Annotated in this window: 32 protein-coding genes and 4 pseudogenes (1 of these 36 cut by a window edge); 20 read left to right on the forward strand and 16 right to left on the reverse strand. The window is 65.1% G+C overall.

Annotated elements, in window-relative coordinates; translation table 11 throughout:
* On the reverse strand, positions 1-178 hold the beginning of the coding sequence (locus ABH926_RS35220) for a transposase family protein (protein WP_370370290.1). Its footprint begins 437 nt before the window's first position; the window shows 178 of its 615 coding nt (coding positions 1-178); it begins with the start codon at positions 176-178; its stop codon lies beyond the left edge, outside the window.
* 566 nt (positions 179-744) lie between these two features.
* Here ABH926_RS35220 and ABH926_RS35225 point away from each other — a divergent pair.
* From ABH926_RS35225 to ABH926_RS35235, 3 genes are all read left to right on the forward strand, one after another.
* Complete coding sequence (locus ABH926_RS35225; RefSeq protein ID WP_370370291.1) at positions 745-1,230, forward strand: DUF4365 domain-containing protein; 486 nt, start codon at positions 745-747, stop codon at positions 1,228-1,230.
* The gene (locus ABH926_RS35230) at positions 1,227-2,381 is read left to right on the forward strand and encodes a hypothetical protein (RefSeq protein ID WP_370370292.1); all 1,155 of its coding nucleotides are present in this window, start codon (positions 1,227-1,229) and stop codon (positions 2,379-2,381) included. The genes ABH926_RS35225 and ABH926_RS35230 overlap by 4 nt, the downstream gene beginning before the upstream one ends.
* A gap of 696 nt (positions 2,382-3,077) precedes the next feature.
* The gene (locus tag ABH926_RS35235; protein ID WP_370370293.1) at positions 3,078-3,494 is read left to right on the forward strand and encodes a hypothetical protein; all 417 of its coding nucleotides are present in this window, start codon (positions 3,078-3,080) and stop codon (positions 3,492-3,494) included.
* Between the two features lie 238 nt (positions 3,495-3,732).
* Here the strand turns inward: ABH926_RS35235 and ABH926_RS35240 are convergent, their stop codons facing one another.
* The 3 genes from ABH926_RS35240 to ABH926_RS35250 form a co-directional block, all read right to left on the reverse strand.
* Positions 3,733-4,242: a hypothetical protein gene (locus tag ABH926_RS35240; RefSeq protein ID WP_370370294.1), complete on the reverse strand. Its 510-nt coding sequence runs from the start codon at positions 4,240-4,242 to the stop codon at positions 3,733-3,735.
* Between the two features lie 273 nt (positions 4,243-4,515).
* Complete coding sequence (locus tag ABH926_RS35245; protein WP_370370295.1) at positions 4,516-6,258, reverse strand: S1 RNA-binding domain-containing protein; 1,743 nt, start codon at positions 6,256-6,258, stop codon at positions 4,516-4,518.
* The gene (locus tag ABH926_RS35250; protein WP_370370296.1) at positions 6,255-9,653 is read right to left on the reverse strand and encodes an AAA domain-containing protein; all 3,399 of its coding nucleotides are present in this window, start codon (positions 9,651-9,653) and stop codon (positions 6,255-6,257) included. The genes ABH926_RS35245 and ABH926_RS35250 overlap by 4 nt, the downstream gene beginning before the upstream one ends.
* Positions 9,654-10,547: 894 nt before the next feature.
* On the opposite strand from ABH926_RS35250, the gene ABH926_RS35255 reads away from it, so the two are divergent.
* The 4 genes and pseudogenes from ABH926_RS35255 to ABH926_RS35270 all read left to right on the forward strand — a co-directional run bounded on the left by ABH926_RS35255 (position 10,548) and on the right by ABH926_RS35270 (position 13,699).
* Positions 10,548-11,495 (forward strand): site-specific DNA-methyltransferase, encoded by a 948-nt coding sequence (locus ABH926_RS35255; protein WP_370370297.1) that lies wholly within the window; start codon positions 10,548-10,550, stop codon positions 11,493-11,495.
* Between the two features lie 34 nt (positions 11,496-11,529).
* Positions 11,530-12,690 (forward strand): hypothetical protein, encoded by a 1,161-nt coding sequence (locus ABH926_RS35260; protein ID WP_370370298.1) that lies wholly within the window; start codon positions 11,530-11,532, stop codon positions 12,688-12,690.
* A 261-nt stretch (positions 12,691-12,951) separates the two neighbouring features.
* Positions 12,952-13,317, forward strand: a pseudogene (locus ABH926_RS35265) (NAD-dependent epimerase/dehydratase family protein); the annotation flags it as partial.
* A 100-nt stretch (positions 13,318-13,417) separates the two neighbouring features.
* The gene (locus ABH926_RS35270) at positions 13,418-13,699 is read left to right on the forward strand and encodes a hypothetical protein (protein WP_370370328.1); all 282 of its coding nucleotides are present in this window, start codon (positions 13,418-13,420) and stop codon (positions 13,697-13,699) included.
* Between the two features lie 346 nt (positions 13,700-14,045).
* On the opposite strand, the pseudogene ABH926_RS35275 reads toward ABH926_RS35270, so the two are convergent.
* Both ABH926_RS35275 and ABH926_RS35280 read right to left on the reverse strand, forming a co-directional pair.
* Positions 14,046-15,282 (reverse strand): annotated as a pseudogene (locus tag ABH926_RS35275) (IS256 family transposase).
* Between the two features lie 259 nt (positions 15,283-15,541).
* Positions 15,542-16,855, reverse strand: coding sequence for a helix-turn-helix transcriptional regulator (locus ABH926_RS35280; RefSeq protein ID WP_370370299.1), 1,314 nt, complete (start codon positions 16,853-16,855; stop codon positions 15,542-15,544).
* 222 nt (positions 16,856-17,077) lie between these two features.
* Between ABH926_RS35280 and ABH926_RS35285 the strand changes: the two genes are divergently transcribed.
* Together ABH926_RS35285 and ABH926_RS35290 are read left to right on the forward strand one after the other, a co-directional pair.
* Positions 17,078-17,968 (forward strand): SDR family oxidoreductase, encoded by an 891-nt coding sequence (locus ABH926_RS35285; RefSeq protein ID WP_370370300.1) that lies wholly within the window; start codon positions 17,078-17,080, stop codon positions 17,966-17,968.
* A gap of 102 nt (positions 17,969-18,070) precedes the next feature.
* Complete coding sequence (locus ABH926_RS35290; RefSeq protein ID WP_370370301.1) at positions 18,071-18,505, forward strand: DUF6086 family protein; 435 nt, start codon at positions 18,071-18,073, stop codon at positions 18,503-18,505.
* Here the strand turns inward: ABH926_RS35290 and ABH926_RS35295 are convergent.
* Complete coding sequence (locus ABH926_RS35295; protein ID WP_370370302.1) at positions 18,492-18,848, reverse strand: transposase; 357 nt, start codon at positions 18,846-18,848, stop codon at positions 18,492-18,494. The two genes, ABH926_RS35290 and ABH926_RS35295, sit on opposite strands and share 14 nt — an antisense overlap.
* 13 nt (positions 18,849-18,861) lie before the next feature.
* A complete protein-coding gene (locus tag ABH926_RS35300) occupies positions 18,862-19,641 on the reverse strand; it encodes a group II intron reverse transcriptase/maturase (protein ID WP_370370303.1) in 780 nt (259 codons plus the stop codon).
* Positions 19,642-19,791: 150 nt separating this feature from the next.
* On the opposite strand from ABH926_RS35300, the gene istA reads away from it, so the two are divergent.
* The 3 genes from istA (at position 19,792) to ABH926_RS35315 (ending at position 24,809) form a co-directional block, all read left to right on the forward strand.
* Positions 19,792-21,360 carry an IS21 family transposase gene (gene istA / locus ABH926_RS35305; protein WP_370370304.1) on the forward strand — a complete coding sequence of 523 codons (1,569 nt, stop codon included), beginning with the start codon at positions 19,792-19,794 and terminating at the stop codon, positions 21,358-21,360.
* A 66-nt stretch (positions 21,361-21,426) separates the two neighbouring features.
* A complete protein-coding gene (locus tag ABH926_RS35310; protein WP_370370305.1) occupies positions 21,427-22,500 on the forward strand; it encodes a tyrosine-type recombinase/integrase in 1,074 nt (357 codons plus the stop codon).
* Positions 22,497-24,809, forward strand: a complete 2,313-nt coding sequence (locus ABH926_RS35315) for a tyrosine-type recombinase/integrase (RefSeq protein WP_370370306.1) — start codon at positions 22,497-22,499, stop codon at positions 24,807-24,809. Before ABH926_RS35310 ends, ABH926_RS35315 begins: the two co-directional genes overlap by 4 nt.
* A 50-nt stretch (positions 24,810-24,859) precedes the next feature.
* Here the strand turns inward: ABH926_RS35315 and ABH926_RS35320 are convergent, their stop codons facing one another.
* The gene (locus ABH926_RS35320; RefSeq protein WP_370370307.1) at positions 24,860-25,945 is read right to left on the reverse strand and encodes a hypothetical protein; all 1,086 of its coding nucleotides are present in this window, start codon (positions 25,943-25,945) and stop codon (positions 24,860-24,862) included.
* 99 nt (positions 25,946-26,044) lie between these two features.
* On the opposite strand from ABH926_RS35320, the pseudogene ABH926_RS35325 reads away from it, so the two are divergent.
* A pseudogene (locus ABH926_RS35325) lies at positions 26,045-26,812 on the forward strand (tyrosine-type recombinase/integrase); the annotation flags it as partial.
* Positions 26,809-29,091 carry a tyrosine-type recombinase/integrase gene (locus ABH926_RS35330; protein WP_370370308.1) on the forward strand — a complete coding sequence of 761 codons (2,283 nt, stop codon included), beginning with the start codon at positions 26,809-26,811 and terminating at the stop codon, positions 29,089-29,091. The pseudogene ABH926_RS35325 and the gene ABH926_RS35330, both read left to right, overlap by 4 nt.
* Before the next feature lie 145 nt (positions 29,092-29,236).
* Here the strand turns inward: ABH926_RS35330 and ABH926_RS35335 are convergent, their stop codons facing one another.
* Positions 29,237-29,806, reverse strand: a complete 570-nt coding sequence (locus ABH926_RS35335) for a suppressor of fused domain protein (protein WP_370370309.1) — start codon at positions 29,804-29,806, stop codon at positions 29,237-29,239.
* A 143-nt stretch (positions 29,807-29,949) separates the two neighbouring features.
* Between ABH926_RS35335 and ABH926_RS35340 the strand changes: the two genes are divergently transcribed.
* From ABH926_RS35340 to istB, 3 genes are all read left to right on the forward strand, one after another.
* Positions 29,950-30,387 (forward strand): hypothetical protein, encoded by a 438-nt coding sequence (locus ABH926_RS35340; protein ID WP_370370310.1) that lies wholly within the window; start codon positions 29,950-29,952, stop codon positions 30,385-30,387.
* Positions 30,384-30,641 (forward strand): hypothetical protein, encoded by a 258-nt coding sequence (locus tag ABH926_RS35345; RefSeq protein ID WP_370370311.1) that lies wholly within the window; start codon positions 30,384-30,386, stop codon positions 30,639-30,641. Before ABH926_RS35340 ends, ABH926_RS35345 begins: the two co-directional genes overlap by 4 nt.
* A gap of 62 nt (positions 30,642-30,703) precedes the next feature.
* Positions 30,704-31,426 (forward strand): IS21-like element helper ATPase IstB, encoded by a 723-nt coding sequence (gene istB / locus ABH926_RS35350; RefSeq protein WP_370370326.1) that lies wholly within the window; start codon positions 30,704-30,706, stop codon positions 31,424-31,426.
* Positions 31,427-31,527: 101 nt separating this feature from the next.
* Here the strand turns inward: istB and ABH926_RS35355 are convergent, their stop codons facing one another.
* The 5 genes from ABH926_RS35355 to ABH926_RS35375 all read right to left on the reverse strand — a co-directional run bounded on the left by ABH926_RS35355 (position 31,528) and on the right by ABH926_RS35375 (position 41,858).
* Positions 31,528-31,989: a hypothetical protein gene (locus tag ABH926_RS35355; protein ID WP_370370312.1), complete on the reverse strand. Its 462-nt coding sequence runs from the start codon at positions 31,987-31,989 to the stop codon at positions 31,528-31,530.
* Positions 31,990-32,217: 228 nt separating this feature from the next.
* Positions 32,218-38,766, reverse strand: a complete 6,549-nt coding sequence (locus ABH926_RS35360; protein ID WP_370370313.1) for a HEAT repeat domain-containing protein — start codon at positions 38,764-38,766, stop codon at positions 32,218-32,220.
* 30 nt (positions 38,767-38,796) lie between these two features.
* A complete protein-coding gene (locus ABH926_RS35365; protein WP_370370314.1) occupies positions 38,797-39,171 on the reverse strand; it encodes a hypothetical protein in 375 nt (124 codons plus the stop codon).
* Positions 39,172-39,466: 295 nt separating this feature from the next.
* The gene (locus ABH926_RS35370) at positions 39,467-40,150 is read right to left on the reverse strand and encodes a hypothetical protein (protein ID WP_370370315.1); all 684 of its coding nucleotides are present in this window, start codon (positions 40,148-40,150) and stop codon (positions 39,467-39,469) included.
* 130 nt (positions 40,151-40,280) lie between these two features.
* Positions 40,281-41,858, reverse strand: coding sequence for a hypothetical protein (locus ABH926_RS35375; protein ID WP_370370316.1), 1,578 nt, complete (start codon positions 41,856-41,858; stop codon positions 40,281-40,283).
* Between the two features lie 560 nt (positions 41,859-42,418).
* On the opposite strand from ABH926_RS35375, the gene ABH926_RS35380 reads away from it, so the two are divergent.
* The 3 genes from ABH926_RS35380 to ABH926_RS35390 all read left to right on the forward strand — a co-directional run bounded on the left by ABH926_RS35380 (position 42,419) and on the right by ABH926_RS35390 (position 44,552).
* Positions 42,419-42,976 carry a hypothetical protein gene (locus tag ABH926_RS35380; protein WP_370370317.1) on the forward strand — a complete coding sequence of 186 codons (558 nt, stop codon included), beginning with the start codon at positions 42,419-42,421 and terminating at the stop codon, positions 42,974-42,976.
* Entirely contained in the window at positions 42,970-43,839 is an 870-nt protein-coding gene (locus ABH926_RS35385) for a hypothetical protein (protein ID WP_370370318.1), read from the forward strand. The genes ABH926_RS35380 and ABH926_RS35385 overlap by 7 nt, the downstream gene beginning before the upstream one ends.
* A 275-nt stretch (positions 43,840-44,114) precedes the next feature.
* Positions 44,115-44,552 carry an SAF domain-containing protein gene (locus ABH926_RS35390; protein ID WP_370370327.1) on the forward strand — a complete coding sequence of 146 codons (438 nt, stop codon included), beginning with the start codon at positions 44,115-44,117 and terminating at the stop codon, positions 44,550-44,552.
* Here ABH926_RS35390 and ABH926_RS35395 read toward each other — a convergent pair.
* Positions 44,491-44,862 (reverse strand): annotated as a pseudogene (locus ABH926_RS35395) (transposase); the annotation flags it as partial. The gene ABH926_RS35390 and the pseudogene ABH926_RS35395 overlap by 62 nt on opposite strands.

Genomic DNA, 44,862 nt, shown 5'->3' on the forward strand with positions numbered 1-44,862 from the left:
CCTGCCCATCGCTGATCATGGTGGCCTTGGCGGTGTTCTGCTTCTTCTTCCCGGACACGAACGCCTTGCGGCCTGGCCGCCCCGCCTTCGGGCGGCGGACCTGCACCTCGGTGCCGTCGATCCGCAGCCTCACCCCTTCGGCCTCGGCATAGGGGAACACGTCAGCCAAAGTGCGCAACTGGATCCCGGGACGATCCGCACAGCGAACCCGCGGGCCGCCAGCAGCGGACGGGATCTCGGCCACCGCCCGGGCCCAACTTGACTTCACACTCAGATGATCCCGCGCGCTCTTCGCGTTCTCATACCGGGTCGCCGCCCTGACGACCCCGACCGGACCAGCACAAGCAGCGATCAAGAACTCGCCTCTACTGTGCGGCTACTCGCTACCTGCAAAGCCCTAATTATGTACTCATTGATCAATAGCCTGAGCTCGCGACGCGGCTGACCTGCTCGCTGTCGTCGTAATAGCCGTGAGTGTCCGCCAGTAGCCGTGAGATCAGCCCTGTACGGGCACGAGCGAAACCGTGCGGCGTGGAGCGCTCGAACAGATGGCATACTGTTAGGACTCGTAAGCAATCGGTACCGGAGTCGCAGAGCGCACAGACGCAAGGCGCAGCGGCACGCATAATAAGGACGCTGCGGTGAACCGCAGCGGGGGGATCGCATGTCGATGCCAGTGACTAAGGCGTGAGCGACGACGCGTCCTCGGGGCCTCCCCCGATGGGCGGGTTACCACTGAGCGAGATGAAGCAGCAGTTCAGCGTCGCTTACATCCACGCCCGCGCAGCGATGGCCGGCTGCTCGATCAAGCGCCACGATACAGACTATGATGGCGTGGATATTACTGTCTCGTCGTCCGCCGACTACGGTAAGATCATTGGCGCGGAAATCGAAATTCAACTTAAATGCACGTCGCGAAAAGACTTAGTCGCCGATGACCACGTCAAGTGGAAGCTTGAATGTGACCGTCTAGCTTTAATTGCCAACCCGCGCAGGTTTCAAACCGCCTACCTCGGAGTGCTTGTAGTCCCAGAGGATCCAACACTGTGGCTTGACTATGATGAGGACACCTTGATGGGGAGAAGCATCATGTATTGGGTCAAGGCCACAGATCTCGGCATGCCGAAGCCCGGGAAAAAAACCCAAGTGGTTCATGTTCCCAAGAGTGTCTTCACTCCCAGCGCATTGCTTCATGCCTTGCGAGAAGTAAGCGCAGGTGATTATCAGTGAGTCAATTGAGCCGCGATGATTTTCGCGAGATTGCATCGACAGTGACCCCTCGCAGGGTCTCTCATTATCTCGCAACGACGTGGGATCTTGAATCGCGCGTTGAGGGAATCAAGGAGATTTGGCAACTGCGCGATGAAGACGGCAAACTTCAAGGCCGCATTATGCTACCCCTGGCGACTGATTACGTTGACTTCTTCGATCGATTTACCGAAGCGCTCAACATGGTCGGAAACGTCAGTGGTATGGATGCTAGCCGACTCATGGAGCAGATCCAGGAAACGCGAACTGATCTTCTATTAATTAGACTGGATCAGGTTGCGTCTGAAACCATCTCGTTCCATCAGGCAAAAACGACCATCGATGCAATCTATGACATCGTTCGTGATGCTGCTTACTTCACGATCGATCCAGAGCGCTTCAGGGAGCATCGTCGAGGAGCTCCTCCTGCATCTGTAGCCGACTTCCTTCGAGAGGACATAAGGCTGGGGCATACGAAGCGAGGCAGCTTCATTTTCACCTTGGTCGCAAGGTTGGGGGAAACAAATACAGGCGACTCGCGCCTGGAAGCTGACATGCCACTCGCACGTGAAGTCCTAACAAGCCTCGCGCGCAATGTTGAGAGGATCAGCACAAGGGGCGATAATCCACAGCGGGACGTTGAGCTAAATGAGCTTGATCTTCGCACCCGCCTGGTTAAACCTCTTCGAAAGATCACCGATTCGGCCGGAGTTCGATCCGTCGACCTTTCTTTCGAGTGGGCGTCAGGGGAGTCGCGGCCGGACGTTGGCCTACGACCGATCGTGTTGACGCGAGACATACTGTCAGAAGGCCCGCGCAATCCTATGATGGCCATAGAGGAAAGTAGTGCAGTTAGAATTGGCGAGCACAGGGCGATTACCGGATACGTTCAGTCGCTACGGCATAACGGTACCGACGGCGACGGAGTAGCCGAAATCTCTGCCGAGGTGGACGGCTTGCCAACCACGGTTACAGCGTACCTCTCTGCGGAGGCACACGAGGTGGCGATCCGCGCCTACAGCAATAGGACACCCTTAACCGTTGAGGGAGATTTAGTTTATGAGCGCAAATCTTGGGTGTTTCATGCAGTCTCGCGGGTAACGGGTCAGGGCAGCACGCTCTGGTCCCAGTAGCCGTAATGTTCGCTTTCGCTGTTCGCCCTTCTTCGCCGACCTTCTTAGTTTCCAGCTTCGACTTCACTGCGAAGGGTACGGCGCTGATGCACGCTGCCCTGCGGACAGTGACCATACGCGGGCAAGGCATACGTGGCTCGCGCACGATCGCTCGTGGAACAGCAAGGTGAGCACAGGCTGAAGTAACCACGCTTCCCCGTCTGTACGGAGCGCAACGCGGTCGCACGAAAGGGTACGCCAACAGGTCCAGCGTCGAGCCGGCAGACCAAGAGCAACCAGAAGCGGCCTTCGTGCCGAGCCGCCCGCCGCGCCCGGGACCGGCCGCCAGGCCGCACGCCCGGGATGCGGCGGGCCGGCGGCGGCGCGGTAGCGCCGCCTTGATCTGATACAGCTCAATTCGGCAATGCGCCGCGGTATGTCTCGCCGTGCTCCAGATACAAAGTGGTGGCCTGCGATCGGGCTTCGATAGCTGCTTTGATGCGGCGTGCGAGACGCGGGATCAGCAGCGTGTCGACAAGCTCCGGATCGTGGTAGGTGCAGCCGGACCCGTAAGCGCAAGTGGTGGCTGGGGCCCGGCACGCCGCTACTAGACCACGGGTACCGACTGATCATGGCCTCTACCCAGGCAGTATTCAGGAACGTGAGCGGTTCCTGGAGGAGCGGCTGCAGCTGTGGTCAGACGCAGCGGAGTCGGAGTTGCTGTTCGACGCCCGGTTGGAGGCTCTGTTCAAGCAGGGATGTGATCTCGTCACAAGCTTCGGTTTGGAGATTCTGACGCCGGAGCGGGGACAGTTTCTCATCGGGGATGTGCCAGCGCTCACCGTCCGACACGACCAAGCCGCCGCCGGGGTCCGCAACGGGATCGCTCTGGGTGACGCTCACTCAGTCGTGCTTCCCCTAGGTCCGCGGCAGTTGGCCGCCTTCGGCCCGGTAAGCGGCTACAGCACGATCCCGGTCAAACTGAGAGATCGACTCAACGGCATCCAGGTACAGGAAGCTGATCGCTACGTCTATTTCCGCCCCGGTAGTGGACTGGAGGAGTTCGTGCGCTCTCAGCCTCGAGTCCAAGCTGTCATCCGTGGCGCCGCTCGCCCAGGCTCTACCGCGACCTGATCACAAACCTACGATGGCTGCCCACCCGGGTTATCGGGGTGGCTGAAAGCCGCTAAGGAGGTGCTCCCATTGGCAACCTTCACTCGAGAACGAGCACCTGGGTGCACCCGGCAACTGCGGAGCCGATGGCGGACCACAGAACACCTCTTCGTCAGGGTTCGCCAACAGCTGCCGCACGAGATCCCAAAGCAGGCCGGCGCGCCAGGCCGACTGCCTGGCGCGCCCGCGTCAACCCTGTTCAGGGTGTCTTTCTCTGTGCGGTCCACCGAGCAAACCAGGCATGGGCACGGATGATGGCCTGGTCAGCTGGGTCTTTCGCCAGCAGGTCTTCGTATGCGGCTTCTCCACGTACGTTCATGTGGCCGGAATCGGGCGGCGGTAGCTCATCAATGGGGCGCCATCGAAAGAACACACCTGGCGTTATCGGAGGACGGAAAGGTGGGGCCAAGCCCTTGCGCTCGGCAACAAGGGCGAGCTGGTGAGTACAGCGGTTGCGCGCGTATCTCAAAGCCACCAGGTATCTACCGTCCGCGTCTACATCGCGCACATCCGCATAGCGCTGTCCGTCGAGCTTCTTGAAGGTCTCGTCGACACTCGCCGCCCACAGCAGCGTCTCGGAAAGAGGAATGAAAACGGCGGTCACATCCTCCGAGTCGTCCGCTGCCGCTCGGTAACGATCGCCAGCGTGGCGGAAGCCTTCGAGAGCAAGAGCGAGCCTGTATTCGGGGTCGTTGAGAGCGACGGTCACGACGCCATAGTGGCACGAAGCGCTGACACCCATGGACAGTTCGAGATGCCCAGTCGAGGTGCTCCAAGGTCTTCTCGCCAGCACCTCCACGGCCGCAGGGGGCGACCCGTGATCGAACCACTCTCGGGGCGCGATCAGAGCACAACTATGCGCCGGCAAGAGCGGCGGGGCGCGATCATGTCCTTGTTCGACGAACCGGAAGTACGCTACGCCGTGGCACCCCAACGCCCCAATAGGTACCTCCACCCACCTGCCAACGCGAGGGCCAGCTTGTCAGGTGGAGAGCGCCTTTCGCGAGAGCGAAACCCGTCCTCGTTGGAAGTCGACCTCCATTACCATCACAGTCACCGTCTCGCCGACTTTGACAACCTCCGAGGGATGCCCGACACGTCGACTGGCGAGTTGCGAGATATGGATCAACCCATCAACTTCACCCAGGCCGACGAATGCTCCGTAGTTGGTCAGGCGCTTTACCGGACCTGAGACTATCTGCCCTATCACCAGGTTCCTGAGTGCCGCTTGGCGCTTAGTTTCGCGTGTGATTACCTCGGGCTGTTCGACATCACGCCGCGCCGGAGCGGGCTGATCGGGAATCGCGGCGGATCGTGTCACCCCAAGGGTAGGTAGGGCGCGGTATTCTCTTGGCAGGTTCCCGACTACCTCGATAGCGAAGCTACAGTTCTCTGTCATGTATTTCTCGTACGCTCGATCCGCGAGCACCTGGTCCTGGACCAGGTCGCCCTCCTCTTGGCGGTACTTGCGCGTCGGCTCGCCACGGAACGAGAGCCAATTGAAGCTGGTCTTGATGTAGTAACTGTCGCTGACCAGGAGTTTCGCATGGGTGTCGTCGACCTGAACTATCGCCAGTCGACCCGAGCGACGTGCCGCTGTGTGAAGGTCTTGCAGGGCCTCTCGGTCGGTCCCGGCGTTGTCGCCAAGGCCCCAGAAGATTGTGACGTCCACTGTCTGCGCAAGTTTCTCGACCCGCCTGACCCACTGCTCGGTCACGACCGTCCGTCGGATCCACGGGCTATTGATCAGCAGCCGACGTCGTGAATTCGTTAGAGCGTCCTCAAGCCACTGCGGATGCTCGTAGACCCCGAGCCACCGGATCGCTGCACGGTCCAGAGCACCGTTACCGGCGTCACCACTGTCGTCCGCGTCATCTGCTGCGAGTTGCAGAGCGATGACCTCGTCCTTGCCGAGCCGCTCACCGGATTCTGATACTGGCTCATGGGGCGTCTCGACCGGAGCCGTGGACAGACGGAGCCGCTCTACTGCCCCCATCTGCTCCAGTGCGGCAGCGTGCTGTTCGCTCCATACGCCGTCCACTTCGACTCCGAGACGGAGGGCATCGGAGTCTTCATCCTTGAATACCAGGAGAATCGCGTCGCGGAAGTAGTTCGAGTTCTCGGTGACGCCGCTGACTCCCAGGATCCGGAATGTCTCACGTGCTCGTGCGTCGAGCGCGGAAGTGATGCCGGCGATCGTCAAGTCGGTCGTCTGCACCGGCATGCTGCTGGCTGGCGGAAGCAGGATCCTGCCCGGATCGGCTTTCGCCCTGCTCGAACGGAGCAGCGAGTTCTTCCGCCAATCAGTGACCGATGCTGCCAGGCGATCGTATACAACGGGGAGGGTCGCTGCTTTTGGATGACGGAGCTGGGCGTCTCGCGCCGCCTCCTGCCCGGCCGGCAGCAACGTCAGTCTGCGTGCTTCGCCGAGCGCCGGCGGCTGATAGGCCACGTACTCAGCCACGAGCAATCCCGCGACAGCCCGCCCGGTGTCCCCGTCGCTGAGTCCGAGGAACAACTGCAGGTCCTCGACGCTGTCGATACCGTTGAGCATCGCGCGCAGCGTGTACTTCTGCGAGGCTTCCAAGTCTTCGGACTGCTCGGCCAGGACGTCGACGGTGAGAACCGACGCCGGGATGGCACACGGTTCAGCCGCCAGCAAGATGTGCCCTGGACGTGCATGTGCGTGGCGGCGCGCCGCGTCGGCGAGGACATCACGGCTCACTGGTACTGCACCCTTCCCGAGGCACTTGTTGTGATGTGGGCCAGCACTCGCTTCAGTGGCCCTTCCGAACTGGCGATGAAGTCCGAGTCTCCGACGATCCACAGGATTTCGCGGGCTCGTGACAGGGCCACGTTCACTCGCCCAGTGAAGCGGTCGGACAGGAATCCGAGTTCGCCTATGAGGTTGCTCCGGGTCACCGAGAAGATCACTATGTCGGCTTCACGGCCTTGTACGGCGTCTACTGTCTTGACCTGCACGGTGAGGTTCGTCAGTTCCAGGCGACGAAGGGCGCGTTCGATCTCGGTGCATTGGCTCCGGTACCCGCTGAGAACCAGTACCTCGGGCTTGGCCCCGTCCAGGCGGGCATAGCCGCCGAGCTGCGCCTGGTCGTCGATGCGCTTCACGAGTTCGGCCACCTGCTCGACCTCGAGCTTGTTCGACGAGCTTGAACTTCCGGGGTACCTGGCCTCCTCGTGACGGTTGCTTCGCCGACTGGTCGAGAACCAGACGAGTCGGTCGCCGTCGCCGATGGTGGCGGGGTCGATGCTGGGAACCGGGTCGTGTTTGAGCGTCCCGGCGTAGAAAGTGTGCGATATGAGCTCTCCGATGGGCACCGCCATCCGGTGCTGCGTCACCAAGGTGGATCTGCACGGTTCTGGTGCCTCCGCGAGGAGGATGTCGAACAGGGAAGAAGACAGGAGCACCCTGTCCAGATCGAATCCCTCGACAAGGTCCGGATAGTCGAATACCTCTTCCGCCATCGGCGGCAGCTGTTTCGTGTCCCCGACCAGCACCCAGCGCTTGGAGCGGGTCATCGGCACCAGGAGTTCCGGGGCCGTGGCCCGCGACGCCTCATCTATGATGCACAGGTCAAACTGCATGTCCTGGATCCGGCTGTTGGACAGGAATCCCATGCAGGTGCCAGCGACCACGCTCTGTGTGGGAAGGAACATCGGCTCGGCGGTCATCGGGTCGTTGAGGCTTGAGAGCCAGTCGCCCTGTATGCGCACCAGCTCCCGCAGCCGTTTGTCGCTTTGCGTCCCTAGCAGGCGCGTAACCAGACTCTCGAGCGCGTCGGTGTCGAGCGGCCAGGCCACGTTCACCGCCACGTTCTGGGCGAGCGCACGTACCGCCTCGACTGCGACATCGGCTCGGTCCACAGCCCGTAGGTATTCCGCAAGCAGCTCCGCCCGCTCCTCTGGTAGATCCTCGTTGTCAAGGCGATCCTTGTCCTCGTCGAGAACTCCGAGAGGACTTGCGCTCTTCTGCTCCTTCCGGATGGCTGCCAGTGCCTCTTCCGCGCGCAATGCCAGCGACAGGTGTTCGATGCGCACACCCTCTCTTTCGGCGAGGACAGCCATGCCGTCGCGGGCTCGATCGCGGATCTCCTGCGCCCACGCCCCCAACTTGTTGGCCAGTAGCAAATGAGCCGCATCCGGATCGACGTTGTCGTCACGGCTCGACAGCCGCACCACCGACGTCACTCCAGAGCGGTAGAGACGTGTGATCGCGTTGTCGATCGCTACGTGCATCTGGCTGACCAAGAGCACCTTGTCCCCGGGCCGGGCCGCAAGGTATTGGTTGACGAGCTCGCAGATGAACGAAGTCTTGCCGGTTCCCGGCGGGCCCTCGACCAGGAACACGTCCTTGGACCCCAGGGCGTTCGCGACTGCGATTCTCTTGTCGTCGTCGATTGCCGGCGTGAGTGCCTGGAACTCGACGGGCTCCGGGGCCAGCGCGACTGACGGATCCAGCACCAACTCGCGCAAGTGCGGACGCGCGGCGCTTCCGTCGCGTAAAGCTGCCAGCGCATTCTTCTGCCGTCGGATCGAGGCCTGCGACGGCGTCCTGTCTCGGACCAACACACCTTCGGCAGGGATCTCAATCCCAGCCCGAGCCGGACGGACCGTGACGTCCGCACCGTCCGCTTCGACGATCCGCACAGCAACGCCGCGATGTGGTAGCCCGTCGGACGGCCGAGCTATCCGTTCCTGGTCCAGGTGTGCGCTGGTCAGAGGAGCCGATGTCTCCACAATGACCTCGCCGGATGAGCGACCGACTCGGGTGTAGACGATTGGCTCCTCAAGCCGCTTCTCCAACTGCTCTTTCGCCTCGATCAGCCGTGACCAGTTGCCGAGTCGCACCTCCTTGAAACGGTCACTTGATCGGTCACCGGAATCCTGGACAGCTTTCTCCAGCAGTGCGTGAAGCTCAGCCGCTGACGACGCGGCCACACGCAGGTTCGTGGGCCGCGTGGCTGTCCAGGCGAAATCCCGATCATCCACGGCGACAGCATCCGCATGGTGGCGTAGGTGTTCGAGGTCTTCGTAATCTCTGGTCTCCGCCCACGTGCACACCAACTGCTGGTAATCGCTCTTGAACGCAAGCGTGAGTTCGATCTGGTCCCCGACAAGCCTGAACTCGTCGGCCGTAAGGCTGTGCCGCCCGTCGGAATTCGTGCGCAGACGAGGCATCACATGCGTCACCGCACCCAGACGAGCAGAGATGACTGCCTCGGCAGTACGTTCATCCGCCGATTCTTCCAGCGACCGCCTGGCCTTATTCGACAGCTCAAACGACACGACGTTCCTCAGATGCCAGTTCCGGCTACGGGCTGCCTGGATCGTCCGGAGTTCGAGGTGGAACACCTGTCCGTCCGCCGGCCGCCGGGTCGGGTCCGGGTCGAGCGCCCGGCGGAGCAGAGGAAGAACGTCCTTGGGCGGCACGTCGGCTTCATCGAGGGCACGCTGAATATCTGGATAGTCACGTAGCTCCCAGCCCGTGACACACTGCAGAAGTGTCGCGGCTAGCCCATACACATCAAAACGGGCAGATCCGCGCGACGCTTGATCCGGTGGGGCCCACGGTGCGCTCGACAGGCCCGCGACCGTCGCGTCATTCGGCCCCGCGACCTGATCCTTGATCTTACTGAGCGCGAAATCCGCAATCAGCGGCCTGCCATTGCACCAGAGCACATTGCCGGGCTTGATATCCCGATGGACGACCGACATGGAATGGGAGTGCGCGAGTGCCGCCGCCAACGGCAGCGCAACGACCTCTGCGACATCGTCCCAGCCCGGGGGCTCACTGAAGCCCTTCAACCAGTCCCTGACCGTCTCCGGCACCCAGTCCAATACTACGAAGTGCACGCCCGCGGCCTCGTCCGTCCCGCTGTCCAGCAAAGGCGCGATATTCGGGTGATCGAGCTTCCGCAGCGCAGCGGTCTCTCGCTCAAAATAGATTCGGTAGATGTCGTCCGCCTTGGCCGGCATGGTCTTGACCGCAACGTGACGTCCGCCCTGATGTAGATCGGCTGCCTGGAACACCTCGGCTTGACCACCGACTCGGCGTGTTCCGGCGATCTCTGCGTACCGCCCGGCGATCATTCGAGCCATCCACGTCTCCCTGGATCACAATCAGCTCTCGAAAGGTGGCTCTCAGCCTACTGGTGAGCGTGGTCCACGGCGCCCAGCGATGCGAACGCGCTCGAACCCCATTCGCCGACTCACACCTGCCACGCAGACAGAGCGGAGCGATCGAGTTCCCCCACTTGAAGAACCGCATGCGGCCTCGCCAGAGGTGAGTTCGCGCCAGGTAGTAGACGCCCGATCAGGCAGGACGGTCAAAGCCTCTCTTAATCCGCGGGTTCGGGGTTCAAGTCCCTGGCGGCGCACCCGTAGCAAGCCCCAGCTCACGAGCGTGAGCTGGGGCTTTATGTTTTGAGTCGTGTGGTGGTTGAACCTTTTGACGACCCATCAGGGACGTGGACCAGGAACGGACCAGGTTCCGATGAGGGTCAGCCGCGTCCCGGGAGTCAGGACGCTTCGACTCTGCCATGATTCACGCGGATTTTGATCCGCGTGAATCGGCCATATCGGACGTCGAGCTCGATGGAGCAGGGCTTGGACCAGGGAGCGACTCCAGAACACCTACGCCGACCTGCGGTGTCCCGCACTTCAGCCGCGCCCTGCACCATGGCCTGCGCACGGCTGCGCCCCTCATAGCTTCGACATCTCACGGCGACAGCGCCTCCAGCAAAATCTAACCTCAGCCCTCGAGCCCTCCATGGGATCTGCCGGGAAAGGCGGGCATAGAGACCTGCCGGGGAAGGCGGCCACTCGCGCGAGTATGATCATGGCTGTCCATCGCACAGCAGAGCACTTGACAGCGCCGAGACACTTCGGCGTCCATGGACCCACGCCCGGAGCGACCGGGCGCATGCCACCCGTTCGTGTTGGCATGCAAGTGTCGGACCGGAGTATCGAATGGCTGAACCTACAATACCTAGCGTGACCGCAACCTCCACTGAAGACGTCAACGATCAGCTACAGGGAGTCATCGCGGAGGTTCGGCAAGGCGACGCCTACGATCTGTTCGCCAAGTTACCGCCCGAGTCAGTCGACCTGGTGATCACCTCTCCGCCTTACTGGGGGCTTCGTACTTACGGCCTTGACCACGACGAAGAGATCCTGCAGAAGTGGGTCGATGAGGGTGGCGACAAGGACACCACGCCTCCATACGACTGGTACCGCATGAATGGCGGTTGTCTTGGGCTTGAGCCCCTGCCGGAGTGGTTCGTCGACCATCTCGTTGAGATCTTCCAGCGAGGGGCCGCGGCACTCAAGCCCGGCGGGAGCATGTGGATCAATCTCGGCGATACATACTTCGCACGCTGGTCGAGTATCCGTATGGACGGTCGCCAAGGCCTTGGAGACAACCCCCGCATGCGGCGCAAGACCCCTATGGGCGGATTTCGCCAGGAGAAGCAGCTACTGCTCATTCCTGCCCGTTTTGCGATCGCCATGCAGGATAAGCGGTGGATCCTGCGCAATGACCTCATCTGGCACAAGCCGAATGTGCCTCCGCGCCCGGAGAAGGACCGTCTTCGCCTCGCTCATGAGCACTTCTTCCACTTCGTGAAGCGCCCTAAGGAGGGTCGGGCGGCCTACTACTACGACATCGAGCCGCTCGAACAAGGCGGGCGCGACGTGGTCACGGTCAACGTCCGAGCAGGAAGCGACGGTCACTCTGCGACCTTCCCCACCGAGCTCATCCTGCCCCGAATCGAAAGCTCTTGCCCTCCGGGCGGACTCGTCCTGGACCCGTTCTGTGGAACCGGCAGGTCACTTACTGTCGCTCTGGCTACCGGCCGGCGGGCGCTCGGCTTTGAGCTCACTGAGCCGTTCACTCAAGCAGCACGCGCGAACATCAACTCGATCCAGCCGCGACTCATGTAGAACTTGTCGGTGTCACGAGGCACACTCTTGCCTCGTGACAACCAAAAAGACCTCTTCCGCCGACCCCTGGGGCAACCGAGGTAACTACGTCGCGGAGTTCTACGGTCGGCGCCTGTACCCAGTGGTCGCAACGAGCGAGTCAGCAGTCGCCGATCAAGGGGCGAGGCGCTGCCCCTTCCTGACAACGATGGTCGGGACCGACACCGGATGCACGAAAACAGCCAAGGGGTCGCTGGGGGTCTGCACGATCAGCAGTGTCGCCAACGGAGTTCGTCTGGACTGGCCAGTCTGTCCGATCCGCATCCTCGACACCGAACTGCTGCGCGAGATGTCTCGCCGCCTGTTCGGGTATGCGCCGGAGACGCCCGTCGGAGTCGTCGCCGCAAATGCCCTGAAGATCGCCGACAAGCGCGAAGAGCTGCTTCAGGCGCTCAAGGAGGGCATCCCCACGGTTGTCTTCTTCCACGGCAAGCTTGGCGGCGAGATAGCCATGAGCAAGACCACTCGGTCTCCAGCGATGAGCTTCGATGTGACGATGATCGAGCTGTTGCCGTCAGGAGAGGGCTTCACCTTCGGCCGGTACGGGATCTTCGAGATCCAGACCATGGACTTCCACGGCTCATATGAGACGGCTACCTCTGAGTTGGCCAAGGCCATGGACGATCCCGCCAGAGACCTGACCGCAGAACTTGCTCAGACACCAACACCGGGCTGGCTGGGAAGCGGGATCGAAACACCTAACCTCTCGAACGTTTTCAAACGAACGTTCTATCAGATGATGTTCAAGTTCCAGCTGGGAGGTCACGGCCGCTCCGCAGGGTGCATCTTCGCAATTCCGCGTCCTGTCTGGGACTCCTGGCAGCCGCACCTTGGCGCGCCCACGCTCACCGAAAACCCGGACGGTACCTGGCAGTTGGGCGAGCCGAGCCTTGAAGGCACCGCCCAGTCGCCCACGTGGATCTATGTCTTCGATGTCGAAGAAACTGCCACCGTTCACCCTAACCGCATCAAGCCCTGGAAGGTGATCGCGACCGACGCCTCAACATTGTCGCGCTACGCACTCGATGTGGCGCCCGCTGCCGCCCTTGAGCCCGGCGGTGCCGCTGACCGGATCATGATTACCGTGGAGAAGAGGCTTCGTTCCTTCTGGAAAACCATGCCGATCGACGACGGACAAGACAGCCTGTTCTCCTGATACGAGCGAAGGTGTCCGAGCCAACGCAACGGTCGTCGGCCAGGGCGTGAATATGATCGCGGATCGCACCGGGGTGAGGTCCACGGCGGATCAGGATGCCACACTCTAGGTTGATCTCCATGGCGCTTCCGGTGATGTTCGCGCTGCCGACCAGCAGCGGCCAGGCACGGCGAACCACTATCCAGGACCCGCTGGCTGACGCGCTACCGGCTCCGCAAAACCCTGGTGAGCCCGTCGCTCGGCCCTGTTACCTTCGGGCGAATGCGAACACTGATTGTGGGCGGTTCAGGATTCGTGGGGTCCCTCATGCTGCCCGGCCTCGTTCACGCCGGGCACGAGATCCGCGTCCTGGACCCGGTCGCCCCCGCTGGGGACGTCGACTGGGTGCAAGGAAACGCGACGGACCCGACGGTGCTGGACATCGCCGTCGATGGGATTGACGCCGTAATTCACTCCGCGATGGGACAGCCTGGTCCCGACGGCGCCCCCGAACCCGTCGACGCCTTCACCAGCCTGGTGGCGTCCGTATTCACGACCCTGGCTGCGGCTGCCCGCGCCGGCGTGGGCCGGGCCGTGCTCATCAGCAGCATCTCGGTGTTCGCTAACGAGCCCCCGGTCACCGACCGCGTGCTCAGCGAGACGTCCGAAACCCGACGCATGCGATGCCTGAGGGCTGGCCAAGCGGTTCGCCGAGCAGGTTGGACACGCTGCCGCCCAGACCCACGGCATGACCGTCACGGCGCTTCGGCTCGGATGGCCCACCACCGAGGAGGCTTATCCGAAGTGGGCACTGCCGAGTTTCCCCGAGGCCGCCACCATCGCCTGCAGCGACGGCACCCCCATTCCAGCGTTGGCCGCGTCTGATCTAGCCAGTGCAGTGCTCGCCGCGCTCGACCGCAACAGCAGCGGCTTCGAGATCTTTCACATCCTCGGCGACGATGGATCCGGCCGCTGTTGGAGTACAGCCAAGGCACACGAGCTACTCGAGTGGCAGCCGAAGCGGCGCTGAGTCCCATCAATCCGCCAACAGCGCTGTTGGAACCAGCGGACTTCCCGAAGAGACAGCGACCAGCCTGGATTCCGACGGTCGATTCTCCACAGATTCCGCCACGAACTGGCGCGATAACGGACGCCACCGATGTGCACGGACGCACACCAAGCGGCTGGCTGAACAGGCCGGACAGGCCGCTGCCCAGGAATGGGCGATGACGGTGACCGCTCTCCGCCGGCACTTCCGACCACGGACGAAGCCTGGCCGCGACGGGCGTTGCCCGGGTTCCCGGAGCCTGCAGAGAATGGGGTCACGTCCGCGCTGGTGGTGTATGAGACGGCCAGCGGGTGATCCGTGTTTCAGGTTAGGCGATCAGGGCTGGTTCGGTGATCGGCTCGCCGCCGGTGTCGCCGGCGGCGAGCCGTCGGATCTTGGCCAGCACTTCCAGGCCCATGTAACGGCGGCCTTCGGCCCATTCGTCGTTCTGCTCGGCCAGCACGGCGCCGACCAGCCGGATGATCGAGTCGCGGTCGGGGAAGATGCCGACGACGTCGGTGCGGCGGCGGATCTCCTTGTTCAGCCGCTCCTGCGGGTTGTTGGACCAGATCTGCCGCCAGATCTCGTGCGGGAACGCGGTGAAGGCCAGCAGGTCGGCCTTGGCCTCGTCCAGATGGGCGGCGGCTTTGGGGAACTTGACCTCCAGGGCGGCGATGACCTGCTCACACTGGGCGTGCACCGCGTCGGCGTCAGGCTGCTCAAAGATGGTGCGCAGCAGCGTGGCCACCCACGGCCAGGCGGTCTTGGGCACCTGGTTCATCAGGTTCCTGGCGTAATGGGTGCGGCATCGCTGCCAGGCCCCGCCGGGGATCGCGGCGCCGATCGCCTCCACCAGGCCGCGGTGCGCATCGGAGATGACCAGTTGCACCCCGGCCAGGCCACGAGCGGTCAGACCGCGCAGGAACGCCAGCCAGCCGGCGCCGTCCTCAGCCGAGCCACGTCGATGCCCAGGATCTCCCGCTGCCCGTCGCCGTTCACGCCGACCGCGACCAGGGCATGCACGGTGAGCACCCGGCCGTTCTCCCGCACCTTCTGGGTGAGTGCGTCGATCCACAGCACCGGATACGGCCCGGCGTCCAGCGGCCGGTTACGGAACGCGGCGACCTGCTCGTCCAGGTGCTTGGCCATCGCCGACACCTGCGACTTGGACAGCTGCGTCACCCCCAGCTCGGCGGCCAGCCGTTCCACTCGGCGGATGGACACGCCCAGCAGATAGGCGGTCGCCACCACCGACATCAACGCCTGCTCAGCGCGGCGGCGCCGCTCCAGCAGCCACTCTGGGAAGTACGAGCCCGAGCGCAGCTTGGGCACCGCCAGTTCGATGCTGCCGACCCGGGTGTCCCAGGCCGGGTGCGGTACCCGTTGCGGGAGTTGGTGCGCTCTGGTGAGCTCTGCCCGTACTCGGCGCCGCAGATCGCGTCGGCCTCGGCGGACATCAGCGCCTCGGCGAACGACTTGACCATCGCCCGCAACATGTCCGGCTCGGCAGCGGCGAGTTGCCGCTCGAAGTCGTCTCCGGCGGGCACACTGGTCAGAACGGTCATCGTGGTGATCCCTTTCTTCGAGTTCTTGGTCGTTCTCGAAGATCACCCGATGGCCATCTCATATCCGGGAGACACGCCCTAACAGCGACAAACTCGTACACCACATCCCAGGACGTGACCGAGAATGGCGGCCGGTGATCTCGCGCGCCCTGCTGGCTGCTCTGGAGCGGCCTGGCGACAGCTGTGGTGCCCAGCCCGTCGAGTCAGGGCCGAGCCCTTCGGGTCGGCTTCGCCACACCTTGACACGCAAAACCGGGTCTCAAGGCGCGGCAGCAATATGCACAAGCCACCGGGTTGCAACAGTACCCGCGACAAGCCCGCGGACTGTCTCCTCCAGATCAAGAACCGTATCCGACTTGCGGTGAGGCTTCAGTGCGGCCATCACCAAGCCGAGTCGGTCGCTGACGCGTTTCGATGCGATCTGCACGGCCAGGGCGGCGAGTTCCTTCGTCTCGGAGCAGGCTTGGTCGATCTGATCGAGCGCTATCAGGGATCGGATCTTGGTTGCCTTTGCGAGGGCGCTTTTCCGGGCAGGGATCACGGCATCGGCATGGGCAAGGATCTCGTCGTGGAACTCAAGCACGCTGGAGTGTCGGCACATTCCGTAGAAGCAGTGGGCGTCGTCGTCCAGTGCGTAGACCGAGCCGTAGTTGTCGAGGCACGAAAAGCGTCCATCATCATCGTCGACCACCGCCGCCAGTGCTGTTCGGCTGGCCTGCATCGCCTCTACAGCGTGGTCTGGCTTGCCCGCCATCGACAGCGCGCGGGCGAACTTGCCCAGGCAGAATGCGTGGAGTCTTCGGTCTCGAGTTTCGGTGGATAGGCGGACGGCTGCGGCCCCGCTAGTGATGGCCTGTCTGGGATTGTTGAGCCAGATGTGTTCCAAGGTTCGCATCGCGAGGACCACCGCCAGTGCTGCGCTATCGCCGGAGTCCTGCGCCCAGGTGAACGCCGTGGCCATGTGGCTGCGGCAGGCGGCGACATTTCCGACGTCGAGATTCATCCAGGCAACGCGGATCGCCAGCTCGGCGGCTGCAGCAAGCAGCGCGCCTGCGGGGGCCGATGCATGGTCGTCGACGATCAGAGGTTTGACGCACTCGGTGAGGTAGGCGTCGAGCATTTGACGCATGCAGTCGCCGCCGAACTGGCGGTCGGTCGCGGTGGCCGCCCTCGCCATAGCCTGAAGCGCGATGAGGTCGGCAGCCGTCGTCGGCCGGCACATGGGGCCGAATGCGAAGAGGGGTGGTTCGTTGACGGTGGGATCTGGACGGGGCTGCGTCGGCCACGGCTGGACACCGAAGATCGGCGGCGTCTGGTCCTGCTCGCCGTCCTCTTCGTCCGGGAAGGCCCACGAGACGCGGAAGCCCATGTCCTCCACGGATAGTCCCGTAGCCCGCTGGAGGCAGCGTCGGTATGCGTGGGACGGCATGCCGATTCTGCCGCGTTCCCATCGCCCGACGAGCTGGGGACTGCATGCGACTGCGATACCAAGCTCCTGGGTCCTCACGACCGCGGCGAAGTCCTCCTGCGTGAGGTTGTTCTCGTCGCGCCATCGGCGCAGACCTTCGGCCATCGGTCGCCCCTCCGTGTGTACGAGCGCTGACATGAGCCAGGCTTCGGATAGTAGCGACCCGATCATTCTCTGCACATAGGGTTTGGCGGCGCGCAAGCAGCCTCACGGCCCGTCTGCGCTGGTCAGCGGCTGGCAGTGCTGATCGATGGATGCAAGCGTGCGCGGAGAATGCGCACCGAAGCCCTCGTACACCGGCGATGAACCAGGTTTCCTGGGAAGCGAATGGATGAGGACATGGAGGCGCTAGTGCGGATCATGGTGACCGGGGCCGAAGGATACCTCGGTGGTGTCGTCACCCAACGACTACTCCGGCGCGGGCATGAGGTGGTCAGCATCGATGCCGGCTACTTCGCCAACCTTCCCGGACCGAAATCCTCCAGCAGGGACGTCAGAGACCTCGACGGGGCCGACCTCGACGGCATAGATGGGATCGTCCACCTGGCGGCACTGTCCAACGACGCCTGCTCAGAACTCCATCAGGACGTCTGTGTCGACGTCAACGAAGTACACTCAGTCCGACTTGCACACATGGCCAGACAGCACGGGATAGCCCGCTTCGTGTTCGCCTCGACGTGCAGCGTCTACGGTGCAGGTGGGGGCCGTCCAGCCATAGAGAGCGATACCGTCAACCCTCTGAGTGTCTACGCCGTGACGAAACACCGAGCGGAGCAACGGATCAGCGCCCTGGCAGGCGACGGGTTCACCCCGGTGATCCTCAGATTCGCCACGCTCTTCGGCCCGTCACCCAACATGCGCACGGACCTTGTCGTCAACCGCATGGCAGCCTCGGCGGTAACGCGCGGACGGATCGAGCTCACCGGCGCAGCCACGAACTACCGCCCAATCCTTCACGTCCGCGACGCCGCGGCTGACGTCGAAGCTGCCCTCGCGGGCGACCTGTCCAGGACAGCCAGGTGCTTCAACGTCGCAGCCGCCCATGGAAACATCCAGATCGCCCAAATCGCGCAGGCGGTCCAAGACGTCATCGGCGGTGTCGACCTCGAGGTCGTCGACACGCACCACGATCCCCGCAGCTACGCGGTCGATACAGCGCTCCTGGACAAGACCGGTCTGTTCGGCCACAGCCCGACGCAGATGCTCCTAAACTACTGACCTTCAAAGGGTGATGTCGTAGGCGTGGTCGCTCGGCTCGATCGATTCCAGGCGTCCTACGATGGCGGCGTCGTTGTCGATCGGCCAGCGGAGAGATGCCAGGTGAGCCAGTACTACGAGCTGGGCGAGGTAACACTTTGGAACCCGTCCAACGGGGCGTCGCGGCTGTTCCTGCGTCAGGCGGCGCTGTTCGAGGAGGAAGTAGGACTGCCCTCGGGGATCGGTCCGATGCGGGACGACGAGGCTCAGATCAATCCCGAGGTGTTCGAGGCGTTCGTCCATGCACTGCTGGCTTGGCGTGGGCGAACGCACCATGTGGTCATCTCTGCCCTATCGGAAGGTTTCCTCGCGACGATACTGGTCCTGGCCGACCGGGCCGGGATCATGCTGGAGCGGCTCGACCGGTCGTCCGGTAACACCGCAGAACGGCGTGACGTCCAAGCCGGCCCCAGCGCCGTGTCTGCTATCGACCCTGATGGTTGGCAGGACCGGTTGCGGGATCAGGCGCGGGAACTGGCCGGGTTCATGACGCGGTGACCGCCAGTCCGGTGCCGACCAGGACGCCGTCGACGAGCCAGGATCGGTACTGGACCGCGGGCAGTTCCCGGCGGACGGCTGCGATCAGGTGTTCCGGATCGGTGAACGCGGTGTTGGCCAGGTTCCGGCGGATCAGCGACCAGATGCCCTCGACTGGGTTGAGCTGTGGCGCATAGGCCGGCAGCTGGTAGACGGTCAGCCAATCATGGGCGGCGATGTACTGCTTCATCCCAGCGGTCAGGTGAGTGTTCAGGGTGAGGTAGGCCGCCGGCGAGGTGCCCGTGGTTCGGGTCCTTTTCCGTCGGCCCCCTCCCGAACCGTGCTGGCGGGTTTCCTCGCACACGGCTCTCCAGTGATCATTTCCGGGTGGTGGCGGTGGCCCGTCCGTTGTGGATGTCGTGGTGGCACGCCGAGCAGACCACCAGGGTCTTGCGTCGGCGTGTCGCCATGAGGACCACCCACGGTGGCGGTTCGGGCCGACCTGGCTTGTTGAGGTCCGCGAGTTTACGCAGGTGGTGGACTTGCAGTCCATCTCTTGCCTCGCAGAGCTCGCACTTCCCGGCCAGGAGCCGAAGGATCAACTCGTTGTGCCGGGTAGCCATGATCGGCTGTCGGTCGGCCAGGACGGCGGTGCGTTTGCGTTGGAGCGGGATCCCGCCGAAGCGGGCGACCAGTGGCAACTTGCCCTCCCGGCGCGCGGAAGCCTGGAAACAGGTCCGGGGTCCGTCGGGGGTGTCGATGGTCGTCTTGTACTTTCGGGCCATCGCGGCGACGGTGGACTTGTGCTTGGCTGCCAGGGTCTTGAGCATGGAGGTCTCCATGACCCAGTGCAGGCCGTTCAGGCGGAACACGTCCTGGGCGAGCAGGTAGTACTGGACGATCCCGCGATACTCGGCCCCGTACTTCTCGACGATCGTGTAGTCCTCGTCGTGGAGCAGCACGCCGCGAATCGCGGGCTTCCCGTTCGTCATGTAGCGGTGGCACCGCTCGCGGATCGCGGCTTTGGGCACGAACAGGCCCACGACACCGTTGACCGCCCGGCGACTGCCGGTGACCTTGGTGTCGTTGTGTTGGACCCGTATCTCATAGCTGTCGGCGTCGCTGAAATCCACCAGTAGGACCTTGATCGCGTCCACGTAATCCACCAGCCGGACCGGGGATCGTCGCCGTAATCCACCAGGGTGACGGCGGTCGTCTTCGACCCGGGTCCGGTCCTCCAACCAACCACGCTCCCGCTCACCGTGACGGTGAGGGCGAGGGAGCCGATGGCAAGGAGGACGTTCACGATGGTGGACTTGATCGAGCTGTACGTGCACTGGTACGCCGGCCGCTCCAAGTCGGAGCTGGCTGAGAGCCTGGGCCTGGACCGGGGCACGATCCGCAAGTACCTGGCGCCGGCCGAGGCCGCTGGGCTGGTCCCGGGTGGTGAGCCGATCGGTGAGGAAGCTTGGCGGGCCAGGGTCGCCGAGTGGTTCCCGAAGGTGGCCGATGCCAAGCTGCGGCAGGTCACGTGGCCGGAGATCGCGGTGCACCGGGACTACATCGTCGAGCAGTTGAAGGCCGGGGTGACCAAGGCGACGATCCACCAGCGGCTGCGTGACGAGCACGGCTTGGAGGCGGGGCTGACTTCGCTGAAGCGGTGGATCGAGGCGAATCTGCCAGAGGAGGTGACGCGCGGGCAGGTCACAGTCTGGCGGCCGGAGGTGCCCGCTGGCAAGGAAGCGCAGATCGACTACGGCAGCCTGGGGATGTGGACGGACCCGGTGACCGGCAAGCGGCGGCGCATCTGGGCGTTCATCATGGTGCTGGCCAGCTCACGGCACATGTTCGTCCGGCCGGTGCTCACGATGGACCAGGCCAGCTGGACCGCAGCGCACGTGGCGGCGTTCGACTTCTTCGGCGGGGCCCCGCGCCGGCTGGTGCCGGACAACCTGAAGACCGGGGTGGACCGGCCGGACCTCTACGATCCGAAGCTGAACCGCTCATACGGCGAGCTGGGGACGCACTACGGCACCTTGATCGACCCGGCTCGGGCACGCAAACCGAAGGACAAGCCACGGGTCGAGAGACAAGTCCCTTATATCAGGGACTCGTTCTGGCGGGGCCGGGAGTTCGGCAGCATCGCCGAGATGCAGGCCGCCGCGATCACCTGGTGTCTGCAGGTCGCGGGCACCCGCGCGCACCGCGGGCTGGACGGGGCGATGCCGCTGGCGGTGTTCACCGCCGCCGAGCGCGAGGCGCTGATCCCGCTGCCACCAACCCGGTTCACTCTGGCGACCTGGTCGACAGCGAAGGTCGGCCCGGACTGCCATGTCAAGGTCGGCAAAGCGCTGTATTCGGTGCCGTGGAGACTGCTCGGGCAGCGGGTCGACGTGCGCGCCACCGCCACCATGGTGCAGGTCTTCCACGGCGGAGCCCTGGTCAAGACGCACGTCGCCGCGACGCGCGGCAAGCGCACCGACCACGACGACCTGCTCTTAGTTACTTGGAATCTGACGTGCCGGGTGTTCGGCTCCGGTACGGTCTCGCCGGTATCGAAGGAGTCATGGTGGGCATGGTGGTGCTCGAGGAGAAGTGGCCAGTCCTGGGCCGACACGAGAGAGCGGCCGAGTGGCTGGGGATCTGGGCCGACCTGGGGCGGGCGGCTCGCACGATTGACGCCTACGCCCGAGGGCTGTCGGAGTACCTCGAGCTGTGCGAACGGGAGCGAGTGGATCCGGTCACCGCGAATCGGGCGCATGTCGCGGTGTTCGTCCGCGAACTCACCACCAGGCCCAGCCACCGCGGAGCGAACGTCGTATCGATCGATTCGGGCTCCGGATTGTCGAACGCGACGATCCAGCAGCGCCTATTAGTTACGTGGAATCAGACCGGGTAGGCGATCATGTCTGCTCGGTACGACCACGAACTGAGGAGATCCGTTGGGCGCCGAAGTGGTGCTGGAGGACAAGTGGCCGGTGTTGGGCCGACACGAGCGAGCCGCGGTCTGGTTGCGAGTATGGACCGACCTCGGGCGAGCACCGCGGACGATCGACGCCTACGCCCGTGGGTTGGCCGAGTATCTGTCGGTGTGCGAGCGGGAGGCAGTCGACCCGATCACCGCGGACCGGGCGCACGTTGCCGTCTATGTTCGCGAACTGACGTCGCGCCCGAGCAAGCGTGGAACGAACGTGGTGTCGATCGATTCGGGGGCCGGGTTGTCGAACGCCACGCTTCAACAGCGGTTGGTGCCCGTGCGGCTGTTTTACGACTTCCTCATCGAGGACGGGCTGCGCGACTCCAATCCGGTGGGCCGGGGTCGTTACACGCCTCGTGGTGGGTTCGGCGGACACGAGCGCGGCCTTGTTCCCCGCCTGGTCAAGCTGCCGTGGATCCCCAGCGAGCAGCAGTGGCTGGATGTCCTGGCGGCTGCTGCGGATGAGCCGATCCGGAACAGGGTGATGCTTGCGCTGGCCTACGATGCCGCCTTGCGGCGCGAGGAGTTGTGCTCTCTGCGCACCGACGATGTGGACCCAGCGCATCGCATGCTTCGAATACGGGCGAAGACCACGAAGAACCGCATGGAGCGCGTGGTGCCGTATTCGGCGACCACTGGTGTGCTGTTGTCGGACTACCTCGCCCACCGCGCGACGATCAGCCGGGAGCGGGGCCTGTTGTTTTTGTCGGAGTCTCGCCGCAACTACGGCGAGCCGTTGAGCCTGTGGACCTGGTCGAAAGTGGTGCGAAGGATCGCGCTGGCCTCCGGGGTCGAGCGATTCTCCACCCACACCACCCGGCACCTGTGTCTGACGGATCTGGCCCGGATGGGCTGGGAGCTCCACGCGATCGCCACGTTCGCCGGCCACCGCTCCACCGAGTCCACACTCCAGTACATCCACCTGTCCGGCCGGGACCTGGCCGAGAAGCTGCAGCGCGGCATGGAACAGATCCACGCGTGGCGGATGGAGATGCTGGCCAGCCTCAGCGAGCACAAGCCGGGAGCGATCAAGTCGTGACCGCACTGTCCTCGGCGGCCGTCAACCTGACGGCCGCGGCTCCCGCCTGGACCTGGCCGATCAGCCCGGCGAAGTACGACTCCTCGGCTGCGCTCACCGGCCTTGAGCTGTCCGCGCTCGAGGAGCTGGGCTGGGGGCTGCGCCAGTGGCCGGACCGGTGGCAGGATCCGCATCAGGCCCAGTGGCGGGCAATCCACCGACTCGTCCAGCCTCTCGCCGCCGCCCGGGAGCACCTCGACGTCGCAGATAACGTATTCCACCGCCGCTCGGCGGTCGACGCCGTCGCGCTGCTGCTGCGCGGGTGCGCCACGCAGCGCAGGAGCTTCTGGGCCTGGGACGCATCGGCTTGGGCCGACGTGCTGGGGACCAGCGGGAAGGCGTATCGGCGGGCGTATCCGGGATGGGCCGACAGCTCCGCACGCTCCTATGCGATCGCGATGGCATACCTGTTCGGGTTCGCCGACCTGCAGCTGCTGGGCAATGTCGGGCGCACCGCCGTCGCTCGGAAGGTGTTCGGGCAGGCCCGTGTCGATGAGGCCATCGATCAGGTCACCGCGGTGCTGCACGGCTGGGGGCAGCGGTCCCCGCAGGTCACCGCCAGAACCGTGGGCCTGCTCAGTCATTCGATGCTGCTCAACCGCAGCCCGTTGCTGGCGGATCTGACACCGGAGGTCCTGCAGCAGCTGCGCACCAACACGACGATTCCCTACTCCCTGCGCCAGAACTTCCACAGCGTCCACCGGGCGCTGGCCGCGCTCGGCCTGACCAGCCCGCCGCAACCGCCGACTCGGCTTAGCCCGCCGCCGGTGGAAGGCGTGTCCGAGCCGTGGGCGCAGTGGGTGCAGCGCTGGTGCGACACCTCCACGCTGCCGCCGCGCAGCCGTAGATGCCGACGCACCCAGATGCTCCGCATCGGACGCTGGCTGGCTGCCGAACACCCCGAGGTCCAGCAGCCGGAGCAGTGGACGCGCGAGCTGTGCGCCGCCTGGGTGGCCGCCGTCGACCGCATGCGCATCGGCGACTACACCCAGACCGACATCGCCGTGCACGAGCGCATCGGCGAACCCCTGATGCCCAGGACCAAGAGCGGCCTTCTCGCCGGGGCCCGCCAGCTGTTTCGCGACTGTCAGGAATGGGGGTGGATACCACGGCGTTTCGACCCGACCCGCGCCCTGGCAACACCCAGGAGCATCAAAGCACTGATCGGTCCGGACCCTCGCGTGATCGCCGACGACATCTGGGCGAAGCTTCTGTGGGCCGGCCTCAACATCGAGCACTGCGACATCTACGCGCAACCCGTCGGCCGCCTCCACCCGATCGAGCTGCTCCGAGCACTGGCGATGACCTGGCTGTTCGGCGGGCTGCGCTCCGATGAGATCGTCCGGCTGCGGGTGGGCTGCATCCGCTGGCAACGCGACGACGTCCGCGTTCCCGGCACCGACAACGAAGTCCTCGCCAAAGACGCGGTCTGCCTGCTCGATATCCCGGTGCACAAGACCGGAACCGCCTTCACCAAACCGGTGGACCCGCTGCTGGGACAGGCTATCGCCGCCTGGGAATCAGTCCGCCCCACACAGCCCGCCGCCGTCGACCGCAAGACCGGCGAGCACGTCCAGCTGCTGTTCTCCTACCGGGCCCAAGGCATCGGCGGACGCTACCTCAACGATCGCATCATCCCCGCGCTGTGCGCCAAGGCCGGCGTCCCGACCAGCGACGTCCGCGGCAACATCACCAGCCACCGAGCCCGCTCCACCATCGCCAGCCAGCTCTACAACGCCAAGGAACCAATGACGCTTTTCGAGCTGCAGGCCTGGCTCGGGCACCGCTCACCCGCAGCCACCCAGCACTACGCCAAGATCGCACCGATCACCCTGGCGAAGGCCTACAGCGACGCCGGATACTTCGCCCGCAACGTGCGCACCATCGAAGTCCTCGTCGACCGGGACGCCGTCACCTCCGGCGCGGCCGCGGCCGGCGAGCCCTGGCAGTTCTACGACCTCGGCCACGGCTACTGCACCTACACGTTCTTCGAACAGTGCCAGCACCGGATGGCCTGCGCCAGGTGCGACTTCTACACGCCCAAAGCCTCCAGCAAAGGTCAACTGCTGGAGGCAAAGGACAACCTGCAGCGCATGCTGGCCAACATCCCGCTCACCGACGACGAACGGGCCGCCGTTGATGACGGGCAGACAGCCCTTGACCAACTCCTGGAACGGCTGATCGACACACCCACCCCCGCCGGCGCCACGCCGCGGGAGCTCGGCATCCCGGCGACGGCGACACTCCTGCCGATCATCGAGGTGAAGTAGAAACCGGCATAGACCCGGGCCGATTGCAAAGCTCCGATGGCAGGCGGCCGTTAGATGTCGGAGCGGCGCAGATTGTCGTCGAGGTGTTCCATCTCGACGTCCACCGCGTACACCACGAAGTCCTTCGTGATCGGCAACACTGTGATCCAATCGGCCGCGCTGAGCAAACTTGCCATCGCGCAGAGAAGGCCCCTGCCCATGTCGGAGCAGGTCAACGTGAGTTCCTGGGCCAGAAGACGTGCGACGTCAGAGACCGCGCCAAGGTCCACCGACGTCTCGTGGGCCATGTCCGCCGGCGACCAGATGACATCCGAGTCGGGTTTGTCGGCCAGGTGAACGCGCCGATCCTCATCGAGGCCGACATGGATGGTGAAATCGGTCGGATCCGCGCGCTCGTCGTACATGAGCGCGATGCAATAGGCGGGGGTATCGATCGCCAGATCGCGAACGGAGCGAGGGATCTGGGTGAGCAACTCTTGTTGGACCGTTGCCCAGGCGTCTTCGACTGTGAAGCCCACTGGCGGACGCTCGTACTTCACCTGCGGAGAGCCCAGACGCTCGGAAATCTCCAGACGGACCAGTCCTTCGTCGTCGTAGACGGCGTCGATGGCTGTATAGAACCTGAGTGGAAGCAGGGCTCCGGATTGCCTGTCTCCATGATGGGTCACGATGCGAGTCACCTGGTCGTCGGTGTAGTCGTAGGTCTCGCAACCCCCGCCACCGGTGGCGACCATCGCCACCGACCGCATGCGGCCTGCCTCAAAGCCGAACTCGTGCAGGTAGATCGGGCGGCCGTCGGCATGAAAGTGGGCTTCCTCGACGGTGTCGACCAGGTATGTGCGAAAAGTCTCGTAGTAGAGCTTGCCGCCGAGGAAGCCGCTGTATTCGAGCATGGCCACCAGACGATCGTCCGCGTCGAACCCGATCTGGAAATGGTCTTGCGCCAGGTCCGGCCGCTCGGCAAGGCGATGCCCCGGATGACTCAGGTCCCGCTGGTAGTGAAGGGGACGGAGGTCGAACGCCTCGTCGTCGTACCATTCCCAGCGAACGACGGCTGCGTGCGCGGCCGTCCGATGGACGTCGTATTCCGCGGCCAGGCGGGCGAAGCGTTCATCGAGGCCAGACAGATCGATCATGCTTCAGATCCTACGGCGACGACGGTAACCAGTTGACGACCGGGCGTCGGTTGGCGGCTCCGATGAACCCGTCCAGGTTGACAAGTCAGATTCCACATAATGGTTCCGGTCCGGCTGTTCTACGACCACCTGATCGAGGAGGGCCTGCGGGAGTCCAACCCGGTCGGGCGCGGGAAGTACACGCCGGGCCGACGGTTCGGAGGGCACGATCGCGGCCTGGTCCCGCGGCTGGTGAAGCTGCCGTGGATTCCTGACGAGCGTCAGTGGCTGGAGCTGCTGGCGGTCGCTTCCCGCGAGCCGATCCGCAACCGCGTGATGCTCGCGCTGTCCTACGACGCGGCGCTACGCAGGGAGGAGCTGTGCACGCTGCGCACCGACGACCTGGACCCGGCTCACCGGACGGTGCGGATCAGAGCGGAGAACACCAAGAATCGGCTGGAGCGAGTAGTGCCCTACTCGGTGCCGACCGGGATGCTGCTGGCTGCATACCTCGCTCATCGCGCGACGATCAGCCGGGCAAGGGGCCTGCTGTTCCTGTCGGAGTCGCGCCGCAACTTCGGCGATCCGGTGAGCTTGTGGACCTGGTCGAAGGTCGTGCGGCGGGTCGCGGACGAGGCCGGGATCGCCCGCTTCTCGACGCACACCTGCCGACACCTGTGTCTGACCGACCTGGCCCGGATGGGCTGGGAGCTGCACGCGATCTCGACCTTCGCCGGCCATCGCTCGGGTGAGTCGACGCTGCGCTACATCCACCTGTCCGGCAGGGACCTGGCCGACAAGCTGAACCGGACGATGGACCACATCCACGCCTGGCGCACCCAGTCGCTCGCCGCGATGGACGGCACCGCTTCGGAGGCCGGGCGATGACCGTCGCGGTGATCGACGAGACAGCGGGGCGGCTACTGGACGCCGCCGACTTCGACCGGCGCGAGCTGTCCCGGCGGGAGCGGCATTGCCTCGTCGAGCTCGGCGCGGATCTGCTGCGCCGCCAGAACTACCGGGATGACCAGCGTCTGTGGCGGCCGATTGGCAGACTGCTGCAACCCCTGGAGGCGGCCCGCGCGTCCCTGCGCTGGCAGCCTCCGGATCTGCGCCACCAGCGGCGTTTCGCGATCGACGCCATCGGCCTGGTGCTCATGCGCAGCGGGCAGCTGGGCACCGCGTTCTGGCAGTGGACCGCCGAGGACTGGACGGCCCTGATCGGCGCCGGCGCGGAGGAGTTCGGCCGACCGTGGGAGGGCTGGCTCGACAAGGGCACGCGTCCCTACGTCCTGGCCTACGGCTATCTGCTGGCCGGGTTCACCGAGCTGCACAGCATCGGCCGATTCCACCGCCCGGCTCTGGCCTGGCGCGTCTTCGGCCGCGAGCCCGTCGACGCGGCGGTCGACCAGGTCCAGCAGGTCCTGGCCGGATGGGGATACGGCGGCACCGAGGACCGGTGGGCCACCGCGACCTGCCAGCTGCTGCTTATCAACCGCAGCCCGCTGCTGGCCGATCTCACCGACGACCTGTTCCATCGAGTACGCCGCGATCGGCTGCTGGGCGGGCGCCTCGACGGCTCCGTCCACGGCGTCCATCGGGCCGTGGCCCAGCTCGGGATCGTCACGCCGCCTGCGACCGTCGGCTCGGGCCCGGTGCCGATCTCCGGCGCAGCGGAGGCGTGGACGTCGATGCTCGAGCGCTGGTTCGCCACCTCGACGCTCACCCCGAAGACCCGCGGCATCACGCGGAACGTGATCGCGAAGGCCGGACGGTGGCTGGCCGCCGAGCACCCCGACGTCGTCGGACCTGCGGACTGGACGCGGCAGACCTGCGCTTCGTGGGTTGCCGCGATCGACCGGATGACCGTCGGCGAGCATGTCGAACGCGTCCCGGCCGGGCGGGCCGGTGAACCGGTGAAGCCCAAGACCAAGGCCGGCTACCTGCGGATGACGCGAACCTTCTTCCGCGACCTGCAGGAGTGGGAGTGGATACCCCGACGCTTCGATCCCCGCACCGCCCTGGCCACACCGCGCAGCATCAAAGCACTGACCGGCCCGGATCCTCGCGTGATCGCCGATGATGTGTGGGCGAAGCTGTTGTGGGCGGGTCTGAACCTGGAGACCGGGGATCTGGCGCTTTCCGCCGGTCGCGGCTATCCGCTGGAGCTGGTCCGGGCGATCACCCTCGTCTGGCTGTTCAGCGGGCAGCGCAGTGACGAGATCGCTCGTCTGCGCGTCGGCTGCATCCGCTGGCAGCACGACGGCCACGGCATCCGCGCCGACGACGACACCGTCCTGGTCCGCGACGCCGTCTGCCTGCTGGACGTCCCCACGCACAAGACCGGCGGCGCCTTCACCAAGCCCGTCGACCCGCTGCTCGGGCAGGCCCTCGAGGCATGGCAGCAGGTCCGCCCGGGCCAGCCGACGATGCTCGACCGCAAGACCGGCGAGAATGTCCACTTCCTGTTCGCGTTCCGCGCCCAGCGGGTCGACAAGCACTACATCAACAACAGCATCATCCCGACCCTCTGCCGCAAGGCCGGCGTCCCGGCCGCCGACGTCCGCGGCGCGATCACCAGCCATCGGGCCCGTTCCACCATCGCCAGCCAGCTCTACGACGCCAAGGAACCGATGACGCTGTTCGAGCTGCAAGCCTGGCTCGGACACTCCTCACCGGAGTCCACCAGGCACTACGCCAAGATCACCCCGAACACGCTGACCCGCGCCTACCGCGACGCCGGATACTTCGAGCGCAACGTCCGCACCATCGAAGTGCTCATCGACCGCGACGCGATCGCCAGCGGGCAGGCGGCTGTCGGCGAGCCCTGGCAGCACTACGACCTTGGCCACGGGCTCTGCGGATACACGTTCTTCGAACAGTGCCCACACCGCATGGCCTGCGCAAAGTGCGACTTCTACACGCCGAAGAACTCCTCCAATGCCCAGCTCCTCGAGGCGAAGACCAACCTGCAGAAGATGCTCACCGCCATCCCGCTCACCGACGACGAACGCGAAGCCGTCGACGACGGTCAAGCCGCGCTGAGCAGGCTGCTCGACCGTCTCGCCGACGTCCCGACTCCCGCCGGACCCACACCACGGCAGCTTGAGGTTCCGCCGTCGGCAACCTTGCTCCCAATCGTCGATATTCGTTCCCAGCTAAGGTGATCCGCCCACGACATTCTGACCTGCGTCGATCAGTTAGATGGGACGATCCGGGGAGCACGATACCCACCTATGTCGTTCCGGACCCGCGATGGAATTGCATCCTGTTGGCCCGTCGGAGGTTCGGTGCGGCTGATTCGGGCTCCAGTCACATTGCCGGGGGCCGTGTGACGTCGAACGAGTCCCATTCCAGGTTCCAGAACGCTTCGAGCCCCTGGTCCGAGATGAACTGCCGCTCGACGTCGTGAATGGGGTAGAGCCCGACGATGTTGATGACGTCGTGGCCTTCGTGTCCCTCAGGGCTGACGTCGACTCGGAAGTTCTGCGGATCGGCGATGGTCGGCTCGTAGATGGCGAACGCGGTCATGGCGGACTCGGTGGAGATCGGTTCGCCGAAGTCGATCGTGCTTCCGTAGCTGAACGGGCACTTGCCACGCAGTGTCTCGGCGAGGTGTCCGGCCGCCATCGCCCAGAGGCGATCTGTGGATCGGACGCTGATGGAGAGCTCCCGGCTGCCATTCCGCCAGGCTGGATGGTCAGCCAGTGACAGCCCGTAGGTATGGCCGACGAGGTAGCCGGGTGAGGGATGGTCAAGGTAGGTCATGACGGTGACCTGGCCAAGGCCGGGGCTGGTCGACGGGAAAGGCGTGAAGGCTGGTTCCACCTCTCCTGACAGCCGGTCGAGGTGGGCAAGATAGCGTTCGACGCGGCTGATCATGACCGCATCATGCCCGGCTGGCGGGGTCCTTGTCGATCAAATGCTGGACTCATGGATTGAACAGTCGAAGTCAACCAACGTCGCACACAGCCTTGACATTGCGCTCCAGATTCCACATAACCGAGGAAAAGATCGCCTACTACATGCGGACCCCGGCCTGGTGCCGCGCCACCGCACAAGAGGTCGGACCGGCCTGCGTGGAGGTGATCGCCGCCCTGGGCGAGCGCGGGGTGATGTCCAGCCTGCGGCAGGCCCAAGGCATTCTCGGGCTTCGAGACCGGCACGACCCGGCCCGGCTGGAGGCCGCCTGCCGCAAGGCCCTGACAGCCGGCGACCCGTCGTATCGCACCATCAAGGGCATCCTCACCCTGGGGATCGAGGACGATGCACAGGTCAGGGCGACCGGGGATGCCGGCGCTGCGGCGTTCCTGCACGGCCCCGAGCAGCTGTTCGGCGCCGACCCGGCCGCCGAGCACCGGCAGGCGGCGGACGACACGCTCTCCATGCGGGCCGTGGACGCCGTCCTCACCATGCCGAGCGGCGACGCCCTGCCCGCCATGGTGACCAAGGCCGCGCGATGAGCGAGCCGACCGTGACCCTGTTCCCCGACGAGGCCGTCGAGCTGGCCCGCATCATCGACGTCTTCCTGGAATACGCCGCCAGGGGCAACGACTACCTCATCGCCGACCTGGCCGACATCGCCTACGGCGACCACATCGAGGGCTACCGGGACTGGACCGAGGAGTCCCTGGCCTGGGCCGGACGCCTCGCGCTGCGCATGAGACAACAGGCGGCCGAAGCGACCGCCACCACCACGAACGGAGACGAGCTGTGACCATCTCATCGGTGCTCGACCCGGGCCTGCACGACTCGCTGCGCGCGTTGAAGCTGTCCGGGATGCTGGACACCCTCGACGCCCGTCTAGCCCAGGCCCGCGGCGGCGATCTCGGCCACCTGGACTTCCTGCAAGTGCTCTGCGACGACGAGATCACCCGGCGCGAGCAGCAGGCCATCGCCCGCCGCATCCGCCGCGCCACGTTCGAGTCAGCGCAGGCCACCCTTGAAAGCTTCGACTTCGCCGCCGCCCCCAAGCTGCCCGCGGCGCAGATCCGCGACCTGGCTGGACTGCGCTGGCTCGCCGCCGGCGAGTCGATGATCGCCTACGGCCCGGTCGGGGTCGGCAAGACCCACGTCGCCCAGGCCATGGGCCATCTCGCGATCCGCCGTGGCGCCGAGGTCCGGTTCACCAAGACCAGCCGCCTGCTGGCCGACCTGGCCGGCGGGCACGCCGACCGCAGCTTCGACAAACGGCTGGGCGACTACGTCCGCCCCGCCCTGCTCATCCTGGACGACTTCGCGATGCGCGAGTTCACCCCGGCCCAGGCCGACGACCTCTACGAGCTCGTCTCCGAGCGCACCGCACGCGGAGCCGCCATGGCACTGACCTCGAACAGGCAGCCGTCGGACTGGTATCCCCTGTTCCCGAACCCTGTTGTCGCAGAATCCTTACTCGATCGGCTGATCAACAACAGTCACCAGGTGTTCATGAACGGCCCCAGCTATCGCCCGAACAGGCGACCCGGACGGTCCGCAGACACCACGGAGACCAAGAGCGAGTAGCTTCAGACACGGACCGGACCCTGGTGGATTCCGTGGACGCAGGGGTGGTGGATTACGGCGTCGTCGACACCCAGGCGGTAAGCGGCATCCGCGGGGCGTGTTCAGAACGCGATCGTGAACCGGCCGTCCGCGAGTTTGCGCAGCCAGCCACGGTCGGCGAGCCTGCTCAGCTTCGCCCGCAACGGCTCCAGCTTGCCCCGCTCCCCGACCGGCAGGCCCAGCACCGACCCGACCTCCTTGACCTTCACCGGCCCGGCCGCGTCGCGGACGATCGTCCAGATGCGCTGGTAGTCCGCCGGGAGCACGCCGACGTCGCCATCACCCACGCGTACCGGGATCAGCAGCACCGACCGGCCACCCACCTGAGCCTCCTCCGGCGCCGGCGCGAGCGACAGGTACTCCAGGACGTCCTGCTCGCTGAACCGCTGCACGACCCGCTCGGCCACCACGAGCTCGTCCCGCTCGACGCGCACCTCGTCCAGCTGCTTGACCAGCTGTTCCTCCAGCAGGTCCAGCTCGGCACGCCGCGCGGCGATCCGTTCCAGCATCACCGAATCCGTCATGAAGCCGAGCGTAGGAACCACAGCCAGGCGCCGCGGTCGGAACCAGCGCGAACCACCCGGACGAACGATCTACACCGAAGACACCCGTCCACGACCAGTGCGAACACCCGAGAGCACTGTCACACCAGGCCCCCTGACCAGCCGAAACCAAGATGGTGGATCTTCATTGGCCAAGTTCTGACCAGAACAGGGCCCCGCGGCCAGGTTTCAGAGGCACCATAGGCACCTTCAGGTAGACTGCTCGCAGAACCAGCGTAACCATTCGCTTGAGTGCTCCGTAAGGCAGACGTTCCTCGCAACCTGCTGGACAAGCGCAGGAAACGTGTGATCGTCGCGCCGCCACAGAACGAGCTCTTTGACTGCGGCGAGCTGTTCCAGGACGCGATCAGCCGAAGGTACTGCCGCCGCGCTCAAGTCGGCAAGCAGCGGACTGCTACAGTACCGCTTCTGCAACCACTCACGAGCTGGCTGACGTACGGCCACATCATCATCCGCGATGATCCGATTCACCACTTCCGTAATGTCGCCGAACGCTGGCAGGGCGAGCGTTTCGATCGCTGCACGGCGCAATCCTGAGAAGTCGGACGTCACCGCGCGTGCCAGCAGATCCCGCGTCTCCTCGCCAGGCCCCTGCCTACCTACCAGCGCAATCACGGACTTGATGGCCGTGGAGCAATTCCCGCCTACGGCCTCTCTATAGAGTACTGGCAGGACCTCGTCACGGTCACCCCATGACGTAGCGAGGACGTACCCTGCCTTGACCGCGAGCGCCTGGTCGGCACTGGAGTACAGGCCGAGAAGTGAGGGCAGGTCCAGGGGAAGACCGCTGACCCACCTGGCCAGAGAGAACTCCAGAAAGTAGCGGGTAATGGGTGCGCCGTCGGCAGCGGCGCCCAGCAAGTCGTCGGGCGAGACCTCTCGCAACAATGTCGCAGTTTTTACCGCCTGGTAACGAACCCACCAATGCGAGTCTCTCAGGGAATCAGTCAGTACCTTGCGAAGCCGCGCGATGCCACTGAGCCAGCGCCAGGCATAGACGGCGCACGCTTGCCCGCGCACTAGCTCGTCGGAATCACCGCACAACGCGAGTATGGCGTCCCTAGTCTCCGCGGCATCGGGACAACAGTCCATGAGGAGGTCTAAGGCTGTCATGCGAACAACCGCGCTGGGATCGCGAACCGCGTCAAATAGCATCCGACGGATGTTCGCGTCGTCCCGTCGAATCCGCGTCAACGCAGATAACACGAGCTCGCGTTGTGCGAAATGGGGGTCTACCGCGGCCGTCACGAGGAGTTCCAGGACCATGGGATGATCTGGCCAACGCACGCTGAGCTGATCAATGGCATCCCAGCGCTGGGTCCAGTCGGATGACGACGCGGCCCGTACGAGGTCGTCGAAGTGGTACAGCGGCGGTGGTGACTGGACCGAATCGAGCCTCAGAACCCTGACGGAGCGCTGTGGATCGCGCCTGGCCGCCACTTGCACGACTCGGGTCCCGAGTTCATTCGGTTGGAAGGCTGTCAGCGTCTCGACGGCGAATCGGCGAATCGCCTCGTTGGGGTCCAGCGTGGCGTACCGCAATGCGGCCCAGGCCTCGCGGCTCGCAGTCGCGTCCCGGAACCGGTGCCTGACCAAATGCTGGAGCGCCGCCAAACGGACATCATCGTCCAGATCTCGGGCGGACCGCCGCGCCACCTCTCGTGTTTCCGACTCTTCGGGCCATGCGGCCAAGAGTATCTCGAAGCCGGCGCGACGAATGTAGCCCACCGGTTCGTGGAGCAGGTTTGTAATCCTTTCTCGACTGTCGTTCCGGTGAAGCCCGACGTGTTCAAGGATTTGGGTCCCGTTGCCCCGCGCGACCGCCTCGGGGCGACCGACGGCCCATGCCGCGATGGCCAGCGCCACGCCCTCATCGTCTGCTGCGGACAGACAGGTCGCATCGAGTGCGATACCGTGCATCGGCCAGAGCTGGTCGGTCAGAGCTCGTTGCACCGCCTCTCGGGTCTGCGCTGCATCCGGCCAGCGGATCAGCAGGAATTCCAGCCCTGCCACACGTGCGGGCAGGCAGGTGTCCCTGGTCAGCCGAGTGGCATCGGCGATCGTGACGATCCGATCGATGTGACCAAGCATGACGAGGGCGTGCCGGGCAAACCCTGCAACCTGAAAGTCAGCGTCCCGCAGCGCGTAGTCTATGAGCGCTATGGCCTCCGCATGTTGTGGCCATCGCAGGGCCAAGGACGCGATCGCCACCAATCGCACGGTCGACTCTGGATCCTGGGCTGCCTCGCAAACGGCCGCCAATGTGTCGGGGTCTTGAGGCCAACATGTGACCAACGTTTCCAGGGCTGCGGCACGAGCGGCGGAGGAGCTGGCTCTGGCGGCACGCTTCAGGGCCCTGAATCCGTAGGTGTCATCGCGGAAATGCTCGGCGAGTGACTGCTGGGCGAACAGACGGATATGGAAGTTGGCGTCACTGCTTGCCCGCGCCAGCCAGACCGTCGTCTCGACGGCGTCAGGCTTCCGCAACAGCACTGTGACAACGCCGAACTGCCGAATCGCGTCGTCGAGGTCGATCAGGGCGCGCCCTAGCAGATCTGAATCAGGTACGCAGCCGGCTGCCGAAAGACTCAAGGCCTTGATCGCGGAGTATCGGATGCCGGAAACGGAATCACGTGCCGCCGCGCCGGCGATCGCTCGTCCAATATCGGTATCCGGCTGCCACATGACTGCCAGATCAAAGGCCATGCGACGCACCTCGGCATCCATGTCAGCGGCAGCCCGTCGTACCTCTTCCCAGACCACCGGATCGGACGGATCACGCGCAACGAGCTGGAACAGCGCAGCCTCACGGTCGAGCGCCACAGCCGATCTGGCGGCGATGAGCAGTTCTGCCTGGGACGCCTTGGGTCCGAACCGATCGGCAATGGTGGTCTGATGCGTCACCCCGCGGACACCGCCGTCCGGATCCATGCACGCGATTTCAACTGCCGCGGCACACTCGCTCGCCCAGCGCGGATCGGCGATGAGCGACTCGAGGGCGAACTGCCGGATGGTCGGGTCAGGGTCTTCGGTGGCATGGCGTAGCAGGTGGGCTCCGACGTCGTCGGCCTGTGACGCCGCAAGTGTTTCCAGCGCGACCTGGCGAACAATCCCGTCCCGGCTGCGAGTCGCGGCCACAAAGACAGGGCGCACGTCGGGATCGGCAGCATGGAACATCGCCAATATCCGCATCGCAGTCGTCCGCGCGTCGGCATCGGGATCTCCGACCGCAGCCAGTGCAGCCCGGCGGGTCAACCGATGGCGCGGCCAATGGTCGAGCAGGAACGCCAACGCCTTACGGCGCACGCCACGGCTCGGATCGCGAGTCGCCCGCCAGACGGCCTCGACGGAGCCGGGCTCCTCGCTCCAGTTCTCGCCGAAAGACTCCAGCGCCTCTGTGCGCATGCCGGAATCCGGGTCCTCGGCCGCCTGGCGCAGGACCGCGACGGGGTCTTCGGGCACCCCTGACAACCGCGCCAGGGCCACGCGCGCCATGAACCGCACGGCGCCGTCTATGTCCCGGCCAGCCTGCTCGAGGAGGTCAGGGGTTTTCGGGTGTTCTAGCCAACGGGTGGCGAGCAGATCAACAGCCGTCGCGCGCACGCCCTCGTGGAGGTCACCGAATGCGCGATGAACGGCCAGCAGGGTGTTCGGGTCCTCTGCCCACTGCGCGACGAGCGCGTTCAACGCCGCCTCGCGAACGTCCTCATCCACCTCCTCGGACGCCCTTCGCACCAGCGGCAATGTCTCGGGGTCGTCAGCCCAGCTGGCGGCAAGAAATTCGAGAGCCGCTCGGCGTACGTCCCAGTGTGGATCGTGTCGCGCCATGTTCCGTACGGTCGGCAGGGTGTCGGCGTGTTGGCCCCAGCGTGTGACCAGCGCGCTCAGGGCCGCTTTGCGAACCTCACTGTCGTGGTCGACGAGTGCCTGGCAGACTGCTGTGAAGGCGACCGGCTCGGCGGTCCAGTGGGTGGAGAGAGCCACAAGCGCTGACTTGCGCACGCCATCGCTGTAGTCACGGACCGCGACGGACAGAGCGGCCAGCGCGTCGGGATGATCGGCCCAATGTTCGGAGATTGCGTCGAACGCAGCTGATCGGACATTGATGATGGGGTCCCGGACCGCACACAGGACGACCTCTCGCGTGGCATCCCGGTCGGGCCAGACCGCGGAGAGTCCGAGTACTGCTGCCCCGCGCTGGTCACTGTCCGGGGCTGTGATCGCCCGGTCAGCGAGTTCGTCACGAACCCGGTCAGAGTCAGGGAACAACGCGGCGACGAATCGCGCGGCGAACTGTGCCGCCGGCCGCACCCCGGTACGTCCGCCATATTCGTCGAACCATGCGAGGTACCGCTCCCGGCCGGGCCACCGCGCGCCGATTGCGGTGATGGCCGGTAGGACGGCCGTCACCAGGCGCTGGTCGCGGGCCTCGGCGAACGAGCGGATCGGGCGGCGCAGGGTCGCGATCAGCGCTTCGAGAGTCTGCAAGGCGCTGTTCGTGGCGGCGCTGATGTTCCGGATCTCGACCAGACACTGGGTGGCGAGGGTTACCGCCTCAAGCGACGGATTGTCGAGCATGCCGGAGTGGGCTGGCCGGGCTTCGGTGACCAGATGGGCGATGATCCGGTCAGCGACGCTGACATCGACCATACCGGTGACCAACCGCAGAACCTCAGACCAGGCATGGTCTTCCCAGTGTCCGCCGAAGACGTCGGTGACAAGGTCGGACTCGGACAGTTCCCTGGTCTTCTCGAAGCGTGCCACGATCTCGCTCGCGCAGAAGAATTCGAGAAGGCCGCGATGCACGAACCCGTAGATCCTCGAGCCGTAGCGGGCCAGGACGAAGTTCCGCTCCCGGAACTGTTCAATCATCGCGTTTGCGATCGCGGCGGCCCGGGTCGGCTCGTACTGGAACCGGGTCTGAAGGTAGTCCCTGATCTCTGCGACGAGATCGTCGTGCCACAGGTGGTTGCCTGCCAGGCCTTGCGCCCCGGTCTGCATTCGGTAGGCGAGGCGCCGGAGCAGCTCCTTCTTGTCGTCCTCGCGAATGACTGCGGCGTCGACACTGGCGTCCTGGAGGTGCTTGTTTACGTCCCAGTGCTGGATAAGAACGCTTGCGGCATGATCGTAGACCTTCCATCGCTCGCGCGGCAGTTCTTGATGTTTGCCAATGATCGCCAGAATGGTCAGCAGCATCGGATTGCCGGCCAGTTCTCGGATAGAGGGGGACTCGCGGATGGACCTGACCAGCCGCTCACGCCGGCCCGCAGCGACGGCGGGCCGGTCGCCCAGGGCGAGGCCGTACCAGGACTCGAGGAAGGTGTCGGTCTGCTTGGGGTCGAGGTCCTGGATCGTGTAGTGACGGAATCCGGCCTCCCGCAGGATGCGGGGACGGTAGCCGACGACCCGTGAGGTGACCAGGATCCGCGCGCTCGGGTAGGTCGCGGCGAAGCCGGCGATCTGCCGGGCTACCGCCTCGCGCTCGCGCGGATCGAATAGCTCGTCCAGGCCGTCGAGCAGGACCAGTATCTTTCCGCCGCCATGCAACTCATCCTCGAGGACCTCGGCGGGCACTCCGAGACCGTCGGAACGGGCTCGGAAGGAGAGGTACTCAATGAGCGTTTCGTGTCGGTCGCGGGACAACGAATAGTCCCGCAGCTCGACCAGCACCGGCTGGTAACCGCGCAGTGCGGCAAGTCTCTCGTGCTCCTGCTCCTGAGCGAGGGAGAGTGCGATATAGCGGGACAGCGTGGACTTCCCAGCGCCGGGATCGCCAAGCAGCACAACCAGGCGGGCGCGGGGCTGGCCGACAGCGTCGAAGGCCAGCTCGGCCGGACGGGCACGATACGACTGCTGCACCTGCTCCAATCGCTGCCGATCGACTCCTTGCGGCAGGTCGTCGGCCGAGATCCTGGCCGACTCCTGGATCCTCACTTGCAGCGCCTTGGGCAGCTCTGGGGGAGACACGTCTTCGCGTACGTTCGGCTCGACGAATACCTCGCGCAGGCCGATCGCGAGGTGCTCGTCCCGCTCCGGTGGGGTCAGCGCGTCGAGATCGAGCCGTCGGTACTCATCGACCAGGCGGCCTCGGTATCGGGCCCACTCTGCACGGCCAGCCACGGTGATCCGCTGGTCCGGCACCCCGTTCATGCGGCGCTGGATCTCGCGGGACACCGCCTCGGCCACCTTGGACCGCAGATCGTCGGCGGTGGTGAAGAAGTCGCAGACGTGCCGCTCGGCAACCCGCTGACGGAAAGTTTCGATCTTGTCGTAGGCGGCCCCCCGGTCGACCCAGACAGGCGGCCAGGGCGCGGTCTCGTCATGCAGGAACATAAGGCGGGGCACATCCGCCTCGCCTGCCTGGTCGTATTCGAGTTCGGTGATGGACTTGTCATGCCCGTCCGGGATGTAACCGTAGCGCCATGCCAGCAAGCCGATATAGAGGTCGCTGGACCGCACGTCAGCGAGGCAGCGGTCTAGCGGCCGGGACTCTTCGGCAACGTAGGTCCCCATCACCACATCCGTCACGTCCAACCGCTGCATGGCGAGACGGACCTGGGCCCGGTGCTCTGGGAGGTCCTCGAACGTCGAGGAGATATACACCCGCAGCGGGGACGGATCACGGCCGGTCGCCTGCGCCTCCTTCGCGTTGACGATGGTGATCGTCTGATGGACGGCGGTGAAAGCGTCTCGCCCGGCGGAGACCTGCTGCCGTGGTACGGCGTCACCCGGTTCCATGGATCCCCCACCCGAACTTGAGGTGTCGTCTCAGGCGTCTTCGGCGTCGACGCGAATCACGGTCTGGTCACGTCCCGCCACAAACGCGTCGCGCTGGGCGTGAACGTTCTGGACGACCGGCGCGGCGCCCAGCGTGGCCCATCCCACGAGCTCGGCGGCGAACTGCGGGTCGCGTTCAGCATGCCAGCGGATTGCGGAGGCCAGATCCGCCAGGCGGACCGGATCTGCTCCCTGCACCTCAACGCGCTCCAAAACATCTACCGCGCGGTGGTCGTGTTTGAAGATCTCACGGATCCTCGTCCTGATCGCCGAAACCGCTTCGACCGCAGCCTCTCCGCTCAGTCCGTGTACCGCACCCCCTGCGACCAGAAAAGCCACAGTCTCGGCAGCGCTCGCGGCGTCCATACCCGTCACCCCCCACCTTGCCAGCCTTACATTTAATAAGCATTCGATGATACTGCGTTACCGCCGCCAGCAGTAGCTCGACCCCGCGTGCCAGAAGCCTTTGAAGCGTTAGGCTCAGTCGGCTTCGAGCGCCGACGGGTGCTGATCGCCTGAGTCGGCCAGGGCGGCCAGTGCTTCACGTGTGTCGCGGCGGTGCGGCGGTGCGGCGGTGACTGACCTCGCCGCGGATTGCGCCGTCGCCGCTGGGAGGTGTCGGCTTTGGCGTTGCGGCCGGCCAGGACGGTAATCGGGGCGATCAGGGTGATCCCGCGCTCGTTCGAGGCGGTGATGTCGCTGCGGACGGGTAGCCGGAGTCCATCAGGTGCTCGGCCGGGGCTAGGCCGCGTCCGATCAGCTTGTCCTGGATGTCGGTGGTCGCGGTGACGTCCGGGTCGGTGGCCATGGTGGTGTGCACGTCGGTGATCAGGTTCGGCAGGTCATCGTCGCAGGACTCTGTCAGGTGGGCCTTCGTACCTTGCCACTCGATGTCCTCCTCGGCGCCGCGGCCCTTCGTGCTGTACCGGGCGCCGGGATCATACGGAGAGCACAGCCGCTCAGCGGACGGGGCCAACCCGGCGCCGTCCTTCAGAACCAGCGCGCCGTCGGGGCCTGCGGTGACCTGCTGGCCCCACAGCGTCCGCAGGATCCGCACCCGCGCCAGCGTGTTCATCCAGGCCGCGGTGTGGTCGGCGTCGATCCGGGCCAGCAGCGCCGCGCCGTCCGCGCCGATCTGCGCTGCCAGCGCCGCCATCGTCGTCTTCCTGCTGCCGCGCCCGATCAGCCGGGATGTCTCGACCTTCCGGCCGTAGCGCTCGTCCCAGCCTGGGGCGAGCACCGGCACGATCCAGTCCGGGCTGATCCCGGCGATCTCCTCCAGAGCGGCGCGCAGCCCTTCGCCGACCAGCTCGACCCGGTTCAGCTTGCGAACCCCGGCGATCACATAGGTGGAGTCGGTACGGGCCCGGCCGCCGCCCCGCAGCAGACCGGCGTCTCTGGGCAGCGAAGACCGGTCGGATCGCTGATGATCGAGGTCTGTCGCGACAGCGCGCCTTCGCGCGCCGGTCGGAGTGTCATTCCGAACCGGGCACGGCGGCCCTGTGAGGACTGCCGCCGCGTGCGCGAGAGGGGATGTCGGCCTCCCGGAACACCTGCTGGACCCGGTATGTCAGCGGGTTCCCGGTCGGGCTGAACCAGCCGAGACTGACGGCGATCTCTCGCTGGGACAGCCCGTCGTCCTCATACAACCGGCGGATTTCCTGCGGATCGCATGCGAAGCGCGACGGTGGACGCCAGCCGGGCTCGATGCCGACCCTGGCGAGCCGTTTCGCGACGCGTCCACCGTCCGGGGTGCCGTCGGGCTTGTACCAGCCCAGTTGCGCGGCGATCTGGCGCTTGGTTATCCCTTCCTGCTCGTACATACCACGGATCTCGAGGTTGAGTGCGGTCGGAGGCTTCGCACGTCGGGGGCGGGGCGCAATCTCAGCTTCCTTTATCCGCTGTTTCACCTCGTGGAGCGACGGCTTGCCGGACGGTGTGCGCCACCCGAGCCTGTCGGCGATGCCGACCTCGTCGAGACCCTCGTCATAGTAGAGCTTGCGCAGAGCCTCATCGCCGACAGTGCGCTGAGCGCGCGGGATGCTGATGCCGTGGTGGGCTAAGGCACCACGGATACGCTCGGTGCTCGGCCTGCCGGAAGTACTGCAGTAGTCGAGCGCCTTGGCGATCTGACGGGCGTTCATGCCCTGGTCGACGTGCAGTTCGCGGAGCACCTGCGCGGTGAGGGGTGTGCGGCCGCCGCTTCCGCTACGCAGCTCGGAGGTCCTGAGCTCGATCCCGTAAGAGCGCATGAGCAGTCGGACGTGCACCGAACTGCACTCCAGCATGTCTGCGATTTCGACACTGGTGCGCTGCTGGTCGACGTAGAGCTCCTGGAGGACCTCGGGCGTGATGTCTGTCAGTAGCTTGTGACCGCCATGTCGGCGAGGGATGCCGTATCGAGTAAGGCGGTAGTCGACTTTCCTGTGGGTAGTGCCGGTGGCTTTGGCGATCTCGTACGGAGTGAGGCGTTGGACCAGGTACATGGCCTCAAGCAGTTCGCGGCTTAGGGGGTCGGACGGCTCGCCGACGGCCTGGTAGTTCTCCATCCCGCGCCTGGTCAGCACGCCTGCGGCCTCCAGTCGGCGGCGGACGGCGTCGGCCGCGATGCCGGTCGCCTCGGCGATCCGCTGTGCGGGCCAGCCCCGCTCCCACATGGCGGTCAGGGTCTTCTGATCGGTCCACGGCACGGCCGGCGGCGCCGTCGCGGCCTGGCGCTTGGTCCTGGGATTGCAGGGGATGCCGTAGCGCCGCATCCACTTCCACACGGTTCCCGCCGCGATACCCATCGCGTTGGCGACCTCCTTGGTGGACGCATTCTCGACGTGGCGAAGTCGGTACAGCTCGTCAGGGTCGGGATACGCCGCGGTGCAGGGACCAACCGCTTTCCTCTGCAGGCCATACCGGTGGGCCAGGTCGTAGATGGTCAAGCGAGTCGTGCCGTACTCGGCGGCGATGTCGTCGGCCGGGCGTCGCTCCTCAATGTACAACCGGGCAAGGAGCTCCGGCGTCAGCACCTGCTGGATACGCCCTTGGCCTGCCGCCGGCACCATGATCTCCTCTCGTCTGGTCGACCTACACCGCCGGATTGCGGAGGAGAACGACGCGCGATGCGACGCTTTCCGGGTTCCTCCGTGACGCGATGTCGTCACTGGTCACGTCATCCGCTGCGACCAGTGATACCAGCTGTTCCTAGCCCGAGACGGTCAGGAGCGGGGCAAGCTTCATAAATCACCCGTGCCAGCGATACGTACACTCCGCCGAAAATTCGCAACCATCATTTCTCATGCCGAACCACTTTCCTCGTTGCGGAAGATCGGCATTGGAAACACGCCAATCGCTGACCCGTGTTGCTCGCACGCAAGTCGTGCAGGAGCGAGGGTACCGCCGGCTTTCTAGCCACGTCCGAAGGTGCATTCTGGGCGTTGGCGCGGTTCTCGAGTCTGGATGAAGCAAACCTCAGGCCAGCCTTCAAGATCACTCGATCGAGTGCAACTCGGGCGTGTTGGATGTCTCTACCGTTACTTCCCTTCTCGTTGGAGACAAGCTGATAGTGCGGTTCATGAGCCCTTCCGCAACAAGGGGAAGACGAGGTAAGAGAAGTGCTGCAGCCGTGAACAGTTTGAAGATCGTCGTGGCCTGCGCCGGAGTCGTCGCCCTGTCGACCACTGCGGCATGTTCCGAACCGCACTCGAAGAGCATCACGAACGCGGTAGCCACACCAACCAAAGCCACCTCCGACACGATGCCCAGCCCAATTGACCAGGCGAAGCAGGCGGCCCTGGCTGCGTACACGGGCATGTGGACTGACTACGCGAACGCCGCCCAGACGGCGAACTACACGGACCAGCGGCTGACCCAGCATGCGACGGATGCTGCGCTCGGCGAGATGGTTCACAGCCTCTATCAACTGCAACGCGGCGGACTTGTCATCAAAGGTGCGCTAGAAACGGCCCCGACGATCGTGGACGTAGTTCCACCAAACACGCCGACGCAGGTCGATATCAAGGATTGCGCTTCAGACGTCCACTGGTTGCAGTATGTCGCCGCAACCGGGAAGCCGCGGGATGCCATTCCCGGCGGTCGCCGCATGGTCACGGCCCGCGTCACCAAACAGTACGACCTCTGGAGAGTGGCGAACTACCAAGTGCAGGCAGAGGGCACATGCTGAAGTACGTGGCATTCGTCGGTGCGGTCGCCATCGCGTCGCTCGGATTTGGTGCTCGATCGGCGACAGCATCTGGCGGACTCGGTGGCGCTGGAGCGTCGGGTGACACAGAATGCGGCGCAACCAGCTGCAGCAGCTTCGCTCAAGACAGCCCGCCGGCCAAGGTTTCGAAACCCGCGCCGGCGAACACCCCGAGGGATCCGAATGCCCCGGTCTGCCAGCAGGTGCCGATTACCTGGGATCACCTGCCCGACCAGATCGTTGACTTACCGGATTCCTACTCTGGCTTGGACAACGCGTATCAGGAGCAATGTACGCAGGGCGGGAAGATCATCAGCTCGAAGCTGGTCTTCTACCCGGTGCCGTCGCCGGCCAGCGCGCAGGCTCTGGCCGAAAAGGCATACAAGACACTTGCCATGCCGCAACCGCAGGTCGTGATGAGCCCAGGGGTGAACGTGCCGCAGCTCACTGGGCTTCCGCTCTGGATGTGGTTGAAGCCTGGGTCTTGGGTACCGCAGTCATCGACGGTCAGCGCGGGCGGGATCACCATCAAAGCGACCGCAACACCACAGCGGGTGGAGTGGAACATGGGCGATGGGTCCACGGTGACCTGCCCAGGTCCTGGGACTCCGTTTCCGGAACACCCGAGCGGTGACGCAATGGCTCCGTCCCCGACCTGTGGACATACGTTCCATCGGACTTCCGAAGTCGAGCCCGGCGGAGCGTTCCACGTCACGGCGACGATCGTGTGGCGAGTGGACTGGACGGGGTTCGGGCCAGGCGGGACGTTTCCCGATGTGGAGTCTTCGGTCGGGTTCCCCGTGCGGGTGATCGAAGCAGCCGCGCTCGTGACCAACAGCCACTGAAGATCGTTCTCCATCGCGGTCTGAAGACTTCTGATATCTGACCTCTGGCGTAAGGCGAGTTCAACGTGCGTTCCGTCATTCCGGGGCAAGCCCCGCCCAAGGAAGCCCGCCCCGATGCGGTCTCTCGCTCGGCCACCACGTCGTTGGGGCGGCTGTCCTCGGCGCGGCGAGTACGTCCGGCGTATGTGAAGGTCGGGGCCGGGTTGGTCGCGGTGTGTGGCGTGGGCGGGGGTGTACTGCTGTCCTCGGTTGGTGGCCGGGTTCCGGTTCTGCAGGTGGCGGTGCCGATTCCGGCTGGGCAGAGGGTGACGGCCGAGGATTTGAGGACGACGGGGGTCGCTGCGGATGCCGCGGTTGGGCTGATCCCGGAGTCGCAGGAAGACCAGGTCGTCGGGCGGATCGCAGCGGTACCGCTCGTGGCCGGGGATCTGGTCACCGAGGGCAAGATCGGGTCATCAGCCGTCTTCCCGCCAGCTGGCCAGGCTGTGACATCGGCGGAGCTGAAGGCAGGGTCGTTCCCGGCTGAGTTGAAGGCGGGCGACCAGGTTGCAGTGCAGATCAATGCCGAAGGCCAGGGATCCGTTCAGGTCCCGCAATCACCCGCCGTCCTGTCGAACTCGGCTTTCGCCGTTTCTGCAGATGTGATGGGGGTCAGGCCGCCAGGTCCAGTCCTGCTTGGGCCCAGGCGTGCTGGACCTCGCGGATTTCGGTAGCGGTCGGTTGAGCGGCGCGGATGGGTGAAAAGCGGGCGGCGATGATCACGCGGCGGAGCTTGGCGGCCATGTCGGCGAACGCCGGTTCGGTCTTCGACGTGTACCAGGGCTGGCGCATCCGGCGGTCGGCGACGTCGGCCGGGGTGTGGCCGTGTAGTGCGTACCAGAGGACGACGATGGTGTAGCAGTACAGGGTGAACGGGGTGGTGCGCTCCACGGCTTGGCGGACGCGGTTGCGGGCCTGGCCCGCGCCCAGGTGTTCGCGGGTCTCTTCGAAAGTGATCTCGATGGACCATCGCCAGGCGTATCT

It is taken from the genome of Catenulispora sp. GP43, from assembly GCF_041260665.1.
GTDB lineage: Bacteria > Actinomycetota > Actinomycetes > Streptomycetales > Catenulisporaceae > Catenulispora.

What these genes read in the sequence shown, in the direction of transcription:
- istB (WP_370370326.1), top strand. Translation starts at nt 30,704, where the DNA reads ATGCTGGACACCCTCGACGCCCGTCTAGCCCAGGCCCGCGGCGGCGAT.
- istA (WP_370370304.1), top strand. Translation starts at nt 19,792, where the DNA reads ATGGTGGACTTGATCGAGCTGTACGTGCACTGGTACGCCGGCCGCTCC.
- ABH926_RS35365 (WP_370370314.1), bottom strand. Translation starts at nt 39,171, where the DNA reads ATGGACGCCGCGAGCGCTGCCGAGACTGTGGCTTTTCTGGTCGCAGGG.
- ABH926_RS35225 (WP_370370291.1), top strand. Translation starts at nt 745, where the DNA reads ATGAAGCAGCAGTTCAGCGTCGCTTACATCCACGCCCGCGCAGCGATG.
- ABH926_RS35345 (WP_370370311.1), top strand. Translation starts at nt 30,384, where the DNA reads ATGAGCGAGCCGACCGTGACCCTGTTCCCCGACGAGGCCGTCGAGCTG.
- ABH926_RS35285 (WP_370370300.1), top strand. Translation starts at nt 17,078, where the DNA reads ATGGATGAGGACATGGAGGCGCTAGTGCGGATCATGGTGACCGGGGCC.
- ABH926_RS35320 (WP_370370307.1), bottom strand. Translation starts at nt 25,945, where the DNA reads ATGATCGATCTGTCTGGCCTCGATGAACGCTTCGCCCGCCTGGCCGCG.
- ABH926_RS35360 (WP_370370313.1), bottom strand. Translation starts at nt 38,766, where the DNA reads ATGGAACCGGGTGACGCCGTACCACGGCAGCAGGTCTCCGCCGGGCGA.
- ABH926_RS35385 (WP_370370318.1), top strand. Translation starts at nt 42,970, where the DNA reads ATGCTGAAGTACGTGGCATTCGTCGGTGCGGTCGCCATCGCGTCGCTC.
- ABH926_RS35270 (WP_370370328.1), top strand. Translation starts at nt 13,418, where the DNA reads ATGACCGTCACGGCGCTTCGGCTCGGATGGCCCACCACCGAGGAGGCT.
- ABH926_RS35330 (WP_370370308.1), top strand. Translation starts at nt 26,809, where the DNA reads ATGACCGTCGCGGTGATCGACGAGACAGCGGGGCGGCTACTGGACGCC.
- ABH926_RS35280 (WP_370370299.1), bottom strand. Translation starts at nt 16,855, where the DNA reads ATGGCCGAAGGTCTGCGCCGATGGCGCGACGAGAACAACCTCACGCAG.
- ABH926_RS35340 (WP_370370310.1), top strand. Translation starts at nt 29,950, where the DNA reads ATGCGGACCCCGGCCTGGTGCCGCGCCACCGCACAAGAGGTCGGACCG.
- ABH926_RS35375 (WP_370370316.1), bottom strand. Translation starts at nt 41,858, where the DNA reads ATGGTGCCGGCGGCAGGCCAAGGGCGTATCCAGCAGGTGCTGACGCCG.
- ABH926_RS35335 (WP_370370309.1), bottom strand. Translation starts at nt 29,806, where the DNA reads ATGATCAGCCGCGTCGAACGCTATCTTGCCCACCTCGACCGGCTGTCA.
- ABH926_RS35250 (WP_370370296.1), bottom strand. Translation starts at nt 9,653, where the DNA reads ATGGCTCGAATGATCGCCGGGCGGTACGCAGAGATCGCCGGAACACGC.
- ABH926_RS35355 (WP_370370312.1), bottom strand. Translation starts at nt 31,989, where the DNA reads ATGACGGATTCGGTGATGCTGGAACGGATCGCCGCGCGGCGTGCCGAG.